Annotated in this window: 47 protein-coding genes, 1 tRNA gene, 3 rRNA genes and 5 pseudogenes (1 of these 56 running past the window's edge); 11 read left to right on the top strand and 45 right to left on the bottom strand. The window is 38.6% G+C overall.

The window, feature by feature from the left end; genetic code table 11:
* From AC1DUW_RS01065 to AC1DUW_RS01185, 25 genes and pseudogenes are all read right to left on the bottom strand, one after another.
* The coding region (locus tag AC1DUW_RS01065; protein WP_477641826.1) for a S8 family serine peptidase at nucleotides 1-979 on the bottom strand (979 nt) is incomplete at its 3' end.
* Nucleotides 980-1,251: 272 nt separating this feature from the next.
* Complete coding sequence (locus tag AC1DUW_RS01070; RefSeq protein ID WP_477641827.1) at nucleotides 1,252-1,893, bottom strand: response regulator; 642 nt, start codon at nucleotides 1,891-1,893, stop codon at nucleotides 1,252-1,254.
* Nucleotides 1,868-3,727: a GAF domain-containing sensor histidine kinase gene (locus AC1DUW_RS01075; protein ID WP_477641828.1), complete on the bottom strand. Its 1,860-nt coding sequence runs from the start codon at nucleotides 3,725-3,727 to the stop codon at nucleotides 1,868-1,870. The genes AC1DUW_RS01070 and AC1DUW_RS01075 overlap by 26 nt, the downstream gene beginning before the upstream one ends.
* A gap of 1,071 nt (nucleotides 3,728-4,798) precedes the next feature.
* On the bottom strand, nucleotides 4,799-6,202 hold the full coding sequence (gene gnd / locus AC1DUW_RS01080) for a decarboxylating NADP(+)-dependent phosphogluconate dehydrogenase (RefSeq protein WP_477641829.1): 1,404 nt from the start codon (nucleotides 6,200-6,202) through the stop codon (nucleotides 4,799-4,801).
* A 78-nt stretch (nucleotides 6,203-6,280) separates the two neighbouring features.
* Nucleotides 6,281-7,627: a GntP family permease gene (locus AC1DUW_RS01085; RefSeq protein WP_053348937.1), complete on the bottom strand. Its 1,347-nt coding sequence runs from the start codon at nucleotides 7,625-7,627 to the stop codon at nucleotides 6,281-6,283.
* Nucleotides 7,628-7,645: 18 nt separating this feature from the next.
* Nucleotides 7,646-9,190, bottom strand: coding sequence for a gluconokinase (gene gntK, locus AC1DUW_RS01090; protein ID WP_053348938.1), 1,545 nt, complete (start codon nucleotides 9,188-9,190; stop codon nucleotides 7,646-7,648).
* A complete protein-coding gene (locus AC1DUW_RS01095; RefSeq protein ID WP_053348939.1) occupies nucleotides 9,183-9,914 on the bottom strand; it encodes a GntR family transcriptional regulator in 732 nt (243 codons plus the stop codon). Before AC1DUW_RS01095 ends, gntK begins: the two co-directional genes overlap by 8 nt.
* A gap of 200 nt (nucleotides 9,915-10,114) precedes the next feature.
* Nucleotides 10,115-10,231: pseudogene (locus AC1DUW_RS01100) on the bottom strand (IS6 family transposase); the annotation flags it as partial.
* A 122-nt stretch (nucleotides 10,232-10,353) separates the two neighbouring features.
* Nucleotides 10,354-11,121, bottom strand: coding sequence for an ABC transporter ATP-binding protein (locus AC1DUW_RS01105; RefSeq protein ID WP_057216575.1), 768 nt, complete (start codon nucleotides 11,119-11,121; stop codon nucleotides 10,354-10,356).
* 168 nt (nucleotides 11,122-11,289) lie between these two features.
* Nucleotides 11,290-13,644 (bottom strand): ABC transporter permease, encoded by a 2,355-nt coding sequence (locus tag AC1DUW_RS01110; protein WP_053348941.1) that lies wholly within the window; start codon nucleotides 13,642-13,644, stop codon nucleotides 11,290-11,292.
* Between the two features lie 623 nt (nucleotides 13,645-14,267).
* Nucleotides 14,268-14,594: a site-specific integrase gene (locus tag AC1DUW_RS01115; RefSeq protein WP_053348942.1), complete on the bottom strand. Its 327-nt coding sequence runs from the start codon at nucleotides 14,592-14,594 to the stop codon at nucleotides 14,268-14,270.
* Nucleotides 14,595-14,618: 24 nt separating this feature from the next.
* Nucleotides 14,619-14,816 (bottom strand): site-specific integrase, encoded by a 198-nt coding sequence (locus AC1DUW_RS01120; protein WP_236695052.1) that lies wholly within the window; start codon nucleotides 14,814-14,816, stop codon nucleotides 14,619-14,621.
* Nucleotides 14,817-14,953: 137 nt separating this feature from the next.
* Nucleotides 14,954-15,188: pseudogene (locus AC1DUW_RS01125) on the bottom strand (TCP-1/cpn60 chaperonin family protein); the annotation flags it as partial.
* 18 nt (nucleotides 15,189-15,206) lie between these two features.
* Nucleotides 15,207-15,881 carry a copper homeostasis protein CutC gene (locus tag AC1DUW_RS01130; protein ID WP_053348944.1) on the bottom strand — a complete coding sequence of 225 codons (675 nt, stop codon included), beginning with the start codon at nucleotides 15,879-15,881 and terminating at the stop codon, nucleotides 15,207-15,209.
* On the bottom strand, nucleotides 15,878-16,846 hold the full coding sequence (locus tag AC1DUW_RS01135; RefSeq protein ID WP_053348945.1) for an ROK family glucokinase: 969 nt from the start codon (nucleotides 16,844-16,846) through the stop codon (nucleotides 15,878-15,880). Before AC1DUW_RS01135 ends, AC1DUW_RS01130 begins: the two co-directional genes overlap by 4 nt.
* A 194-nt stretch (nucleotides 16,847-17,040) precedes the next feature.
* A complete protein-coding gene (locus tag AC1DUW_RS01140; RefSeq protein ID WP_477641830.1) occupies nucleotides 17,041-18,330 on the bottom strand; it encodes an alpha-L-fucosidase in 1,290 nt (429 codons plus the stop codon).
* Nucleotides 18,331-18,391: 61 nt separating this feature from the next.
* Nucleotides 18,392-19,780 carry a leucyl aminopeptidase family protein gene (locus AC1DUW_RS01145; protein ID WP_053348947.1) on the bottom strand — a complete coding sequence of 463 codons (1,389 nt, stop codon included), beginning with the start codon at nucleotides 19,778-19,780 and terminating at the stop codon, nucleotides 18,392-18,394.
* Nucleotides 19,781-19,890: 110 nt separating this feature from the next.
* A complete protein-coding gene (locus AC1DUW_RS01150) occupies nucleotides 19,891-20,712 on the bottom strand; it encodes an ABC transporter ATP-binding protein (protein WP_083450977.1) in 822 nt (273 codons plus the stop codon).
* Nucleotides 20,705-21,703: an ABC transporter ATP-binding protein gene (locus AC1DUW_RS01155; RefSeq protein ID WP_053348948.1), complete on the bottom strand. Its 999-nt coding sequence runs from the start codon at nucleotides 21,701-21,703 to the stop codon at nucleotides 20,705-20,707. The genes AC1DUW_RS01150 and AC1DUW_RS01155 overlap by 8 nt, the downstream gene beginning before the upstream one ends.
* A gap of 10 nt (nucleotides 21,704-21,713) precedes the next feature.
* On the bottom strand, nucleotides 21,714-22,607 hold the full coding sequence (locus tag AC1DUW_RS01160) for an ABC transporter permease (RefSeq protein ID WP_152952417.1): 894 nt from the start codon (nucleotides 22,605-22,607) through the stop codon (nucleotides 21,714-21,716).
* Between the two features lie 15 nt (nucleotides 22,608-22,622).
* Nucleotides 22,623-23,543, bottom strand: a complete 921-nt coding sequence (locus AC1DUW_RS01165; protein WP_053348949.1) for an ABC transporter permease — start codon at nucleotides 23,541-23,543, stop codon at nucleotides 22,623-22,625.
* Nucleotides 23,544-23,658: 115 nt separating this feature from the next.
* A complete protein-coding gene (locus AC1DUW_RS01170) occupies nucleotides 23,659-25,221 on the bottom strand; it encodes a glutathione ABC transporter substrate-binding protein (RefSeq protein WP_053348950.1) in 1,563 nt (520 codons plus the stop codon).
* 173 nt (nucleotides 25,222-25,394) lie between these two features.
* Nucleotides 25,395-26,387 (bottom strand): asparaginase, encoded by a 993-nt coding sequence (locus AC1DUW_RS01175; RefSeq protein WP_053348951.1) that lies wholly within the window; start codon nucleotides 26,385-26,387, stop codon nucleotides 25,395-25,397.
* 2 nt (nucleotides 26,388-26,389) lie between these two features.
* A complete protein-coding gene (locus AC1DUW_RS01180) occupies nucleotides 26,390-27,556 on the bottom strand; it encodes an ROK family transcriptional regulator (protein ID WP_053348952.1) in 1,167 nt (388 codons plus the stop codon).
* 961 nt (nucleotides 27,557-28,517) lie between these two features.
* Nucleotides 28,518-28,712 (bottom strand): annotated as a pseudogene (locus AC1DUW_RS01185) (cystatin-like fold lipoprotein); the annotation flags it as partial.
* Between the two features lie 294 nt (nucleotides 28,713-29,006).
* On the opposite strand from AC1DUW_RS01185, the gene AC1DUW_RS01190 reads away from it, so the two are divergent.
* Complete coding sequence (locus AC1DUW_RS01190) at nucleotides 29,007-29,363, top strand: tyrosine-type recombinase/integrase (protein ID WP_477641831.1); 357 nt, start codon at nucleotides 29,007-29,009, stop codon at nucleotides 29,361-29,363.
* 35 nt (nucleotides 29,364-29,398) lie between these two features.
* Entirely contained in the window at nucleotides 29,399-29,989 is a 591-nt protein-coding gene (locus tag AC1DUW_RS01195) for a site-specific integrase (RefSeq protein WP_477641880.1), read from the top strand.
* A 93-nt stretch (nucleotides 29,990-30,082) separates the two neighbouring features.
* Here AC1DUW_RS01195 and groL read toward each other — a convergent pair whose 3' ends face one another.
* Both groL and groES read right to left on the bottom strand, forming a co-directional pair.
* Complete coding sequence (gene groL, locus AC1DUW_RS01200; protein ID WP_053348953.1) at nucleotides 30,083-31,720, bottom strand: chaperonin GroEL; 1,638 nt, start codon at nucleotides 31,718-31,720, stop codon at nucleotides 30,083-30,085.
* A gap of 59 nt (nucleotides 31,721-31,779) precedes the next feature.
* Nucleotides 31,780-32,064 carry a co-chaperone GroES gene (groES, locus tag AC1DUW_RS01205; RefSeq protein ID WP_053348954.1) on the bottom strand — a complete coding sequence of 95 codons (285 nt, stop codon included), beginning with the start codon at nucleotides 32,062-32,064 and terminating at the stop codon, nucleotides 31,780-31,782.
* A 336-nt stretch (nucleotides 32,065-32,400) separates the two neighbouring features.
* Between groES and AC1DUW_RS01210 the strand changes: the two genes are divergently transcribed.
* Both AC1DUW_RS01210 and AC1DUW_RS01215 read left to right on the top strand, forming a co-directional pair.
* Nucleotides 32,401-33,126 (top strand): CPBP family intramembrane glutamic endopeptidase, encoded by a 726-nt coding sequence (locus AC1DUW_RS01210; RefSeq protein WP_053348955.1) that lies wholly within the window; start codon nucleotides 32,401-32,403, stop codon nucleotides 33,124-33,126.
* On the top strand, nucleotides 33,123-33,338 hold the full coding sequence (locus AC1DUW_RS01215) for a YdiK family protein (RefSeq protein ID WP_377444091.1): 216 nt from the start codon (nucleotides 33,123-33,125) through the stop codon (nucleotides 33,336-33,338). The genes AC1DUW_RS01210 and AC1DUW_RS01215 overlap by 4 nt, the downstream gene beginning before the upstream one ends.
* A gap of 27 nt (nucleotides 33,339-33,365) precedes the next feature.
* On the opposite strand, the gene AC1DUW_RS01220 is transcribed toward AC1DUW_RS01215, so the two are convergent.
* Both AC1DUW_RS01220 and moaC read right to left on the bottom strand, forming a co-directional pair.
* Nucleotides 33,366-34,025 carry a redox-sensing transcriptional repressor Rex gene (locus AC1DUW_RS01220; RefSeq protein WP_053348957.1) on the bottom strand — a complete coding sequence of 220 codons (660 nt, stop codon included), beginning with the start codon at nucleotides 34,023-34,025 and terminating at the stop codon, nucleotides 33,366-33,368.
* Between the two features lie 34 nt (nucleotides 34,026-34,059).
* The gene (gene moaC, locus AC1DUW_RS01225) at nucleotides 34,060-34,569 is read right to left on the bottom strand and encodes a cyclic pyranopterin monophosphate synthase MoaC (protein WP_053348958.1); all 510 of its coding nucleotides are present in this window, start codon (nucleotides 34,567-34,569) and stop codon (nucleotides 34,060-34,062) included.
* A 130-nt stretch (nucleotides 34,570-34,699) separates the two neighbouring features.
* Between moaC and AC1DUW_RS01230 the strand changes: the two genes are divergently transcribed.
* Nucleotides 34,700-36,619, top strand: a complete 1,920-nt coding sequence (locus tag AC1DUW_RS01230) for an ABC-F family ATP-binding cassette domain-containing protein (RefSeq protein ID WP_379149204.1) — start codon at nucleotides 34,700-34,702, stop codon at nucleotides 36,617-36,619.
* A gap of 280 nt (nucleotides 36,620-36,899) precedes the next feature.
* On the opposite strand, the gene tsaD is transcribed toward AC1DUW_RS01230, so the two are convergent.
* From tsaD to AC1DUW_RS01285, 11 genes are all read right to left on the bottom strand, one after another.
* The gene (gene tsaD / locus AC1DUW_RS01235; RefSeq protein WP_328114673.1) at nucleotides 36,900-37,913 is read right to left on the bottom strand and encodes a tRNA (adenosine(37)-N6)-threonylcarbamoyltransferase complex transferase subunit TsaD; all 1,014 of its coding nucleotides are present in this window, start codon (nucleotides 37,911-37,913) and stop codon (nucleotides 36,900-36,902) included.
* Entirely contained in the window at nucleotides 37,910-38,362 is a 453-nt protein-coding gene (gene rimI, locus AC1DUW_RS01240) for a ribosomal protein S18-alanine N-acetyltransferase (RefSeq protein WP_053348961.1), read from the bottom strand. The genes tsaD and rimI overlap by 4 nt, the downstream gene beginning before the upstream one ends.
* Nucleotides 38,363-38,387: 25 nt before the next feature.
* A complete protein-coding gene (gene tsaB / locus AC1DUW_RS01245; protein WP_053348962.1) occupies nucleotides 38,388-39,080 on the bottom strand; it encodes a tRNA (adenosine(37)-N6)-threonylcarbamoyltransferase complex dimerization subunit type 1 TsaB in 693 nt (230 codons plus the stop codon).
* Nucleotides 39,080-39,532 carry a tRNA (adenosine(37)-N6)-threonylcarbamoyltransferase complex ATPase subunit type 1 TsaE gene (tsaE, locus tag AC1DUW_RS01250; RefSeq protein WP_053348963.1) on the bottom strand — a complete coding sequence of 151 codons (453 nt, stop codon included), beginning with the start codon at nucleotides 39,530-39,532 and terminating at the stop codon, nucleotides 39,080-39,082. Before tsaE ends, tsaB begins: the two co-directional genes overlap by 1 nt.
* Before the next feature lie 225 nt (nucleotides 39,533-39,757).
* Nucleotides 39,758-39,831 (bottom strand) — tRNA-Met (locus AC1DUW_RS01255).
* A gap of 71 nt (nucleotides 39,832-39,902) precedes the next feature.
* Nucleotides 39,903-40,018 (bottom strand): 5S ribosomal RNA (rrf, locus tag AC1DUW_RS01260).
* A 116-nt stretch (nucleotides 40,019-40,134) separates the two neighbouring features.
* Nucleotides 40,135-43,067, bottom strand: a 23S ribosomal RNA gene (locus AC1DUW_RS01265).
* Between the two features lie 175 nt (nucleotides 43,068-43,242).
* Nucleotides 43,243-44,793, bottom strand: a 16S ribosomal RNA gene (locus AC1DUW_RS01270).
* Together the 16S, 23S and 5S rRNA genes with 1 tRNA gene alongside form the textbook arrangement of a ribosomal RNA operon.
* Before the next feature lie 485 nt (nucleotides 44,794-45,278).
* Nucleotides 45,279-45,560, bottom strand: coding sequence for a S8 family serine peptidase (locus tag AC1DUW_RS01275; RefSeq protein ID WP_477641832.1), 282 nt, complete (start codon nucleotides 45,558-45,560; stop codon nucleotides 45,279-45,281).
* Between the two features lie 729 nt (nucleotides 45,561-46,289).
* Nucleotides 46,290-47,537 carry a helix-turn-helix domain-containing protein gene (locus AC1DUW_RS01280; RefSeq protein ID WP_477641833.1) on the bottom strand — a complete coding sequence of 416 codons (1,248 nt, stop codon included), beginning with the start codon at nucleotides 47,535-47,537 and terminating at the stop codon, nucleotides 46,290-46,292.
* A gap of 320 nt (nucleotides 47,538-47,857) precedes the next feature.
* A complete protein-coding gene (locus AC1DUW_RS01285; RefSeq protein ID WP_477641834.1) occupies nucleotides 47,858-51,937 on the bottom strand; it encodes a S8 family serine peptidase in 4,080 nt (1,359 codons plus the stop codon).
* 283 nt (nucleotides 51,938-52,220) lie between these two features.
* On the opposite strand from AC1DUW_RS01285, the gene AC1DUW_RS01290 reads away from it, so the two are divergent.
* Nucleotides 52,221-52,367: a hypothetical protein gene (locus AC1DUW_RS01290; RefSeq protein WP_477641835.1), complete on the top strand. Its 147-nt coding sequence runs from the start codon at nucleotides 52,221-52,223 to the stop codon at nucleotides 52,365-52,367.
* A 147-nt stretch (nucleotides 52,368-52,514) separates the two neighbouring features.
* Nucleotides 52,515-52,809: pseudogene (locus AC1DUW_RS01295) on the top strand (IS4 family transposase); the annotation flags it as partial.
* Here AC1DUW_RS01295 and AC1DUW_RS01300 read toward each other — a convergent pair.
* Nucleotides 52,804-52,878 (bottom strand): annotated as a pseudogene (locus AC1DUW_RS01300) (recombinase family protein); the annotation flags it as partial. The pseudogenes AC1DUW_RS01295 and AC1DUW_RS01300 sit on opposite strands and share 6 nt — an antisense overlap.
* Nucleotides 52,879-53,266: 388 nt before the next feature.
* On the opposite strand from AC1DUW_RS01300, the gene AC1DUW_RS01305 reads away from it, so the two are divergent.
* Nucleotides 53,267-53,368 (top strand): YjcZ family sporulation protein, encoded by a 102-nt coding sequence (locus AC1DUW_RS01305; protein WP_309559666.1) that lies wholly within the window; start codon nucleotides 53,267-53,269, stop codon nucleotides 53,366-53,368.
* Between the two features lie 243 nt (nucleotides 53,369-53,611).
* On the opposite strand, the gene AC1DUW_RS01310 is transcribed toward AC1DUW_RS01305, so the two are convergent.
* Entirely contained in the window at nucleotides 53,612-54,064 is a 453-nt protein-coding gene (locus tag AC1DUW_RS01310) for a GNAT family N-acetyltransferase (RefSeq protein ID WP_477641836.1), read from the bottom strand.
* Between the two features lie 193 nt (nucleotides 54,065-54,257).
* Here AC1DUW_RS01310 and AC1DUW_RS01315 point away from each other — a divergent pair, with 193 nt between their 5' ends.
* Nucleotides 54,258-54,674: a MarR family winged helix-turn-helix transcriptional regulator gene (locus tag AC1DUW_RS01315; RefSeq protein WP_477641837.1), complete on the top strand. Its 417-nt coding sequence runs from the start codon at nucleotides 54,258-54,260 to the stop codon at nucleotides 54,672-54,674.
* The gene (locus AC1DUW_RS01320) at nucleotides 54,665-55,018 is read left to right on the top strand and encodes a DUF3147 family protein (protein ID WP_477641838.1); all 354 of its coding nucleotides are present in this window, start codon (nucleotides 54,665-54,667) and stop codon (nucleotides 55,016-55,018) included. The genes AC1DUW_RS01315 and AC1DUW_RS01320 overlap by 10 nt, the downstream gene beginning before the upstream one ends.
* Before the next feature lie 436 nt (nucleotides 55,019-55,454).
* Here the strand turns inward: AC1DUW_RS01320 and AC1DUW_RS01325 are convergent, their stop codons facing one another.
* From AC1DUW_RS01325 to AC1DUW_RS01335, 3 genes are all read right to left on the bottom strand, one after another.
* Nucleotides 55,455-56,147, bottom strand: a complete 693-nt coding sequence (locus tag AC1DUW_RS01325; protein ID WP_089364763.1) for a M24 family metallopeptidase — start codon at nucleotides 56,145-56,147, stop codon at nucleotides 55,455-55,457.
* Nucleotides 56,148-56,235: 88 nt separating this feature from the next.
* A complete protein-coding gene (locus tag AC1DUW_RS01330; protein WP_477641881.1) occupies nucleotides 56,236-56,412 on the bottom strand; it encodes an HAD hydrolase family protein in 177 nt (58 codons plus the stop codon).
* 24 nt (nucleotides 56,413-56,436) lie between these two features.
* Nucleotides 56,437-57,219: an HAD-IIB family hydrolase gene (locus AC1DUW_RS01335; protein ID WP_477641839.1), complete on the bottom strand. Its 783-nt coding sequence runs from the start codon at nucleotides 57,217-57,219 to the stop codon at nucleotides 56,437-56,439.
* Between the two features lie 88 nt (nucleotides 57,220-57,307).
* On the opposite strand from AC1DUW_RS01335, the gene AC1DUW_RS01340 reads away from it, so the two are divergent.
* Nucleotides 57,308-57,671, top strand: partial view of a Crp/Fnr family transcriptional regulator gene (locus AC1DUW_RS01340; protein ID WP_477641840.1) — the 5' portion only. It continues 335 nt past the right edge of the window; the window shows 364 of its 699 coding nt (coding positions 1-364); the start codon lies at nucleotides 57,308-57,310; the stop codon falls past the right edge of the window.

Below are 57,671 nucleotides of genomic sequence, written 5' to 3' on the forward strand. Positions count from 1 at the left end.
CAGCAAGGATTCCTTGTGTATTTCCCCCTCCCCAAGGTCCCAATACTCTATACGCATATAAATCTACTTCAGGTGCTACCCCTTTCACAGCATAATCCACATTGTTTTTCTTTTGGGCTGCAATCGTCCCTGCGACATGTGACCCGTGGTTTGTGTAATACACATAGCCTGGTTCTTCCGGCTTGCCAGCATTTATCCAATCCTCGTAGGTCGTTTCCATTGGATCGGCATCATTATCTATAAAATCATATCCGCCTTTATAAGCTTCTTTTAAGTCAGGATGATTGTAGTCAATACCTGTATCAAGAACACCGACTTTTATTCCCTTACCGGTAATGTTCTCGGCATGCAGCTTGTCCACGCCAATTTGCGGAATACTGTCTGCCATTTTCGGCTCAATGGCTTCTTTCGTTTTTACCGGCGGTTCCACTTTTACCTCGTAATCTTTAAAAATACGTTTAACTACTCCAGATTGCAGCAAATCCTTAACTGCCACACCAGGCAGTGTCATCGCTACACCGTTGATGGCGTTTTTATACTCTCTTGTGATCTTTACATCTTCCACTTTGTAATTAGTCACGTTTTTCTGTGATTTCAATGATTGCACATGCTGTTTAAAATCTTTATGAGCTTTTTTCACTTTCTCATTCGCATCAGCAGAAGATAGTTTCTTTCCTTTCGCCGCTTGTTTCATCACTTCTATTTTGGCTGGCGCCTGTTCAAATTCCACAATGACTTTGACTAGTTCCGGACTATTCGCATTAATATCCGGAGAAATCGTAAAGTTTGGATTCGCATCCAATTGCTCTAACGCCTTTCTTTGTTCTGCAGACAGGCTCGCTAAGATCTCTTCCGCATTTTCCACTGGATTCAGCTCAAACGGGCTTTTCGCCAATACATTATACGGAGCGCCTTGAGATAATAACATGCCAACAGCTAGCGTTCCTGTAAGAATCTTACTGATTTTTTTCCTCTTCATACCGCATCCCCTTATCCTATATAATTGCTATTTTCTCTCTAAACATTTGTTCTTCATAAACAATTCATTTAAAGATGAATTCATAAATCTAGTAAACTAAGATTCAATATATCATCCCATATTTCTACTTTTCTGAAAATTAATCATAAGAAGTAATTTTTCATCTATTGGTTCTAGATCGATATATAACTAAAGAACTATTCCAGATCTGTTATTAAAGAAAAATAATAAGGGTACTGAACAGTTCTTTTAACCTTTTAAGTGATTATGATTTATGAAAATGGAACAAGTTGATTTCGAACGGCGTAAATGACTGCCTGTGAACGGCTTTTCACATTCAGCTTTTTGAAAATCTTATTGATGTGAATTTTGACGGTCTTATCACTGATAAATAAGGCTTCAGCGATTTCTTTGTTACTAAGACCATTGGCCAACTCAAACAGTATTTCTTTTTCACGCTTAGTCAGAATATTTTCGTTTAGCTCTGATTTCGTTTGCTGGTGATGATACGTTATCAGCTTTTTGGTCATGCGAGGATGAATAACCGAATCCCCTTGTGACACCATTCGAATCGCTGCTACCACTTGTTCGGATGACGAATCCTTCAATAAATAGCCATCTGCACCAGCCCGAAGTGCTTCCATTAAGTATTCATTATCTTCAAACATCGTCAATACAAGAACGCGGCAATTCGGATACTGACTTTTCACGAGGGACGTAACCTCAATGCCATTCTTTCCAGGGAGATTGATGTCCATCAAAATACAATCAGGTCGATACTCCTCTACTTTCTTCAACACCTCATCCCCGGACACGGCTTCTCCCACGACTCGGATATCTGATTCGAGATCCAATATACTCCGAATTCCATCACGCAAGACCGTATGATCATCTACTAATAATATTTGAATCATGATACTCCTCCCTTGTTTCAGAATCTGGAATGAACAATGTAATTTCTGTACCTTTTCCTGTGGAACTATCAATCTGAAGGGTAGCACCCAGCTGTTCAGCTTGTTCATTCATATGTAAAATGCCATAATGGGGCTCATGCTTTGTTTTAATCATGGATTCAAAAAGGGAAAAGCCAACCCCGTTGTCCTTCACTTTTAAAAGCACATGTTCACGTTGATAGCTTAGAAGAATGTCAACTTCGTCCGCTTTTGCATGTTTTACAATATTCTGCAAGCTTTCCTGTAAAGTATCGAAGATGGCCCGTTCTTTTGTAAAACTGAGTGTTCGAGAACGGCCCCTTTCATGATATTTAATCGCTAGATTATTTTCTTGTTTTATCGATTGAATTTTATTTGCAATCGCTTGTTTTAACCCTAGCCTTTGGGTAGGATATGGCTTTAAAGCATAGATAGAATAGCGAACTTCACCTAAACTCTTCCGTAATTTTTTTATACTTTTGTCTACCATTTTCTCCATGTTTCCTGATTGATCTGCGGACTGCCTCAGAGCTGATTCCAGCTGAAATATGACCCCGGCTAATACTTGTGCAATTCCATCGTGAATTTCCCGGGCAAGCCGATTTCTTTCTTCTAGAATCATTCGTTTTTCTTGTTCGGCGACGAGGGACCGTGTTTTCAGCAAGCTGCCCAATTGATTGGCAAACGTAGATAAGGACTGTATATCTTCGGTAATAAAACTCGCCCTCCTGCTTTTACCTGCAACAAACATCCCTACCAATTCATGATTTACTATAAGAGGTAGGTAGACAAGGGAACGTATGACATCTTCAAATACTTCATCTCCCGGGGCCATACCTGTTTTCCAATCAGTAACAACAAAGGTTTCAGATATTTCTTCAAAATTCGGATGGATATCTGAAGAACTTGAAATATTGGAATGTACTTTTCCATCCTTTAATAGAAGCTGCCAATCCCCCTCATCTTTTGCCCATAAAGCATACGCTTGTATTCCCAAGAATCCTTTAAGTGATTGTTTCATTTGATCTAAGTTTCCGGCAGACAGCCCGTGACTTAACTCCGTCGTAATGGTAAAAAGGGAATATAATCGTTCTTTTTCAATCCGTATTTGCCTCATGAAGGAGCTGATGGCGCAGATTGCTACAAGTGGGAAAAAGAAGAACAGAACGGTAATTCCATCCAACTCCCCTCGATATCGATGTTCTAAGATATACATAAGGGAGGCGTAACATAAACAAAAACTTGCGCTCAAAAATAAAAATATATTTTTCTTGTACCACTGTTCTAGTGGATATTGCTGAGGCAGAATCACCATTAAAAGATCATATAAAAGGGTGTTGAAAAGGCAAAAAAATACGGTAAATAAAAGCAAGCTTATTAACTCTTCATATAAAACTGGCAGGTTCATCTCCGTAATAAAAAAAGAAATACATTCGTTGGAAAACCATTCTGCCAAAGTGATACTAAAAGCAAATTGGGTGCAATTAAATAGTGTTCTTTGTATTGGTAAACGGCGAAGGGTATGTGTAAATACCATCACACATACACAAGCAACAACCGTTATATGTATACCAAACTCCCAATTCATTGGATAAATAAGCGTAAGACTGAGTGTAATACCTCCTCTTCCAATACGGATAGGAAAATACTCAATAATCCCCATAAACACAGCTAACAACAAAACGATTATGAATTCAGAAGGCATTTCACTTTTAAATATGGAATTGATAACAGCAATCATACCAAGAAAAGAAATAGAATAAAGATAAAAACTCGCTATTTGTTCCCTCCTAGTGATAGAATCTATCTTTTTCAAAAACGGCACCTTCCTTTATTTTCAAGAATCATTATCTTTCATTATCTAACAAAAAACCGGCACTGGCAAAATGGCAAAATACCCACTAGCCAATCACCGGCTGTGCCATTACCCTAAATGGGAAGACACAATACTAGTATACTATTAGATTCTTTATTTGCCTGCTCATCAAATGTTGTAAATGTCATGGTCTTTTGTTGTAGACTATATAGTACAAAAAGTGTAAGTAAACTAAACTTCATCCCCATGACCCAAAGTTTAAATCTCTTTATTCGACGGAGGATTCTTTTAGATGCAATCTCAAAGTATATCAAAGCATTTTCCCAGGTTTTACAACGTCTTATAAAAACAAAAGCTAAAATTATCTTTAACCGAGTTGCGATGGTATCAGGTTTATCTTAGGCGTTTCTCTATACCAATCTAGAAATACGAAACCGAATTGAAGAGGCATATGTATCAGTCCCATTTCAATGAATTGCCCAAGAAGTTTAGCCATAACTACCTTGATAGCAATCTATGAATTTGAATCTCCCAGCAAAACTGTGAAAGGTGCAATATTATTATAATAAAACTAAGAGGAGATTAATAAAAGAACTTTCAAAGGGTTCTTAATGGGTGTCTTGTTTTATTACTTGGGTTGAATGTTTCAGCTTGTGGGTTTGATCATGTTATAGGGAATGGAGAAGTTACTGGTCTTGATTTGAAGGAAGTAAAGTCATTTATAGCCGATAAAAAAACAGGCTTTTAAATTGTCTTAACGTATATTATCCGCGTTTTGTCGGCAGAACCCCTTTATGTTAAGGGCCAGATTGTTGATAAAAGATTGGATTGTGTTTTATTGATAAGTATAATATTAAGCTCGGTGAACCGTATCATAAGTAAATTAGGTTTTTATGTTGTAAAGAAAAGCAGAAATATACAAAGTCATTGAATTGGCTATGTATATTTCTGCTTAAATTAATTAAGAAATCATTATACTTTTTTACTGATTTTTTAAGAGTTTATCAAATTTCTTCATCTCAAATTCATGAACGGTTATTGAAAAATGACTGTTTCTTTTGTCACTTTCTATCACTGCCAGTTTGTATGAAAGACTCCTGCTAAATCACGTCGTTCATAGGTATGTGCACCAAAATAATCACGTTGTGCTTGCAAAAGGTTTGCATTTGAGATGCCTGTTCTATAACTATCGTAATAAGTAAGTGAAGCACTTAAACATGGAAACGATATACCAGAATTTATTCCTTCACAGACAACCTTTCGCAATCCTACCTGGTAATCTGTAACCTTTTCAGCAAAATATGGTGAGATTAATAAATTAGCCAGATTCGGCTGCTCTTGATAGGCTTCGCTAATGACGTTTAAAAATTCTGCACGAATGATACAACCTCCGCGGAAAATCAGTGCAATATCCTTTAAAGGCAAATCCCAACCGTAAAGTTCAGAAGTCATTTTATATTGAGTAAAACCTTGCGCGTACGCACAAACTTTTCCCATATATAATGCTTGTCTAATATAGTCAATCCACTCATTTTCATCTAATTTTTGCTGAACGTTCTCAGGGCCTGTTAGAATATTTTCTGCGTTAACCCGTTCCTCTTTTAGAGCGGAAATGTAACGTGCAAACAAAGACTCTGTAATAATCGATGCTGGTATTCCGTTATTAATAGCTTGCATGCTGGTCCATTTACCCGTGCCTTTTTGTCCTGCCTTATCAAGAATCACATCGATCAAGGGTAAACCCGTTACTTCATCTTTTTTCCTTAAAATTTCGGCTGTGATTTCGATTAAATAACTTTTCAGTTCGCCTTGATTCCATGTTTCAAAGATTTCAGCAATTTCATTAACTTCTAAATGCAACTTTTCTCTTAAAAACGTATAGGCTTCGGCGATTAATTGCATATCTGCATACTCAATTCCGTTATGTACCATTTTTACAAAATGACCTGCTCCTTTTGGACCGATATAGGTACAGCAAGGGTCATCATTTACTTGGGCTGCGATTTTTGTCAGAATCGGAGCTACTTTTTCATAGGCTTCTTTATCTCCACCTGGCATGATTGAAGGCCCTTTTAACGCCCCGACTTCTCCACCAGAAATACCAATTCCTAAATAACTGATTCCTTTAGATTTCAATTCATCATATCTGCGTTCAGTATCTTCGTAATGGGAGTTACCGCCGTCCATGATAATATCGCCTGATTCAAGATGAGAAAGTAATGAATTGATCACCGAGTCGATCGGCTTACCCGCCGTCACCATTAGAAAAATCTTTCTTGGAGTTTCTAGTGACTGAACAAAGTCCTGGATTTCGTAATACGGATGGAGCAACTGACTGTCCAATTTAGCAACAAGCTGATCCGTTAAATCTCTTGTGTAGTTATAGACAGCTACTTGTTCCCCTTTACTAGCCATATTTAAAGCTATATTACTGCCCATTACCCCTAAACCAATGACACCAATTGTATTAAACATTTATTTATGCTCCTTTTATGTAAAAATAATAGGCAGTAAATCCCTACCATAAGTGGGGGATTTACTGCCGGGGAAGGCCTATACAAATAAGCTTAGTAATAGAATAAATCCTAATCCAGCTACTGAAATAATCGTCTCAAGCAAGGTCCACGTTGCAAATGTTTCTTTCATGCTTAAACCAAAATACTCTTTAAACATCCAGAAACCAGCATCGTTAACGTGTGAAGCGATTAAACTTCCCGCTCCTGTAGCAAGTACTACTAGAGCAAGGTTAACGTCCGTCTGACCTAACATCGGAATTACTAAACCAGCTGTCGTTAAGGCAGCAACGGTAGCAGATCCTAAGGAAATACGTAGGATTGCCGCGATGATCCAGGCAAGCAGAATTGGTGATAATGATGTTCCTTTGAATAATTCAGCTACATAGTCACCTACACCGCCGTCGATCAATACTTGCTTGAAGGCTCCGCCGCCCCCTATGATTAAGAGCATCATTCCGATATGTAAGATTGCTGAGGTACACGATTCCATAATATCTTTCATTGGAATCTTTCTTGCTAATCCCATTGAATAAACCGCAAATAATAAGGAAAGCAACATGGAAGTACCGGCTTCGCCAATAAAACGGACAGCTGCTAGTAAACCATTGTCTTCAAAGCCCATTGTTTTTTGCATCAAAGTAATAATTGTAGCAATTGACATTAAAATAACGGGCAGTAAAGCGGTAAATACACTGATCCCAAATCCAGGTGTGTCTTCAAGTTTAAATGATTTTTGTTCTCCTAAAGAGGCAATGCTGCCTGTTTTCGTAAATGATGCAGGTACGAGCTTTTTAGCTATCTTCGTGAATACTGGTCCAGCTAAAATAACGGTTGGAACCGCAATAATGAAGCCGTAAAGTAAAACCTGACCAATGTCTGCACCATATTCACCAGCGATAACGGTTGGTCCTGGGTGCGGCGGTAAGAAACCGTGTGTTACGGATAATGCTGCAACCATTGGAATACCAAGATACAATATCGAAACTTTTAATTCTCTTGAAATCGCAAATACGATTGGAATTAATAATACTAATCCCACTTCAAAAAATAATGCGACACCGATAATAAATGATGCTGCTACGACTGCCCATTGAATATTCTTTTCACCGAATTTTTTAACAAGGGTCATGGCAATGCGTTGCGCCCCGCCTGAATCTGCGATTAACTTACCCAACATCGCTCCAAGTCCAAAGATTAACGCTAAGTGACCAAGTGTTCCGCCTAATCCAGCTTCAATGGTTTTGACAATTCCCTCAAGTGGCATCCCAAGTGCTAAAGCTACTCCAAACGATACAATGATTAAGGAAATAAAGGTGTTTAATTTTAAGCCCATTATTAAAATTAATAAAGCGACAATTCCTAAAGCGACAATAACTAATGGCATTGTAATTCCTCCATGTCTTTACTTTGTAGCATTTATTAAGTTTCTTTGATAATTCGCAATCTGTGTATATTCGTTTTCCAATACCCTTGATAGGTTAATAAAAATCGGCAGTAGTTGCCTATATTCTTTTACAGAATCATCTTTCGGTGTGTGCTTGTGGGTATTGCCTATCATTTCAGAAACTACTTCGAAGGAATCAATTTCCCCGGTGGCATATAATCCTAATATACAAGCACCCAGGCACGAACTTTCGTAGCTTTCTGGAACCACGACTTCTGATTCGAAGATATCGGACATCATTTGCCGCCAAACAGACGACCTTGCGAAGCCTCCCGTAGCTTGAATTCGGGTCACGGGACCGTCCATACATTCGGTTAAAGCTAAAAATACTGTATATAAATTGTAAATGACTCCTTCTAGAGCCGCTCGAATCATATGTTCTTTCTTATGCGAGAGTGTTAATCCGAAAAATGAACCCCGTACGTCTGGATTCCATAATGGTGCACGTTCACCTGCAAGATATGGATGGAATAACAATCCATCAGCGCCTGGTCTTACACGTTCGGCAATCTTGGTTAAGACTTCATAAGCGTCGATTCCAAGTCTTTTAGCTGTTTCTACCTCGGAAGAAGCAAATTCATCGCGAATCCAGCGAAGGACCATCCCGCCATTATTTACCGGCCCTCCAATCACCCAATGCTTTTCCGTTAAGGCATAGCAAAAGATTCTTCCTTTTTCATCTGTTTTCGGCTCGTCAATAATCGTTCGAATCGCACCGCTTGTCCCAATCGTGACAGCGATTTCACCTTTCCGGATAGCGTTTACACCTAGATTTGAAAGGACACCATCACTTGCCCCAATAACAAAAGAGGTTTGTGAATCAATCCCGATCTGTTTGGCTAAATCCGGGTCACAGTTGTTAAAGATCTTTGTTGTTGGTACGAGTTCAGATAATTGATCACGCGTTATTCCAGCAATTCTTAGGGATTCCTCATCCCAATCCAAGTTTTTGAGATTCATCATGCCCATGGATGAAGCAAGGGAATAATCGACAACATATTGATCAAAAAACTTTTTAAAGATGTATTCTTTAATCCCGATATACTTTTTAACATTGGTTGCGATCTCTGGGCACTCATTCACAATCCAGGCGATTTTGGATAATGGTGACATCGGGTGAATCGGTGTTCCGGTTCGTTTGTAAACTTCATGCCCATCTAATTCATCTTTTATTTTATGAGCCCAAGCTTCACTGCGATTATCTGCCCAAGTGATACAAGGGGTTAGCGGCTGGTCATTTTCATCCATAGCTATAACACTATGCATCGCACTGCTAAATGAAATAAATGATATCTTTTTATCTGAATGCTGTTTCGTAATATTTGAAAAGGCTTTCAAAACGGCCTGGAAAATCTCTTCAGGGTCTTGTTCCGCTGTTGTCATATCCGGTGTGTAAAGAGGATAACCAATATTCTCTTGCTGAATGACATCGCCTTTTTTCGTAAATAATACAGCTTTTGTACTTGTTGTACCGATGTCTACACCTAACATATAGCTAGTCATTTTCTTGTTCGACTCCTTTTGAAAGCATCTGTTGGGCCATCCATAAGTCTTCAACTTTCTCTTGAACATCATCAAAGTTTTCATGTAACGACTTAATCATGAGGTCTCGATCTTTTGTTCTAATCGCATCAATATAAAGTTGATGATTATTTATGATCCGTGTAAAGTCTTCATACTTTTCTTTAAAACGACTGCGCATGGATAGAAGAATCAAACTTTCCATCACAGGTTTTAAATTATCCCAGATCATCAGGATATAGGAATGATTGATCGACCGAATAATTGTTTCGTGGAATAGGACATCCTGATTGGAAAACTCATCAGCATCTCGGTATTTTATGGAAATCTTCATCATTTCTAGTATTTTACTAAGTTCCATTACTAATTCATTCGTGTCCATCCTTACTAGCCGTTCAAATACAAACGTCTCGATGAGTAAACGTACATCATAAATTTCTGCATATTCTTTTTCTGTTAAACCAATGACAACCGCACCCATTCTTTCTAATCGGATGATATTTTCAGAGGCTAGTATTTTTAACGCTTCACGAATGGGTGAGCGGCTTACACCGAAATCAGCAGCTAATTTATTTTCAGATAGGATGGCACCGCTTTCAATCATCCCCGAAATAATACGCATTCTAAGCTCGGATGTTACACGATCACCAGCTGAAGCTTTTGAAAGCCATTTTACAGGATAAAGAAATTCCTTTGATTCGACCATAAATTCACCTTCTAATAGAGTTCAAGTACACTTGTATACAAGTATTATAATCAAAATAATGAATAATGCAAGCGCTCTTTTATTGAATTTAACTAGATTCTCGTTAAGATAAGTCAAACTTTGTTGGGTGTTTTTAAAGGTTCTGGTGCAAAAATAATGAATTAGAAACATAGAATGGTAATATCCTGTTAACTTTGGGATTAAGCAGCTACTCCGAACAACTTATGAATGAATTCAACCTCATTTTGGGCAGACTTTGCCTGTTGTTGAGGTTGATTTTTTTTAACCATATGCATAGGTTCGATACCACTCAAAATATTCCGCTTGATTGTGTTAACAAATTGTTAGCGTGTCTTTCCTTACAAACATTCTTCATTTTTCCTTTCGAACTTACCAAATAAAGTTTCCATATGAACTTTATGCGAATGCCAATGAAAAATTAGAATCCATTTTCTACTAACCATTTCATAATGCTTTCTTCTCTTTTCTTAATATCGTCATGCTGGTTATCGTATTTACTCATTTTCTTCTGTGCAACAAGATTTCCATCTACCATAAACAATATTCTTTCGGTTTTTGCTGCCACCTTTGCATCATGCGTCACGAGCATGATGGTTGTCCCTTCATTATTAATCTCTGCCAGAATAGACATTATGTCTGCTGACGATTTGGAATCTAATGCTCCGGTCGGTTCGTCTCCAAAAATGATATCCGGATCATTTATCAATGCTCTGCAGATGGCGACTCTCTGCAGCTGGCCTCCAGAGCCTTGAGTGATCGTATTATCTGCAAGCTTTTCAATTCCTGTCATTTCCATCAGTTTTTTTGCTTTTTGATACACCGCATTTTTATCCGCATCTTTTGATACAAGAGCAGGAAACATAACATTGTCAATCAATGACAGATTTTTTAATAGATTAATATCCTGAAAGATAAATCCCATGTGATTCAGTCGAATCTTCGCCAGTTCTTCTTCTTTTAGTGTGCCAATTTCACAGTCTTTAAATTTCACACTGCCGGAAGTAATTCTATCCATACCGCTTACATTATACAGAAGTGTTGATTTCCCGCTTCCGGATGGCCCCATGACCGATACGAATTCACCTTCTTCTATATCCAGGTTTACATCCTTTAAGATATGAAGCTCATTATCTTTTCCTAATTCTACTTTTTTGTTCATACTTATTGCTTCTAATATATTGCTCATCTATATTCCTCCAATGCCAAATATTAAAATCAAATTCTATTTCCACAGAGGCGCCCCGGAATGCTTTTTTTCAGGAATCTGCATTCTTATCTGCATAGGGGTCTTCACACAGGAGACTTCTTCTGCCTTAGCAGATACACTTCCTGCCCGAACCTTTTTTCAGTACTTCTAACTTCTTAAAACGACAGATAAATCATCTTTTACGGCTACCTTACAGGACACAAATATCGTAAAGCCGACTACTACAATCAGCACTAACGGACATAACAGCCAAGTCTGCCATACAACATGAACAAATTCAATTTTTGCAGCTCCCATAGTGGACATTGCCATACTTACAAGTAACTCCCCTAAATAATTAGAAGCCAGCACTCCAACTATGATTCCCAATATTAGTACCATCATAGTTCCTGCCATATATTGATGTTTAATATTTTTAGAAGTTAATCCCATACTTCGCATGATTGCAATCTGAGACATATCCTTTGATAATAGCATCCGAAGGAATAGTGCCGTGATCAATACAGCTATGATTACTGCAATGGCGAATGCGCCTATCACAACTGTGCTCATCTGATCAATGATATTTCCAAGAGTCTGCCGTGTATATTCTTTGATATCATTGACCTGCGCAGAATCATAGGCATTCTGGTAGTAGTCCATTTTCTCACGAATATCAACGCCTTGAGCCACATCCATGTACACAATATACCAAAGAACGGCCTCATCATTTACTCCAAGACTGGTATGCGCCTTTGCTGTTTTCCCGCCATTTGTAATATCTTGATAAATACCAGTTACTTTCAAATTCTTTTCTTCCCCGCCAACGTTTACTGCTACTTCATCTCCTACGTTCTTGTTTAAACCGTCTTTTGACGCATTGGCAAAGGAAAGTGATATTTCTCCTTCACCCTCCGGTGCTCTTCCTTCCAGATAATTTAATGGAAATATGGAAAAATCTCCGGTTTCAATATTCATATAGTCCCAGGAATCTTCCGCATTTTTGACCTGGTAGGAACTTGTGATGTAGGAAGCATACTTTTCAATATCCAAATCATTTTTCAGCTCTTCCTGCAGCTTTTTAAAATCTTCTGTAATACTATCGGTCCTTCGAAGATCGATTCTCATATCGGACTTTCCTATTCCCATGTATGTAGAAAATTCCGGTGAATTCATGGTGTTATAAATATTTATAGGAAGTATTACAATAAACGTACATACGATAAAAATAAAGAACAGTAGCCTGTATAATTTGAATCGTTTCCATACATCCCTAAGTCCCATATAAATATTGGTGCTGAAGAATTTGTTCTTAAGCAGTGGAAAACTGTATTTTTGGTTCTTTCCACGCTCCATAGAATCTTTCCGTAAGGCTACTACCGCAGAAATCTTATCGATTCTTTTCAGTACTTTCTTGCAATACATCACAATCATGAAATATACCAATAATGGAGCTATAAGAGATAGTACATATTTTAAGTTTCCTGATAAATCCGAAGATATGTAAAGTCTCATATTACCGTTAAACAGATTTACCACGGCAAAGGAAAGCAGATAGCCTATTATACCGGCTACTACTGACATGACTCTGTATTTGTTAAGATATACCTTCTTTATATCTTTTTTTGATATTCCTATTGCTTTCATCACACCGATTTCTCTTAAATCTTCATCAATGGTTGCCAGAAGCGTAAGTCTGATACAGAGCGAAGCTATAATAATCAGCAGAACACTAATAAGTATAATGACCATTGCAACTGCCGCATCTGACATGGCATTAAACATCAGAAATATCTTTCCTCCGACTGTAGGACCGTTTGCTGGAAGACCTCCTTCGATATATGCAGTCTGAAGTCCTTGAGAATCCCCGTTTTCATGCAGTTTGAATTCAATCAGATATTCCAGTTCCCCGGCCTGCTTTAAAAGCATTTCATTATAGTCTGCCTGATTAATAACAAACCGTTTCGAAGAAGTAAGGGAAGAGTTCATCTCATAATCTCTTGCATAATCTGAAATGACAAACTCATTCTCATACTCTCCGCTTTTCACCGTTATCGTATCACCTATTTTTAAGTCATATTGTTGCATGAAATAGATGGGAACCGCCACTTCCCCTTTCGTTACATCCAGCTTTTTATTATCCAGATCCATTATAAAATCGAATTTTTTATTCTGTACAACAAATGAAATATCCTGTACAGTTCCAGCCATCGTTTGATTATTGCCGAAATGAATATTACTTCCATCCAAAGTCAGAAGATCCATCGTCTCCTGCATCGCTATATTCTCACGCTGTTCTTCTGTAAATTTATCGATTTCTGCCTGATCAAATTCTCCGGAATGCATCTGCGTAATGTCAGCTGGTACTGCACGTTCCTGCAGGTCCGACATCGACTGAATCAGATTGGCAATGTTATTTATTGCACTGGCTCCCAAAAGAACTGCCATAGCGATAAATACAAATACTGAAATTGTTACAATTTTCTGCCTGACAAAATCATTCTTTACCATCTTTAAAAACAATATTTTTCCTCCTTCTACATAGATAATTTTTTTCTATTTTATCCTTGTCTCTATCAATCTTGCTCATTTCTTCAAGGTGATATTTTCCATATACTTTTGAATTAATAATGCTCTTAATGAATCTTTTTTAATTTCTATAACTTTTTCATTTCCAGAACAAGCACTAAGCATGGATGTTGAAAATCTTAATCAATAACCTTTGAAAAACTATACATGCTGATTTCTTAGTAGACTTGACCTGAATGATTATTGAGAGTACAAAGTAATCATACAAAATGGTATTTATTAGGCAAACCAACTTAAGCCTAATTATTTACTAAGCCCGCAGCCCTATTTTAGTAAGTTGACTATTGGAGTTAATTAGAAGAAATTAATCGAAATGGAGGGAAGGAAGTGGAAAAAGTAACAATTGCTTCAACTGCAACGGACAATCACAAAGAGTTAATCGATGAACTAATGCGTACATATGGTCAAGATTTAGGAATTTAATTCAAACATATGGATATACAATGGGTCTAGTAATCTTTATCTATCTTTCTAGCTCGAATTTGGATGATTTCACTTTCAATAAAAGATCCATTCGGAAAATTACTTATCATTTGAGGCGTATTACTTTTTGCTACTCAATTTCTATATAGTTTAATAACCTCTTCACCTACCACAACCTTTCGGAGCTGTATATCTTCGAATATCGGTATCAATAAATTGATTAATTCTCCCCTTCTAATCCCAGTTCCCAAAATAAGCACAATCATAATATAATCTCTGTAAGCAAAATACTGCTTTTCTCGTCTTCGGATTCGTCTGTAAAAATTCAACATTTGTTTTATCTGTTCGTCAGTGAAACCATCAATTTTCACATCTTCCTTTTGGCGTCGGACTTTTAGTGCCGGATTCTTTTTGACTACCTCGCATTCCACCATGTAGTTGAAAAGTGCTCTGATTCTCATGAGTTTGGTGTTGATGGTGCCAGCTTAATTTCCCTTTTCTTGGCATTCCAGCAGATACTGCTTGATATGGCTGTAATTAACATCTTCCACATTTAATACTTCATGCTCAGTACAATAATTGATGAACTCACCTAGAAGCATTTGATAATTGCGTATGTTTACCTTAGTTGTATTTTTAAAGCGTCTGTCGTCTAAAAAATCTTGAAATGCAAATTTTAACACCAAAAAAACCACCCCACAGAAAATTCTGTGAAGTGGCTATTGGTTCTGTAAAAAGTTATCTCCATAACAACTTCTCACAAGAGTGAAAAATTATGCTTTTAATCATTCATTTTTGGAAGGGTTAATGTGGCTTAAACCTACATTCCCATGCCCATACCCATGCCGCCCATGTCAGGCATTGCAGGAGCACCAGCTGGTTCTGGTTTTTCAGCAACAACTACTTCAGTAGTTAGGAACAATTACAGCTACGGATGCAGCGTTTTGTAATGCAGAACGTGTTACTTTCGTTGGGTCAACGATTCCTGCTTCAACCATGTTTACCCATTCGTTTGTTGCTGCATTGTATCCAACGCCAACTTTTTCACCTTTTATCGGGAAGTGACATTCCCCCTACACCCGAACCTGCCTTAACTTCTCCTCCGACAGTCCATTTGCAAAAGTATGACCAATTCTCACTCCTGCGCCAAAGTGGAGAGCTCTTGGTTTTACTTCTTGATGAAATTCCTCTAATTCATTAACACGCAGACCATTCCCTGGCATGATCGTTAGATGAGTATTTTTTGTTCGATCATTAAGTGCCACTAAATTAGATACGAATTCAGTTGCTATTCCGTTTCCTCCGGCTGTTAATATTGTCGTAATTTGTTCGTATTTTAAAATGGTGGTAAGTGCAACTTGTTGATCTTGCACAAAATCAAAAGCACGATGGAAAGTAACTTCCAACCCATTCGCTTCTTCAAGTAATATCTTTAGCGCCGCTTCATCAATTGTGCCTTCTTTCGTTAAGGGTCCTATTACAATACCATTTGCCCCTAATTTTTTTATCATCCGAATATCTTCATTCATCACTTTTAGGTCATTTTCATCGTAAACAAATGAATCACTATGTGGTCGAACCATAACATTAATAGGAATGTCCACCAATTCAACCGCTGACTTGATTAAACCATAACTCGGCGTCAGGCCTGACTCGGACATACTTTGACAAAGCTCCACCCGATTGGCACCGTATAATTCTGCTTCTTTCACATCATTCAAACGTGTCCCAATTACCTCAATAATCATTTCACAGCCTCCTGATAGACTGCCTTCCTTATTAAATAAGCAGCCCCGATTATTCCAGCATTATTACCTAAACTGGTAAATTCTATTTTCGTATTTTCACCAATCCACTCAAAAGAGTGTTTCCAGAAAGAGGCCCTGATCCGTTTTAAGAAAGCATCACCGGCCTTTGACAGACCTCCACCAATTAAGATCTTGGCAGGGTTCACAATTGTCGCTACATTAGCCAAAACAAATCCTAAATCATCATTCAATTGATTGATGATCTGTATACTGTGTGCATCCCTATCTTTGGCTAAATCAAAAACATCTTTTGCTGTTAAACGACCGTCTTTCTTATAGAGCATTGCCAGTCTGCTGGTTGGTTCCTGGTTCACAACTTTCATTGCTTCCCGCACGATTCCCGTTGCGGATGCGATGGTTTCCAAACACCCTCTTCTATCACAATTACACAGGTGTCCATTGGGGTTCACTACAAAGTGACCAATTTCTCCAGCTAGACCTTTATGACCACGCAGGATTTTTCCATCAGTAATAATTCCGCTTCCTACCCCTGTTCCCAATGTTACAACAATCATATCATCATTTTTCTCTGTATCTCTCCAGTATTCCCCAAGTGCGGCAGTATTCGCATCATTTTCTACATGAATAGGGAGATCTGTTTTCTCTTTGAGGTATTTTTTTAATTCATAGTTTTTCCAACCTATATTAACAGCCTCTAAAACTTTCCCTTGTGTTTCATCAACAACCCCCGGAACGCCAATTCCTATACCAAGAAACGAATGTTCAAGCTCGGAGGCTGTTAATTTATTTTGAATCGATGTCCATATCTCATGTACAATATGTTTTCCCTGATCTTGTTTATTTGTATCGATTTCCCATTTAGATAATATTTCTCCATTTAAATTTATGATTCCGATTTTGATATAAGTTCCACCAATGTCAATTCCAATTATTTTTTGCTCCATGCTGTTCATCCTTTAGAATATAATAGTCAGTTAGCTGGTAAAACAGGAAGCTGCCACAAAGTCCAGTCAAAAGTTCTTGTATATCAAATTAAAATATGTAAATGATCATCAATTTTCAGTTTAATCATGATTTCAGGCTAAAAAATAACTCCAGATTTGATGATGGCTGAAGTTATTTTTCTGCTATTTGAGTTTTATCTTTTTAAACCGATTTCTATCACAGGAACTACATGGTCTGGCTTTATGACAGGCAACTCCAAAACGACCTCATTTTCGGCAATTACTGGTCGGTCATGATGAAGTAAATCTTCCGGATCAAAACGTTTTACCGGAACCTCTGAATAGTCATGCAGAAAACGTGCATAGTTAATTTCATAAGGGAAATCTTTTAAATGGATCGTTCTAAATGGCCATGAGAATAAATGAATAAACAGTCGGTCCTTTTTTTTCGTCAAACGACAGTCTTGAGGTGGATCCAATTTGGATGGACCGGCACCATAAATGGACTGTTTGTGATAGGTCATCCATTCCCCAATCTCTTGAAGAACTTTGGTAGATGCCTCATCAAAATTTCCTCTTGCAGTCGGGCCAAAATTCATCAGCAAATTGCCATCTTTTGAAACAGTATCAATCAGTAATTTGATAATCATTTCCGCTGATTTCCTGTTTAAATTATTTGGGTTGTATGTCCAACGATCGTTAAGTGTTTGACAAGCTTCCCATACACGTTTTTTATTTTCGGATGTTGTTAAAATTCCTGTCGGCTGATATTGCTCTGGCGTATACACACCACGATTCAATCCGAGACGGTTATTGATCATAATTTGGGGTTGATGTTTCAGGATTAATTTTTCAATTTCTTCTGCACGCCAGTCCTCTGCCCCTTTCCCTTTTGACCAGCCCCAGTCTCGGTCACCATATGAGAAGTCAAACCAAAAGTAATCAATTTTACCATATTTGGTTACAAGCTCTTCCACCTGGTTATACAAATATTTTTGATAAATCTTCATATCTCTTTTTTCTTGTTTTACGGCTTCATCTTCCCTAGCAGGATGCAACCCGTCAATAGTAAAATGTTCATGGTGCCAATCAATGACGGAATGGTAGAATCCTATTTTCATCTCTTCTTCCCGGCATGCTTCCACGAATTCCTTTAATACGTCTTTTCCGTAAGGTGTGTTTGTAATTTTGTAATCTGTATAGKCACTGTCCCATAAGGCAAACCCTTCGTGGTGTTTCGTTGTTAAAACAATATATTTCATGCCACTTTGCTTAGCATGTTGAACCCATTTCTTTGGATCAAAAAGGTCAGCCTCAAATTGTTCCAAGTATCGTTCATATTCTTCTTTCGAAATTTTCTCTTGCGTCATAATCCACTCATCTTTGGCACGTAAAGAATACAGGCCCCAATGAATAAACATACCGAACCGATCATGTATAAACCAGGACGGATCACCATAATGTTCTGGCCAATCCAACTGCATTATTATCCCTCCATAAAAAACCTTCATTTTATAATTGTTTTTCTTAGGCAACCTCTAATTGTCAAATTTGTGATTTATCCAATTCCGATCTAACCATTTCAAACAACAACCTTACACCAAAGCCAGATGCGCCGGTTACATAGTAGCCCTGTTCACGCCAAGGTCGGACCGTATTCGCCATATCGATATGAACCCACTTTATCCCGTTCTCCACAAATTGCTTTAAAAATAAAGCAGCCGTAATGGCCCCGCCAAACTGCGAACTGCTCATATTATTTACATCCGCACAATCGCTTTTCAAATAATATAAATAATCATCAAACACCGGCATTGGCCAAACATGGTCACCTGTTTGATCACCCAGTTGTTTATAATGCCACAAGTCCGATTCAGCATTACTAAATACACCGGCAGCTTTTAAACCAAGTGCACTTCCGATACTTCCTGTTAATGTGGCAATATCAACAATGGTTTTTGCCTCGAGCAATTGTGCATATAGCAATCCATCTGCTAGAATCAAACGTCCTTCAGCATCTGTATTTCCTACTTCTACATGCAAACCATTTCGATAGCGAATGACATCTGATGGCAAAAATGCATTTCCGTCAGCAAGGTTTTCCACAAGCGGCAAAATGGCAACAACATTTGCGGCTGCGTTGGAGTCAGCCAACAGCTTCATCGCACCTACCACCGCAGCCGAGCCACCCATGTCCATTTTCATTTCGCCAATATCTTTCCCGGTCTTTACATTTATTCCTCCTGAATCAAATGTAACTCCTTTTCCGACTAAAGCGATTTTTTCTTGATTTACATCACGAGCCAACGTCAGGACAACAAGTTTTGCAGGTTCACTACTTCCTTTTGCAACAGTATGAATCCCGGTAAATTCTTCACTTGATAAATCATTTCCGTCAATCACTTTAACGGATACATCTGTTCCACTAAAAACTTGTTTTAAACGTTCAGCATATGCAGTTGGTGTTAATTTATTTGCTGGTTCATTACATAAATCCCTGGCAAGATTGACCGCATTTGCCCTGATACGAGCTACATGATCATATTCCCTTAAACTTTCATCTTCCCATTTCACTGTTAAATGATTTAATTTCTCAACCCTTTTATATGATGAAAATTGATATTCGGCCAAATACCAGCCTTCCATAAAACTGCTGATGACTTGCCCAAGTTCCGGATTCTCTGCCCGATCAATGATCAATGAAAACTCTACCGAAACAGTTGCATCTTTCATGTTTTTTAGACTTTTTCGGGAGATTCCACCCAAAAAGCGGACATCCTCCAATGTGAGAGAATCTTTGTGGATTCCAATGTATACAATCAATTCCTTTTCTTTTGGGATGAGCTGCACTTTACCAAATTCAGTGCATGATTTCTCTTCGAAATAAACTGTGTCATCATTAGCTTCATGAATCGGTACGATATTGATATGCATGTTCGTTCTCCTCACTTGCATCATATATGACAAGCAACCAGCCGATCCAAATCGTGTCCAACTGATTCTACTTGCATGGTAACTTATAAATCTATCGGTTAATCACAATACTAATTCATTTGTTTTCGTCTTGCTTTTGGAATCATTTGCGGGATGGAAGACAATAGTGTTTTTGTGTAATCATGTTTTGGGTTGTTGAATATTTCCTCTTTTGTTGCTATTTCTACCAAATTTCCAAAATACATTACACCGACCCGGTCACTAATATGTTCCACAACACTTAAATCATGGGAAATAAATAAATAGGTCAAATTATATTCATCCTGTAAATCTTTCATTAAATTTAATACTTGCGACTGGATTGAGACATCGAGCGCTGAAACAGGCTCGTCGGCAATGATTAAATCTGGCTGTAAAATCAAAGCACGCGCAATTCCAATCCGTTGACGCTGCCCGCCACTAAATTCATACGGATATTTATTCAAATGGAATTTGCTGATACCGCATTTATCCAGAAGATCTTCTACCCTTTTATCTTTTTCCATTGAAGACATGTGCTTAAAATGGATATCCAAAGGTTCTCTTAAAATATCCTTTATTTTCATCCGCGGACTTAATGAAGCATAAGGATCCTGGAAAACCATTTGCATTTTTTGCCGATATTTTTTCCACTCATTCTTACTTGCGTTTGCCAAGTCTTTTCCATTAAATATAATCGATCCAGAATCAACTGGAATGAGCCCGTTGAGCAATCGGCCAGTCGTTGATTTCCCACAACCCGATTCACCAACAAGTCCCAATGTTTCACCTTTTTTAATATGGAAGGAGATTCCATTTACCGCTTTAACGTACTTTTTCTCTTCAAACCAGCCTGTCTTTATCGGGAAATACTTCTTTATATTTTTTGCTTCTATTAAAATATCATCACCCATACTGCATTTCCCCCTTTTTTTCAACCTCTTCATCAAATAACCAGCATCTCATTGTATGATCACCATCTGCCATTAACTCCGGTTCTTTTTCATGACAAATCGGCATGGCTGATGGACATCTTGGAGCAAACTTGCACCCTTTCGGCATATTGTTTGGGTTTGGAACTGTTCCTGTAATGGAATTCAGCCGATCTTTTTTAGAACCAATTTTCGGTGCCGATTCAATCAACCCTTTTGTATATGGATGTTTCGGATTTTCAAACAATTCAACAGCAGTTGCTTCCTCGACTATTCTCCCGGCATACATGACAATGACTCGATCACAGATTTCGGCTACAACACCGAGATCATGTGTAATAAGTAAAATGCCCATATTCGTTTTTTCTTGAATTTCTTCCATCAATTTCAAAATTTGCGCCTGAATCGTTACATCCAACGCAGTGGTCGGCTCATCAGCAATAAGTAAAGAAGGGTTACATGAGATTTGCATGGCAATAATAACTCTTTGCCTCATTCCACCAGAAAGTTGATGTGGATAGTCTTCCATGACTTGCTCCGCCCGTGGGATCCCAACTGATTTTAGTTTTTCAATCGCATACTGATGTGCCTCTTTTTTTGACATCCCCAAATGAAGAATAATGGTTTCCCTCATTTGCTTGCCGATTTTCAATACAGGATTAAGTGCTGTCATTGGCTCCTGGAAAATCATTGACAATTCTTTTCCGCGGTATTTCGTCATTTTCTTCTCAGAAAACGTTAATATATTTTCCCCTTTATATAAAATTCCGCCATCAACAATTTCGCCGTGTGTATCATGGAACAGACGCAAGATCGATAAAGATGTTACACTTTTTCCACTGCCTGATTCACCAACTAATCCGACAATTTCACCTTGATTGACATGAAAGCTGATACCATGTACGACTGGCAAGAATCCATTTTCAGTATGAAAACCTGTTTTAAGATTTTTTACTTCAAGTAAATCCGGCATATAAACCCTCCTAGTCTTTCATTTTCGGATCGAGCATTTCTCTTAATCCATCACCTAATAGATTAAAAGCCAAAACGGTTAAGAAAATAATTAAACCAGGGAAAAATACTATATGGAAGGCGGTACCAATATAATCTCTTGAAACACTTAACATTGCCCCCCAGTCAGGTGAAGAAGGCTCCGCACCCAAACCTAAAAAGCTCAAACTTGCTGCTGCCAAGATGGCTGTCCCAACATTCATCGTATAATAAACAATAATGGTCGGTAATGTCTCCGGGAATACATGTTTTAACATGATCCGCAACCGGCTTGCACCAAGTGATTCTTCTGCTTCAACGAAAAGCATTTCCTTCACTTCCAACGTTGCCCCACGAACAATCCTTGCAAAAGAAGGAACACTGAAAAATGCAACCGCAATAATAACATTTTTTAAACCAGGTCCTAAAATAGCAACGATCCCAATTGCCAAAATCAATTCAGGAAAAGCAAAAAGTACGTCACAAGTACGCATAATCAATTTATCTACCCTTTTACCAATAAATCCACTGATCAATCCTAAAATACTTCCAACAATCGCACCGAGTGTAACTGCGCAAAAACTGACCGAAAGCGAGATTCTTGCTCCCGCGATGATTCTGCTTAAAATATCACGTCCATATTCATCCGTTCCAAACAAATGGCTTGCAGAAGGTGTCTCCAGAACACTTGTATAATTAGGTTCTGCCGCATCATAGGGTGTAACAAATGGACCGATGATCATCATAATAAACAAGAACAAAATAAAATAGAAAGATATGGCCGCAGGCTTTTTCCGACGAAATAATCGCCAAAATTGAAGGAAGCGATTATCCTTATTAGTTTTCATTTGTTCCATTGTAATTGTTTCTGTTTGAAGATTGCTCATCATCATTTTCCCTCCTTACTCATACCGAATTTTTGGATTCAAATAACTGTACGCAATGTCGATGATCATATTAACTACAATAAACTGAAATGCGAACAATAATATTTCAGCTTGAACTACCGGATAGTCACGAAATTGAATCGAGTCAATCAATAAAGTTCCAAGTCCCGGAAAACTGAATACAGTCTCAACCACAACGGAACCACCGAGTAAAAAGCCAAACTGCAGTCCGGCAACTGTTACAACCGGAATTAATGAGTTCTTTAAGCCATGTCCAAAAATAATCTGGCGGCTGCCCAATCCTTTTGCACGCCCCATGCGGATATAATCCTGTTTCATACTCTCAACAAGGGATGATCGTGTAAACCTGGCAATCATTGCCATAATACCCGCTCCTAAAGCGAAAGAAGGCATAATGTAGCTTTTCCAGCCTTCTGCTCCTCCTGTTGGAAAAATACCGAGTTGTACAGAAAATAATTGAATAAGAACAAGGCCAACCCAAAAGTTTGGAAGTGAAATACCAGATACAGCTATAAACATTCCGAGGTGATCCAGCCATTTATTTCGAAATACAGCAGAAATGACTCCAATTAAGATTCCAACGACAAGTGCCCATATAATACTTAAAAAGGTTAGACCCAAGGTTGGTAAAATCCGATCACCAATCAATTCACTAACCGCCGCACCTGATTTTACCGAATAACCCATATCACCAGTAAGCGTGTCTTTTAAATATACAAAATACTGTTCATATAACGGCTTATCCAACCCCAAGCTTGCTCTTGCCATTTCCACTTCTTCCGCAGTTGCATCTTTCCCAGCTAAAAGTCGTGCCGGGTCACCAGGTATAATGTGAATAAACATGAAGACAATAAATGAAACAACAAGGAGTAATGGGATAAGACTAACCAGACGCTTTACTATATATTGCCACAATAGAAACACACCTCCAATGAGTGAAGAAAGGGCTTACTTTCATAAGCCCTTTTTTTGGTTGTTGTTATTGAGAATCTGATCATTACTGAATGACAGTATATTCCTAAAAAATTTCCTATTTCATTTGTGCTTTTGAAATATTGATAACTCCATCCGGTGCAACATATACACCTTCTAGGTTATTACTGTGTCCTGCCAAGTTAACATCTGAAGCAAGGAAAATCCAAGGTGCATCTTGATAAACAGTACGTTGAATATCATTATAGATTTTTTCTTGCTCTTTCGGATCTGCTGAAGCATTTGCTTCTTTAATCCAGTTTGATACTTTGTCATTATCATAGTAAGCAGTGTTTGCACCATTTGGCGGGAAGTACTCACTGCTGAATAGACCACGGGTTGCACCGTCAGCATCACCTGATGAAGGTGACCAGCTAACATACCACATTTGTACCTTCGCATCCTCAGGTTTTTCCGGTGTGTAAATTTCGTCTGACAAAGTTCCTTCCTCCATCGACTTAATCGTAACGTCAATGCCTATTTGTGCTAATTGCTGCTTAATGAATTCCATACCTTTAACAGATTCGGAACTTGTATTACCCCAAATCTCTGATTCAAATCCATTTTCAAAACCAGCTTCTTTTAACAGTTCTTTTGCCTTTTTAACGTTAAATTCATATGATTTCTGTTTTGCATAATATTGTGTTTCTGGAGCCATTGTCGAATCAAGAACATGTCCAAAACCATTTTTTACAACTTGAATATAGGCTTTTTTGTCAACAGCTAAGTTCATTGCTTGACGAACCTTTAAATCCTTGTATGGATCCTTAAATGTGTTTATGGATACATATCTTACAATTGTGGATGGTGTTTCTTCAATCGTTGCATCCTTACTATTTTTAAATTCTTTTACATTTTGCTGTGGCATTGGGTATACAAAATCAGCTTCACCTGTTTTTAACATCGCTACACGTGAACCATTTTCTGGAACTGGACTGAATTTCACTTTTTCTACATTTGTTTGATCCCCGCCCCAGTAATCTGCATATTTTTCAACTTCAAGAGTTTTACCTTGTTTCCATTCAACAAATTTGAATGTTCCTGTTCCAACAGGATTTGCTTCAATATATTTTGTTCCTTCTTCGATGGCTTTCGGGCTAATCATCGGTACCATCCCGAACTTATTAATCATGGCACTAAAAGGTTCTTTCAGTTTAAAGGCAACCTCATAATCACCAATAATGTCCATCGAATCAACAAATTTCAAACTGCGTTTTGCACTTAAATTATTTGCATCATCCATAATACGATCGTAGTTGGCCTTTACTGCATCAGCATTGAATGGTTCTCCATCATGGAATGTCACACCTTCACGCAATTTAAACGTATATGTTAATCCATCTTTACTAATTTCGTATGACTCGGCCAAGGCAGGAACAATACTCATGTCCTTATCAAAACCAACCAAACCTTCGTACATGGAACGGATTCCATAGATCGATACCGTATCCCCTGCATTGTGCGGATCAAGCGTTATAAAGTTTTGGTCGATCACAATGGTAATTTCCTTGTCACTCTTTGTTTTTCCTGATTTATCAGTTGAACTTGCATTGTTACTGCTACACGCTGCACTAAATAGTGCAAGAGTCAGTATAAGTACTAAAACGGAAAATTTTCTCATATTTTCTCCTTTATAACTTGAATTTTTATTTGTTTTGTTTTGCTTAAGACTTGCGAATTTAAAGATTCACTATACTCCCACGCAATCTTTGACACCGCTTTATGCTGCACTTTGAAATATTATGCAGTGTTTTTGTCAATTTCCGCAGCAACTACACGGTGCACTCATGCATTTTATAAGTATATTTTTGTTTTTCCGACAACGACCCCATCATCATTCAAAATAGTATCTGGTTTTAATTGCAACAAAGCATGAATCGTTTCTTCATTTTGGTAATTCAGCTTTTTAAGAATTTCTGCAACTAATAATGGCCAAATCAATTCAGTCCCGCTTAGGACCTTCAATGCAATACTTATCTTTTCCTCTCTTAATGCAAGACAATAAACCCCTTGAGCGCCCCCTTTTGCAATAATATTTCTATCTTTTAATAAAACACTGCATATAAAATCATGTGAAGCAATAATGTTGGGGTGAGCATTCATGATCTCACCGATATTAATAACAGCATCTCTTGCTACTTGATCCTCTATCAATTCAGGTCTGACAAATTTCAAATAAGAGATTGCCATATTCTTAAGTGGAACGGCATGAACAGGTACTCCGCAACCATCTGTTCCCAGTTTGATTTCGTTAATTGGGACTTCCGATAATTCTGACAAATAATGCAATACCTTTTTTTGTAAAGGATTGTCCGGTCGCTCATATCCTTCTTGACTCAGACCTTTCACCTTTGTATACCCCATGAATCCCAAATGTTTTCCAGCACAATTATGCAGCAATCTTCGTTTTGGTTTTTTTGCTAATATGTATTCCATTTTTGGTGCTTCATTTAAAGGATAACTGCTTGCACAAACTAAATGATCTTCCACAATATCCAGTTTTTCTTTCACACGAATAAGTGCTTCCTGATGGTATTTCTCCCCTCTTTGAGAAGCCATGAATAATGCTGCTTCCTCATCGGTGAGATTGTATTTATTAATAATATCTGTTGTGAAAACTGGGATTGCCTGAATTGGTTTCATTGCAGATCTATAAAATATCGGTTGGTTACTATCTCCTTTCTGATAAATTACCTCTTTGTTTTCATTGACAATACATATGACACCTTGATGTACATTTTCCAATTGATGATTTCTGAATTCCTCCGCAATGACAGGATATTCCATATTTAAGAACCACCCTTAAAATTAAAATTTTTAATTAATTTCCGTTGCACACTAAGTGCTGCACCTTTCACAACACCAATCCCTTTCATTTGAGTAACATGTAATTCATATGAATATGATTCTGGGAACAAAGTGCTGTTTGAATGTTTCTCTATTACCAATTCTGCTATTTCCGGGTATTCTTCTATTAAACTGCCTGACAAAAAAACCGCATCCGGATTATACGCACAGACAACATTTTTGATCGCTAATCCCGCATAGGTAGATGCCTTTTCCAGGATATTGACGGCCCACTTCTCTTTTTTCTTGTACGCCGCTACCAACTCGTCTATACTATCCATTGGTCGTGATTTTGATGCTTCATCAAGTAAAAAGTCGATGGCTATGTATGTTTGCAAACAACCAAAATTACCGCATGGACAATATGCACCGTAAGGATCTAGGGTCATATGGCCGATCTCACCCGACATATTATTTGTACCGCGATATATCTCGCCATCTGTGATAAGAGCCGAGCCAACTCCTTTACCAAATCCAAGCATCACGACGTTCTTGTAAGGAAGGGACGCACTCACATACTCGGCCAAAGCTTTTAACTTTAACTCGTTATCAATAAAAACCTCGCAGTCTAATTTTTGTTCCAGTATTTGTTTAAGAGGAACATTCTTCCAGTTAAACTGGGCCGAGAACCCCACGGTACCTTTTTCATTGTCTATTAGTCCCGGCAGTCCTACACAAACACCAGCAATACGATCTTTACCAATGTTTTGTTCAATAATCAAATCATTTACCATCTGCCCGATAAACTCAACCACATGATCATAATGATCTGTTTCAGTTTGGAACGAACGTACGATGATTAACTCACCTATCAGATTCATCAAGCCAACCCGAACAACCCCTACATCAATTTCAATCCCAACAAATATAACTGAATGCTCATTAGCCATAAAATAAGTAGCTTTTCGTCCTACTTCGTCTGTATGCAAATACACCTCTTTAATGAGCTGCTCGCCTTGTAATGAGGCAACAATTCGGGAAGCTGACGTTGGACTCATGGCCATATGTTTGGCAATCTCGGCTCTGGAGATTGGTCCATTTTGGATTATGTATTCCAGAACCAAACTCTGATTCTGCTTTTTTAAAAAATGCTGATCTTTGACTCTCATATTCACCTTCCTAACATCATGTAATTAATAAATGAGAATTTTATTGTTTTCCGACGGAATAAACCACTATTAATGCTAATTATCCTTGATAATAGATTAAAATCAATTTAGTTTCTTCCATGATGTAAATAAATTATAATTTATACTTTTATTACCGTCAAGAATATTCTGTCATTCAAAACATTCAGTAACTTTATTTAATGCAATGCGTTTTAGTTAATATACTGCTTTATTCAGGTTTTCAGGTTCTGGAAAAAAACTTTGTAGCGGATAACTTTTTAGTATTTTTCGCATAACTGATTGTCTAAAAATGAATAAAATACCCCTTTAACAGAAACTTGTTTGGCTACTAAAGGGGTATACATAAGAGATTATTAAAAAAAAATATCAATACCAGTTATTAGTATCATGGCGTAGCAAAATCGACGCAGGAACGTTTTTAGTAACTTCAACATGGATATCTTTTTTTAAGTTTCCCTTTTTCAGTCTCCTTGAAGAAGAATCTCTTTCGCTTTCATAATGTTTCTAATTCTCATTGTTAACACCTGGGTCGGAATGTACTCAATTTTTTGAAAAGTGGGCATTTGCTTTTTGCGTTGATTGATTAAGCTCATTAATATGGTGTAGCTTGGTATTACTCCAACAATGGTTCAAAAGATTAACAAGTACAGCGAAAAATGCGGAATGGAATCAATCTTATACCATGAGTAACATGGAACTTATAAACTAGTACATATCACTAGATGGAGTACGGAACGATGGGAAACTACCATATTCCATGCGGAGTAGGAGAAAAGCCGGAGATAACTTCAAACGCTTACCTATTGCTAACGATTGTTAAATAAACACATAGATTTAAACAATGCTTTATTTTTATATATTTAAACGTGTTATGATTTTAAATTAAATGCTTTATTATCTAACAGCCTAAACACAAAAAAAAGAGTAGACAACATTGTGTCTACTCTTCTAACTTTGTTTCTTTCCCCTTAACTTCTTCATAATCTGGCTTTTTCATATCCAATCCTAATCGGTCACCTTCTCCACTTCCCGGCATCTCACTCATTTCTTCATACGAATTTCCAAGCTTTTCATAATAATAATATGGAGTAAGTTCACGATCTGGATCATCCATATAAAAAGCAAATTGAATATACTATCCAGCTTCCTGACATCGAGGAAGTATTGCAACTATTACCTAACGAAAGAAAAGAACCTTTTATTCTTGTATAACTATAAGGAGATGGTATAGATGGCTTATGTAAGGAAATATCAAACCAAAAAAGGCGAAAGATGGATGTGCGTAGTGGAGAATGGAATAGATCCTCAAATAGGAAACCGCCGGTGAATTGTTAAAAAAGGATTTATTAAACAGAAAGATGCTCTTAAAGAATTCGAGCGTAAAACAAGTGGTAAAAAATTTGAAGATACAAATTTAACTTTTGAAGAAGTGACAGAAGACTGGCTTGATGTCTATAGTGAAACAGATGTAAAGATTAGTACTATCCGTGTTAGAAACCATGAAATTGGGCATTTAAATCGCTATTTTGCTAAATATAAGATCAAAGATATTACTAAAAGAATGTATCAAAATGCATTAAATGATTTGAAGAAGAAAGAACAGCTTGCTCATAATACCATTTCTGGTATACACGGAACAGCAAGGATGATATATAAAAGAGCAATGGAACAAGACCTATTATTAGCTGATCCAACAGAGTATGCTTTCATTCCGAAAGATAAAAAGACAGTTGAGGATATTGAAAATAAGAAAGTCGAAGATGAATTTTTAAAAAATATGAGTTAAAGACATTCTTAGATACAGCCAAAACACAGGGTGAAATTGATGACTATGTAATTTTTTTAACGTTATCCTGGACAGGCCTTAGAGCTAGTGAATTAGTAGCACTTAAGTGGAAAGACATTGATTTTGAAGAAAATGCGATCAATATTACAAAGACCTACTATAATCCAAGAAATAATACCAAAGATTATAAATTGCTTCCTCCCAAGACTAACGGTTCAATACGTAAGATTGATGTGGAAGATGAAGTTATTAATCCCCTCCATAAACATAGATTGAAGCAAAAAGAAATCAAACTACAAGTTGGCAAAGAGTATTATGATAAAGATTTTGTTTTTGGAAGATTAAATGCTCCTTATTTCGGTTATCCACATTTTATTAAGACTATAGAAAATCGAATGGAAAGCTTGTTAACAAAAACGCGAGCTATTAACAAACGATTAACACCTCACTCCTTAAGACACACCCATACATCTTTGTTAGCAGAAGCTGGTGTTGAATTACTTCAAATTATGGATCGACTTGGTCACACAGAAGATGAAACAACTACACAAGTTTATTTACACATTACAAAAGACCGAAAAAAAGAAGCTTCTCAAAAGTTTGCTCAACTAATGAGAAGCCTCTAATTTTAATTTCGGATTGGTTCGGGCACTTTTTCGGCACCTAAAATGATGTTTCTACCTACAAACCCTTAATATATAAGGGTTTTATAGATCAAATTACATCATGCCGCCCATTCCGCCCATGCCACCCATATCAGGCATGCCCATGCCACCAGCGCCAGCAGGTTCTGGTTTGTCAGCAACAACAGCTTCTGTTGTTAAGAACATTGCAGCAACAGAACCAGCGTTTTGTAGAGCTGAACGAGTTACTTTAGTAGGATCCACGATACCAGATGCGATCATGTTAACCCATTCGCCAGTAGCTGCATTGAAGCCAGTTCCAACTGCTTCACCTTTAAGGCGTTCTACGATTACAGAGCCTTCAAGTCCAGCATTGTGAGCGATTTGGCGTACAGGCTCTTCGATAGCACGAAGAACGATTTTCACGCCTGTTGCTACGTCGCCTTCCGCTTGAATTTCTGCCACTTTATTGTATACGTTTAGAAGAGCTGTACCACCACCGGCTACGATACCTTCTTCAACAGCAGCACGAGTAGAGTTCAATGCATCTTCAATACGAAGTTTACGTTCTTTTAATTCTGTTTCAGTAGCTGCACCGACTTTGATTACTGCTACACCACCAGCTAATTTAGCAAGGCGTTCTTGTAATTTTTCACGGTCGAATTCAGAAGTTGTTTCTTCTAATTGAACACGGATTTGGTTTACACGAGCTTGAATTTGAGCTGTATCTCCAGATCCTTCAACGATAGTTGTGTTTTCTTTTGTAACAACCACTTTAGACGCACGTCCTAAAGATTCGATTGTTGCAGATTTAAGGTCAAGTCCGATTTCTTCAGTGATTACTTCGCCGCCTGTAAGAGCTGCGATGTCTTCAAGCATTGCTTTACGACGATCACCGAATCCAGGAGCTTTAACCGCAACTGCATTGAATGTTCCACGAAGTTTGTTCACAACAAGAGTTGCAAGCGCTTCGCCTTCTACATCTTCAGCAATCAATAATAGTGGTTTTCCTTGTTGAACAACTTGCTCAAGTACAGGAAGGATTTCTTGGATATTCGTTACTTTTTTATCCGTGATTAAGATATATGGATTGTCTAAAACAGCTTCCATTTTATCTGAATCTGTAACCATGTAAGGGGAAGCATATCCACGGTCGAACTGCATACCTTCTACAACGTCCAATTCAGTTGTGAAACCTTTAGACTCTTCGATTGTAATGACGCCGTCGTTACCAACACGTTCCATAGCTTCAGCAATCAGTTGTCCTACTTCTTCATCAGCTGAAGAGATAGCAGCAACTTGTGCAATCGATTCTTTGTTTTCAACAGGTTGAGAAATGGCTTTTAATTCTGCAATTGCAGTATTAACCGCTTTTTCAATTCCTTTACGGATACCCATTGGGTTAGCACCAGCTGTTACGTTTTTAAGACCTTCACGGATCATTGCTTGCGCTAGAACCGTTGCAGTAGTTGTACCGTCACCAGCTACGTCGTTTGTTTTGCTTGCTACTTCAGCAACCAATTTCGCACCCATGTTTTCGAATGCATCTTCTAATTCGATTTCTTTAGCGATTGTTACACCGTCATTTGTGATAAGCGGTGAACCGAATTTTTTCTCAAGAACCACGTTACGACCTTTTGGTCCAAGCGTTACTTTAACTGCATCTGCAAGTGCGTCCACACCACGAAGCATTGAGCGGCGTGCTTCTTCACTAAATTTAATTTCTTTAGCCATTTATAAGTACCTCCCTAAAATTTTAAGAAAATTTTCGTTCAGTTAAGTATGATGTATAATTAGCCAATAACAGCTAAAATGTCGCTTTCACGTAAAATTAAGTATTCAGTATCTTCGTATTTCACTTCAGTACCAGCATATTTTGAGAAGATAATTAGATCGCCTTGGGCAACCTCTAAAGCAACACGTTCGCCATTTTCAAGAACACGGCCTGTACCAACTGCTACGACCTTACCTTCTTGTGGCTTTTCTTTTGCAGTATCAGGAAGAACAATACCGCTTGCCGTTTTTTCTTCAGATTGAACTAGTTCAATAATAACGCGATCACCTAATGGTTTTAACAAGTGAAACAACCTCCTCATATTCTCTTGATAATTTGCTTTATGATTATTAGCACTCTTCATCATCGAGTGCTAACACATTTATAATATTAAATAAACCGAGCCTTTTTTGCAAGTATCTTATCGAAAATTTTTTATTAATTTCTGATAAATTCCGGGTATACTACTTTAAGATAATGTTTCTTTTAACAAAGGAGATGAAATGTTCTCTTATGCGTACGTTTAAGTGGAGTTCTGTCTCATTATTTGATACCATTTTGGAGTATACGTTTAGAGATTGTCCCCATGTCAGGACCGTTATAAGAGAAATGGCGGACTAAATAAAAGGAGTTTTCATTTTTGAAAAAAGAATATTGGTTCGTCATCATCACTTACATAGCCATGCAATTATCCAGTATTGTTGGGATGCCTATTTTCATGCTGATTGGATCTTTAAGCGAAATGCCTGCTGATGAACTCAAAGTTAAAGCGGCAGCATACTGGATTGTATTCAGCTTTCTCGCAGCTCTAACACTGATTTTAATTTTGATGAGAAAAGATATGAGGGAAAGAATAGACACACGTAATCAAGCTTCAATCCCTACGTCTATATTGTGGGCGATAGCAGGTGTATTTCTGGCTCTTATTGCTCAAAGCTTAGCTGGAAGCATTGAACAAATGTTCGGGGTGAAGTCTGAATCTGAAAATACGCAGAATCTTATTTCACTCATATACGAAGTCCCAATGGTCATTTTCGTGACTTCAGTAATTGGACCTATTTTGGAAGAAATCCTTTTCCGGAAAATCATTTTCGGGTCACTTAATAAACGCTTTAATTTCTTTATTTCAGCTTTAATCAGCTCAGTTATTTTCGGCTTGGCGCATGGTGAACTCGAACATCTTCTTTTATATACAGCAATGGGCTTCACCTTTGCATTTCTTTATGCGCAAACAGGTCGTATCCTTGTGTCGATGGTGGCACATATTGCAATGAATACCCTTGTTATCATCCTTCAAGTGTTATATAGAGAAGATATTGAGAAAATGCTAGATACTGCACAGGCCTTTATCGGAGGTTTATTATGAAACGTCGTCAATCACCACTATTTATCGGTATCATCTATACAGCCTTAGGAGCCCTTTTTACGGCTATCGCAATCCAAACTGTCAATTCATCAGGATGGGGAATCTTTGCCTACATACTCGTACTTATTGCAACTCTTGACTTTGGGTCAGGGTTACGTATGATCATGCTGCACTTTAAAATTAAATCCGCAAACAATAAGAAGAAAAAATAAAAAACGCTGCGAAGACGCAGCGTTTTTTTATTCCTCTAATGCAACTTCTTCTACCACAGGATAATGCTTTAAAAAGTAGATGAGAGACTGAAGCTCTACGGCCAGGTCAATATGGTGAACTCTTATAGACGGCGGTACAGTCAGCCGAGCAGGAGTGAAATTCAATATTCCTTTAATATCAGCTTTAACTAAACGATCGGTTATCGTTTGAGCCACTTGGGCAGGTACTGTCAAAATAGCTGCTGTAATATTATTTTCCTGCAAAAGGGTATCTATTTGGTCCATATGATAGATTGGTACATCAGCAATTCGCTTTCCAACCTTATCTTCAGAAACTTCAAATGCCATTTCAATTTTTGTATTATTATTTTTCAAAAAATTGTAATTTAAAAAAGCGGTCCCTAAATTCCCTACTCCAATTAAAGCGACTTTTGTCAATTCATCTTGATCTAGTGTTTTTCTGAAGAAGGATAGTAAATAATTCACATTATAGCCGTAGCCCTTTTTTCCAAGCGCGCCAAAGTAGGAAAAATCACGGCGAATTGTAGCCGAATCAACTTTTACAGCTTCGCTAAGCTCTGCCGAGGATACTCTTTGCTTACCTGAGGAATGTAAGTTCTTTAAAAATCGATAATATAAGGGCAACCTTTTGGCCGTTGCCTGCGGTATCTTTGGGTCATGGTTCATCGTTCTTCCCCGCCTTCACACATGCTTTTCAAACTTATTCTTCTTTATCTGTTTGATTCAACTGTCTTTTGTAATCGCTACTAGACACCCCACCTGTTTTCTCCACTAAAAATGTAGGCCCGATTACCATTCCTTTATCAATAGCCTTACACATATCGTAGACAGTTAAAGCGGTCACAGATGCAGCTGTTAACGCTTCCATTTCAACACCTGTACTCCCTTTTGTCTTGGCTTCTGTTTCTATTTTAAGCCTATAACCTTGTTCTTCTTTTACCCAATCAAAGGCTATATTGACCCCTTGTAGAGAAATAGGGTGACACATCGGGATTATATTGGATGTATTTTTGCTTGCCATGATGCCTGCAACCTGTGCAACTGACAGAACATCACCTTTTTTCATTTTCTGGTTCGTAATTTTTTCATATATTTCATCGTTCAATAAGATACTCGATTGAGCTGTTGCCGTCCGAATGGTTTCAGGCTTCGCACTCACATCAACCATTTTAGCTCTGCCTTGTTCATTAAAATGCGTTAAGTCCCCCATTAATAACCCCTCCTAAATCATACACTATTATTCCACATTATGTAACAGCTTGTTTTTGCCTAAACCTCAGCTGTTGCCGATAATTACTATAATACGTTACACTAACAATAATCAATTGAGGTGAAAATTTATGATTTTATTACAAATCAATCAACTATCCAAATATTACGGGGCTGAACTTATTTTATCAAATATGAAGCTCGAAGTTCAAAATAAAGATCGAATTGCCCTAGTTGGCCGAAACGGCGCTGGAAAATCAACTCTACTAAAAATCATAGCCGGACAACTTTCCCATGATGGCGGTGAGATCATCAAACCCAAAGGCGTCACTATTGGCTATATGGCACAGGATACAGGTTTAGAATCTGAACTTTCCATTTGGAATGAGATGCTGACTGTATTCAAAGACCTGATAGAGCAAGAGAAAGAACTGCGCCGACTTGAGGCCGAAATGGCCAAACCTGACACTTTTGATAACGAAATACTTTACCAAAAGGTGTTAAATGAATATGACACTTTACAGGTAGCCTTTAAAGAAAAGGGGGGCTATCAATATGAAGCAGATATCCGTTCCGTATTACATGGTCTTCAGTTTGGTGACTTTGACTATTCCACTCTCATTTCCACGTTGAGTGGAGGCCAAAAAACACGGCTTGCATTAGGAAAGCTGCTTTTAAAGAAGCCCGATATATTGATTCTCGATGAGCCAACAAACCATCTGGATATCGAAACTCTCTCCTGGCTTGAACAATATTTACAAAGTTACCAAGGTGCTGTACTTATTGTTTCCCATGACCGCTATTTTCTAGATAAAGTGGTAAACCAGGTGTATGAAATTTCAAGAAATAATATGAAAAAGTACTATGGTAATTACAGTTCTTATTTAGAAGGAAAAGCGGAAGATTATGAACGGGACATGAAGCAATTCGAAAAACAACAAGGTGAAATCGAAAAGCTGCGTGACTTTGTTCAACGTAATATCACAAGAGCTTCGACCACGAAAAGAGCGCAAAGCAGGCGTAAGCAGCTCGAAAAGATGGACGTATTGGACAGGCCACAAGGTGACGAAAAATCTGCTAATTTTTCCTTCCAAATTGAAAAGCAAAGCGGAAACGAGGTACTTCATCTTCAAAGCTTAGCTATTGGTTATGAAGGGGAAACAGTATCTAATAATATTAACTCTCGGATGACAAAAGGAGAAAGTATTGCCCTTGTCGGTCCAAATGGCGTTGGTAAATCGACGTTATTGAAAACGATTATATCCAAGCTGCCTGCAATTTCTGGCGATTTCCGTTTTGGAACGAACGTCGAGGTCAGCTACTACGATCAAGAACAGGCCAATTTGATTTCTAATAAACGCGTACTAAATGAACTATGGGATGATTATCCCCTTAAACCGGAAAAAGATATCCGCACAGTACTTGGTAATTTCCTTTTTAGTGGAGATGATGTATTGAAAACCGTTTCGACACTAAGCGGTGGTGAAAAGGCACGGCTTGCTTTAGCCAAAATGATGATGGAAAAAGGGAATTTTTTAATTCTTGATGAACCAACGAACCATTTAGATCTCGACAGCAAATTAGTGCTTGAAAACGCTTTGATAGATTATCCAGGAACCATTCTTTTCGTCTCACATGACCGTTATTTTATTAATCGAATTGCAACAAAGGTCATTGAGCTATCCAAAGACGGCAATGAAGAGTTTCTCGGCGATTATGATTACTATGTAGAGAAGAAACAAGAGCAAGCAGAAATCGAAGCACTCGAACAACAAAATAAATCAAACACTGTAGAACTAATCGTTGAAAAGACAAACTACAAAATTGATAAAGAAGCAAAAAAAGCAGAACGCCAGCGAAAGCGCCGTATCGAGGAAATCGAAGCAGCCATGGAGCTACTCGAAACTGAAATAAGCGAGTATAATGAGCTCCTTTGTGACCCAAACGTCTTCCAAGACCATGAAAAGGTAATGGAAGTTCAGACGAAGCTTGATAAAGCACAGGAAACTTTAGATCAGCATCTTGAAGAATGGGCTGAATTAGAAGAATAAACATTCGGACCGAGTTATTTAACTCGGTCTTTACATGATGTTTTGAAAAGATCCACTCAAAGTTATCCACATTTTTATACACAAACAAGTTGTTACTCAATAGCTACTCAATCAATTTATCCACAATATCCACAGAAACTTATGCACTTATCCACATAACAACTGGTTATACACAGCGGGTTTGAATAATAAAAAACGTTATCCACAGAATATTCTATTTTTTTAAAAATATGATAAAAAAGACAGGATACCGAAGTTTGGTATCCTGCCTTTTTTATCGTTAGAAAACTTCTAAATCTAATCCGGGGTTTCCGTTCAAATCTAACCCAGAGCGCTTCCCTTTTTCGAACATGACACTTGCAGCTGCACCAATCATAGCTGCATTATCCGTACAAAGGTATAATGGGGGAATAGAAATATCCATTGGTAAATCCATAAAGGCTTCAGTTAGTGCTTTCCGTAGGCCTTTATTAGCGGCAACACCACCTGCAAGTAACACCTGTTTCACATCATATTCCTTAGCAGCTTTTACAGCTTTTGTCACAAGTACCTCTATGACGCTTGCTTGGAAACTTGCGGCCAAATCTTTAGGATCAATTTTTTCTCCACGTTGTTCTGCATTATGCAAAGTGTTAATTACAGCTGATTTCAACCCACTGAAAGAAAAGTCATAGCTGCCATCCAGCCATGCCCGAGGCAGTTTCAAAGATGGTGAACCCTCTTGTGCAAGCCTATCGATATGAGGACCGCCTGGATAAGGAAGTCCTAAAGTTCGAGCTACTTTATCATATGCCTCTCCTGCTGCATCGTCCCGCGTCTCCCCTATTACTTTAAAGGAACCGGGCTCCTCTAAAAGCACCAATTCCGTATGGCCTCCTGAAACGACTAATGAGAGGGCTGGGTACTGAATTTCTTGAACAAGTCTATTTGCATATATATGGCCCGCGATATGGTGCGTTCCAACAAGTGGGATTCCATGAGCGAATGCCACTGCTTTAGCAGCATTAACACCTATTAACAATGCCCCTACTAGCCCAGGACCTTCTGTAACAGCAATAGCGTCCAAATCTTCGTACGTCACACCAGCCTGAAGCAAAGCCTCTTCAAGCACGATTGTAATTTGCTCTACATGGTGTCGGGACGCTATTTCAGGTACAACACCACCAAACCGCTTATGGCTTTCTATTTGTGAAGCCACGACATTGCTCAATATCTCTGTACCATTTTTTATGACAGCTGCAGCAGTTTCGTCACAGCTGGTTTCAATTCCTAATATAAGTTGATCTTTTTTCATGAAAAATTCACCCACATAACATAAGCATCTTCTTGATTATCTGTATAATAATTTTTACGAATTCCACCCTTTTGAAAACCTAGTTTTTCATAAAGTGAAATGGCCACTGCATTACTAACACGAACTTCAAGCGTCATCCTTACAACGCCCATGCTAATTGAGATTTCAATCATCTTTCTAAGCAGAGCTTCACCCAGCTTTTGCCCTCGATATTCAGGTAAAATAGCGATATTGGTAATATGCGATTCATCAATGACAATCCACGCGCCGCAATAACCAGCAATTTTCCCTTCATCTTCAATAACCATGTAAACAGCATATTGATTATGATTTAATTCATTAAAAAAAGCTTCCCGGCTCCAAGGCAAAGTAAAGGATTGTTTTTCTACGTTTAACACTTGGTCAATATCTTCCGTTTTCATCTTTCGAAACGTCAATGTTTTACTCATAATAATCGGTCGCTTTCCTATTATTTTATTTCCCCTGCTGTTCGAGCCACTTAGCTTCCGCTTCAGCCATACGAATATAGTTCGGTACAAACTGGTGTATGTCCACTTCAGTCTTGTTTAGGCCAATAAATGCAAGTTCGCTTGGTCGGGAGTTAAATAACTGTACGGGAGAAAATACTGCTAAATTCCCTAACACTTTCGTAATCGCTTCCCGATGAATTTCTACATCCTGACCAACAAATAAAACAGGACGCTTTAATTCCTTTAATCGAATTGCCCATTCAGAGGATAGAATATTGCAATCTTCCATGACTGTATTTAACACATTATTTTCTATTTCATATAATCCAGTATAAATCTGGCCTCTTCTTGCATCAAACAAGGGCGAAACTAACCCGTTAAAATAACGTCCATTAGCAGCTAAAACTTCTAGACTAGAAACAGCCGATAATGGAATTTTCAACGTCCACGCCAATGTTTTCGCAATTGTCACACCAATCCTAACCCCTGTATAAGATCCAGGGCCTTGAGCGACCACAATTTTAGTCAATTCCTTAGGACTAGTATCACAATCCCTTAATAGTGTCTCAATTGCTGGCATCACTCGAACCGAATGATTTTTCTTTAAATTCGTAGTATACTCGCCAATTACTTGAGTATCATTTATTAGAGCAATCCCTAACGTAAAGTTCGATGTATCTATAGCTAAAACCTTCATCAAATAATCTCCTTACATAACGTAACATACCTTTCGCCTTTGGCTTCTAAGACAAGACGGCGGCTTGTATCACTAAGACGATAAATATAAATAGTTAAGATTTCATTTGGAAGCTGGTCTTTAATTAAATGAGCCCATTCCACAACGGTCACACCTTCACCATCAAAATATTCATCGAAACCTAAATCTTCTTCTGATTCACTTACCCGATATACATCCATATGGTATAAGGGTAATCTCCCAACGTATTCCTTTATTATCGTAAAAGTTGGGCTATTCACAGTTCTCGATACACCTAAACCTTTAGCAAGACCTTTTGTGAACGCCGTTTTCCCTGCTCCCAAGTCCCCTTCTAAAGCAAGTACATCACCACTTGAAAGCTTTTGTGCTAATTCCTGTGCAAAATGCGCTGTTTCTTCCTCATTCTGAGAAATCCATTCAAATTGTTGCATATATCAATCACCTTTATCATCTATTAGGAGAATGTTCTCTAGTTTTATCTTGAGAACCATAAACACAATACTTAAAAAAGCTAACGACCATAATTATATCCCTAATAAAGCATTCTATATGTAGTTTACCTTGTTTCAAAAGAAGAAACAAATAAGTTAAGGACATTATTATCCGAAATTCAGATAAAACAAAAAAACGAAACCAAGGTTTCGTTTTTTTCATGATTGCGGGGACAGGATTTGAACCTGCGACCTTCGGGTTATGAGCCCGACGAGCTACCGGACTGCTCCACCCCGCGACGGTATAAATGTTTCTTGTATAAAATTTAGTATGTCCTTTTTTTAAAAAAGGATACAATTAAAGGTTATAGCTTGGCGACGTCCTACTCTCACAGGGGGAAACCCCCAACTACCATCGGCGCTGAAGAGCTTAACTGCCGTGTTCGGAATGGGAACGGGTGTGACCTCTTCGCTATCGYCACCAAACATTTAACCTTTTATYARGACATWYATTATTATAACATGAATCCTAATAAAATGCAAGAAGAAATTTTCATTCCTTCAAAACTAGATAATAAGAAGGTATTTSATTTTTTWAAAGCGTGGTTAAGTCCTCGATCTATTAGTATCAGTCAGCTCCACATGTCGCCACGCTTCCACCTCTGACCTATCAACCTGATCATCTTTCAGGGATCTTACTAGCTTGCGCTATGGGAAATCTCATCTYGAGGGGGGCTTCATGCTTAGATGCTTTCAGCACTTATCCCGTCCGCACGTAGCTACCCAGCTATGCCTTTGGCAAGACAACTGGTACACCAGCGGTGCGTCCATCCCGGTCCTCTCGTACTAAGGACAGCTCCTCTCAAATTTCCTGCGCCCGCGACGGATAGGGACCGAACTGTCTCACGACGTTCTGAACCCAGCTCGCGTACCGCTTTAATGGGCGAACAGCCCAACCCTTGGGACCGACTACAGCCCCAGGATGCGATGAGCCGACATCGAGGTGCCAAACCTCCCCGTCGATGTGGACTCTTGGGGGAGATAAGCCTGTTATCCCCGGGGTAGCTTTTATCCGTTGAGCGATGGCCCTTCCATGCGGAACCACCGGATCACTAAGCCCGACTTTCGTCCCTGCTCGACTTGTAGGTCTCGCAGTCAAGCTCCCTTGTGCCTTTACACTCTACGAATGATTTCCAACCATTCTGAGGGAACCTTTGGGCGCCTCCGTTACTCTTTAGGAGGCGACCGCCCCAGTCAAACTGCCCACCTGACACTGTCTCCCACCCCGATAAGGGGCGCGGGTTAGAATTTCAATACAGCCAGGGTAGTATCCCACCAACGCCTCCACCGAAGCTAGCGCTCCGGCTTCTCAGGCTCCTACCTATCCTGTACAAGCTGTACCAAAATTCAATATCAGGCTGCAGTAAAGCTCCACGGGGTCTTTCCGTCCTGTCGCGGGTAACCTGCATCTTCACAGGTACTATAATTTCACCGAGTCTCTCGTTGAGACAGTGCCCAGATCGTTACACCTTTCGTGCGGGTCGGAACTTACCCGACAAGGAATTTCGCTACCTTAGGACCGTTATAGTTACGGCCGCCGTTTACTGGGGCTTCGGTTCAAAGCTTCGCTTGCGCTAACCTCTCCCCTTAACCTTCCAGCACCGGGCAGGTGTCAGCCCCTATACTTCGCCTTGCGGCTTCGCAGAGACCTGTGTTTTTGCTAAACAGTCGCCTGGGCCTATTCACTGCGGCTTTTCYGGGCTATTCACCCTAAAAAGCACCCCTTCTCCCGAAGTTACGGGGTCATTTTGCCGAGTTCCTTAACGAGAGTTCTCTCGCACACCTTAGGATTCTCTCCTCGCCTACCTGTGTCGGTTTGCGGTACGGGCACCTTACATCTCACTAGAGGCTTTTCTTGGCAGCGTGGAATCAGGAACTTCGGTACTATATTTCCCTCGCCATCACAGCTCCGCCTTAATGGAAACGGGATTTGCCTCGTTTCCGGCCTAACTGCTTGGACGCGCATATCCAACAGCGCGCTTACCCTATCCTTCTGCGTCCCCCCATCGTTCAAACGATGTATAGGTGGTACAGGAATATCAACCTGTTGTCCATCGCCTACGCCTTTCGGCCTCGGCTTAGGTCCCGACTAACCCTGAGCGGACGAGCCTTCCTCAGGAAACCTTAGGCATTCGGTGGAAGGGATTCTCACCCTTCTTTCGCTACTCATACCGGCATTCTCACTTCTAAGCGCTCCACCAGTCCTTCCGGTCTGACTTCAACGCCCTTAGAACGCTCTCCTACCATCGACACCATACGGTGTCAATCCACAGCTTCGGTGATACGTTTAGCCCCGGTACATTTTCGGCGCGGAGTCACTCGACCAGTGAGCTATTACGCACTCTTTAAATGATGGCTGCTTCTGAGCCAACATCCTGGTTGTCTAAGCAACTCCACATCCTTTTCCACTTAACGTATACTTTGGGACCTTAGCTGGTGGTCTGGGCTGTTTCCCTTTCGACTACGGATCTTATCACTCGCAGTCTGACTCCCAAGAATAAGTATTTGGCATTCGGAGTTTGACTGAATTCGGTAACCCGTTGGGGGCCCCTAGTCCAATCAGTGCTCTACCTCCAATACTCTCATCTTGAGGCTAGCCCTAAAGCTATTTCGGAGAGAACCAGCTATCTCCAGGTTCGATTGGAATTTCTCCGCTACCCACACCTCATCCCCGCACTTTTCAACGTGCGTGGGTTCGGGCCTCCATTCAGTGTTACCTGAACTTCACCCTGGACATGGGTAGATCACCTGGTTTCGGGTCTACGACCTCATACTCATTCGCCCTATTCAGACTCGCTTTCGCTGCGGCTCCGTCTTATCAACTTAACCTCGCATGAAATCGTAACTCGCCGGTTCATTCTACAAAAGGCACGCCATTACCCATTAACGGGCTTTGACTACTTGTAGGCACACGGTTTCAGGATCTATTTCACTCCCCTTCCGGGGTGCTTTTCACCTTTCCCTCACGGTACTGGTTCACTATCGGTCACTAGGTAGTATTTAGCCTTGGGAGATGGTCCTCCCTGCTTCCGACGGGATTTCTCGTGTCCCGCCGTACTCAGGATCCACTCAGGAGGGAACGAAGTTTCAACTACAGGGTTTTTACCTTCTTTGACGGACCTTTCCAGATCACTTCATTTACCCCGTTCCTTTGTAACTCCATGTTGAGTGTCCTACAACCCCAAGAGGCAAGCCTCTTGGTTTGGGCTAATTCCGTTTCGCTCGCCGCTACTCAGGAAATCGCATTTGCTTTCTCTTCCTCCGGGTACTTAGATGTTTCAGTTCCCCGGGTCTGCCTTCAGTACCCTATGTATTCAGGTAAAGATACTGTTCCATTACGAACAGTGGGTTTCCCCATTCGGAAATCTCCGGATCAAAGCTTACTTACAGCTCCCCGAAGCATATCGGTGTTAGTCCCGTCCTTCATCGGCTCCTAGTGCCAAGGCATCCACCGTGCGCCCTTTCTAACTTAACCGTTAAAAAAGATCTTACTGATGCTTTGAAAAAATTAATTGCCTTCTATCTATTATCTAGTTTTCAAGGAACAAAGAAGAAARAATTCCATCACWACGTGATGAGATCTTTCGWATCTGAATGAATTACTCATTCAAAACTGAACAAAACAAAAGCGCTCTCGTATTTATCCTTAGAAAGGAGGTGATCCAGCCGCACCTTCCGATACGGCTACCTTGTTACGACTTCACCCCAATCATCTGTCCCACCTTAGGCGGCTGGCTCCATAAAGGTTACCTCACCGACTTCGGGTGTTACAAACTCTCGTGGTGTGACGGGCGGTGTGTACAAGGCCCGGGAACGTATTCACCGCGGCATGCTGATCCGCGATTACTAGCGATTCCGGCTTCATGTAGGCGAGTTGCAGCCTACAATCCGAACTGAGAATGGCTTTATGGGATTCGCTTACCTTCGCAGGTTTGCAGCCCTTTGTACCATCCATTGTAGCACGTGTGTAGCCCAGGTCATAAGGGGCATGATGATTTGACGTCATCCCCACCTTCCTCCGGTTTGTCACCGGCAGTCACCTTAGAGTGCCCAACTGAATGCTGGCAACTAAGATCAAGGGTTGCGCTCGTTGCGGGACTTAACCCAACATCTCACGACACGAGCTGACGACAACCATGCACCACCTGTCACTCTGTCCCCCGAAGGGGAACGCCCTATCTCTAGGGTTGTCAGAGGATGTCAAGACCTGGTAAGGTTCTTCGCGTTGCTTCGAATTAAACCACATGCTCCACCGCTTGTGCGGGCCCCCGTCAATTCCTTTGAGTTTCAGCCTTGCGGCCGTACTCCCCAGGCGGAGTGCTTAATGCGTTAGCTGCAGCACTAAAGGGCGGAAACCCTCTAACACTTAGCACTCATCGTTTACGGCGTGGACTACCAGGGTATCTAATCCTGTTTGCTCCCCACGCTTTCGCGCCTCAGTGTCAGTTACAGACCAGAAAGTCGCCTTCGCCACTGGTGTTCCTCCAAATCTCTACGCATTTCACCGCTACACTTGGAATTCCACTTTCCTCTTCTGCACTCAAGTTCCCCAGTTTCCAATGACCCTCCACGGTTGAGCCGTGGGCTTTCACATCAGACTTAARGAACCACCTGCGCGCGCTTTACGCCCAATAATTCCGGACAACGCTTGCCACCTACGTATTACCGCGGCTGCTGGCACGTAGTTAGCCGTGGCTTTCTGGTTAGGTACCGTCAAGGTACCAGCAGTTACTCTGGTACTTGTTCTTCCCTAACAACAGAACTTTACGACCCGAAGGCCTTCTTCGTTCACGCGGCGTTGCTCCGTCAGACTTTCGTCCATTGCGGAAGATTCCCTACTGCTGCCTCCCGTAGGAGTCTGGGCCGTGTCTCAGTCCCAGTGTGGCCGATCACCCTCTCAGGTCGGCTACGCATCGTCGCCTTGGTGAGCCATTACCTCACCAACTAGCTAATGCGCCGCGGGCCCATCTATAAGTGACAGCCGAAACCGTCTTTCCATCTTCTCTCATGCGAGAAAAGAACGTATCCGGTATTAGCTCCGGTTTCCCGAAGTTATCCCAGTCTTATAGGCAGGTTGCCCACGTGTTACTCACCCGTCCGCCGCTAATCTCAGGGAGCAAGCTCCCATCGATTCGCTCGACTTGCATGTATTAGGCACGCCGCCAGCGTTCGTCCTGAGCCAGGATCAAACTCTCCGAAGAAATGTTTGACTTGCTCATTTTGCTTTTTGATAGTGTGTGCTCACTTAAAAAATTAACGTTGGCGCTTTGTTTTGTTCAGTTTTCAAAGAGCAATTTCGTTGTCGGTTTGTTTCGACTTATTCATCTTAACATAGCTAAGAATAGTTGTCAACTTCTGCGAAGAATTTCAGTTTCATAAAATCGCCCATTAATTAAGCGACTTCATTATCATACTTCTATTTTTTAAAATAGTCAACTTGGAATTGATAAATTAACAAACTATGACGTTTGTTCACCTTGAACTTATTTTGTTGATGTACAAAAAATCACCTAAGCAAGTTCTCCGGTCAGTATTAAAAATCCCAATCTCTCATTTATATCACTGAGAGATTGGGAATTATTCAACAAATCTTCTATTAGCTGATATTGAAGAAAAGCAAAGTAATTTTGCATGCCTATTTCAAATTATCCGGATTATAGGAAGTAATACAACAACCCTGATAATGCTAAAAAGATTGCTTCAATAAGTCCACTCCACTTAGTGTGGATACAAATTTAAAGGTATTGATAGTTAGTTGGGAGTTCGCCTCATATTGGTTTAAATCACCATACAATACCACACCGGCTACAGCAGTTCCATGGTCAACCCCCTGCCTAATTGGATTGGATTTTACTGATTTATTCTCTTTTGCGTAGTTAACTAATAGAGGATGGGTTGTATCAATCCCTCCGTCAAAAATTCCTACTCTTATTTGTGAAATATTTTGCCCGACTGGAGGTTTCAACATTAAAGGATTGCTCTTTTAAACTCCTTAACTCCGGGAAAAAATCAACTCTCAATGGATGAACTGTTCGTAACGGGTTAAAATCAGATACGTCTATTAACGCTCGTCTGTTTAAGTAAACACTAACAAATGTCGGACCGTTTAAGTAGGTCTTTACCCTCATTGAGTCACCATTGATATTATTTTTCAAAAGAATATTTTTAAATTTTTCAAGCATATTCTCATGATCGTCACCAAAGGGGTGTAGGACAAATTCCACTGTTCCTTCTTGCCACTTTTCATCAAACCCCGAATTAATTCGCTACCAGCAAGTAAAGAAATATCCTCGACCTTTCTAATATCATTTTTGAAGCTGTCTGTCAGTCGAGCCTCTTCCTTGTTTAAGATTTCTTCAAAGTTTCCAAGCTATCCAAATTCATTTTAACGAAATGCATTTTGCTATAATGCTTTTCTTCTTCCTCTTCTCGGTAAAATTCCCACCGTCTTGTTCCGGTATTTTCAAATCTCGCGTGCTTAAAAAGAGTGTTAGGAATATATGATTTTGCTAGAAATTTTTCATTTAACCTTATAGTTACAACAATTTCTTCCATACGTTTTTCTTGAAGAATTTTGTTTATTTTCTCTTTAGTTTGTACTTGTTGCTTAACTCTTGCTTGAGCCTGGCTATATGTTCTCGGAAAAGTAGGCTATGCAGCATTAACATCTGCATAGAATATCTTTTTTTATTAAGACTTATTCTTGATCATAGTAGCTCTTTCTGCCTTGTATGTAAGAGTTGGCAAGGTCCAATGCTTTTTGAACGGCACCAATTCGGTTATAGAAGTGGAAGAGTTTTTTTTCGTAGTGTTCAATTAACATGGTGAAGCCCATATTTTTAAAAAAAGGAAGGGCTGTAGTCTCAATAAAATGATAGTAATCGTCTTCTTCATGATTAAGCTGATAAAAGTGTAATTCAAAAAAAATCCAGTTATACGATTTTGTCGATTTTGCTATTCTTAGGCCTTTATGTGCTAATTCCAATAAAATCTCGTTTGAAAGTAGTTTTCCTTTATAACAAGTATTAATATAACCATCTAATGCAGTTAAATAATGAGGAACCTTTTCATCAATTAGTGCCATGGCTTCTTTGTATAGTTCGGATGCTTCTTTGTATTTTTTTCTTCTGTAAAGTTCAAATGCAAGATTATTAAGGAGCTTTGATTTACGGTCTATTTCATTAATGGTATCACAGGTACGTATTAATTGTTCGTAACGTTCTTTCGTCTCTTCAAAATCATGAAGCTCCTTTGAATTTAATTGTAATAACATGATCGTCTCTGTATCAATTATTCGGATGACATTTAACGTTTTTTGAAAATAGTCAAGAACTTTCTCTGCATAATAATACGATATCATATTAGAATGAATAAGGTGATAGGCTAGTGCCAAATGGTAATAATATTCAAATTGATTATATTGACTTTGATCAATCGAGGTTAAAATTTGAATACAATCTCGATACTGTCCGTTGTGAAAATAATACATACCTAGAACATGCTTTAACATATTGCGGTCTTGCGGAGAAAAAGATGATTCATTTTTTTGCAGGTTTTGAATAATTAATAATGCTGTTTCTAATTGATAATTAGATAAATAATACCTTGCAGAGAGTAATTGATAGAAAACTTGAAAATCTGGCAATTGAATCAGTGTTTCTTTTTCGATTTCATCTTTTAAAATTTCTGATTCTTTACTTTGTTGCATAACGAACGTGTCGTGCCATAACTTTAGTTTCTGTTGAAGATTATGATACCGCACAAATTCATCATCAAGACAGATATTCAATCTTTGGGATAATAAGTGAGTAATTTCCCCTGAGTAATCTGTTATCCCTCGTTCTATCTTACTAAGATGTGTAGCTGAACAAATTCCTCCACAAAGCTGCCCCTGAGTCACCCCCGCTTTTTCACGATAAAACTTGATAAGTTTCCCCTCAATCATAGCTTCACCTCTAGGTTGAAATTTTATCTAGTATATATAGAAAAAAAATGAATATATAATCTATATATTCTAGTAAAATTAAGAAAAGCGCAAGACTACTTTAATACCTTCCCTCTATTTATTAGCTCTTTCAATATTCACTCTTGTTTCCCTTTTTTACGAATTCCCAATCTACCTCAATATTTTATTCTGAAGATTATCCAAATAACGCAACCTTATTGGAATACTCTCTTTTTTTAAAAATACTTTTAGAAAAATTTTATACTTTCTTTAAAAGTTAAAACACGATGAAGCTAAGCTTTCATCGTGTTTTTTAATATTTATGGCTGTATTCCCAACTCAACTAAAATTGATTCTAATGTCTTACTTTTATACTTCTTCTTTGGTTTTGGGGCATCCTCAACATGCTCATTTTGCTTGAGATAGTTTGTTTGAACATATTTCATATCTTTGGCATCAACTATTCCATCAAAGGTGATATCCGCTGCACGCTTCTTTGTTTTCCAAGCATTTTGAATTTCAATCGCATCTAGAACATCAATGACATTGTCTTGGTTAACATCACCTGCTGTAATATTAAGGGCAGGTATCCAGCGATTTTGACCGTATAACTCACCATTGTGCTCAAAACCAATACCAGAATTTAGTTTTTCTTTCGTAACAAAGTGGCCTGGCACTTTCATTTCAATCGTAAAGGCATTTGTGCTTAACGGCAGCTTGTTGAATACATATTGTCCATTATCTTCTACCGTTGATGTCGCATCGAACTCAGTTCCTTCTGAATCAAAGATTTTCACTGTACCGCCAACCTTGCTCCAATCCCTTTTCTCTGTAACAGTACTATCTTCTTTTTTAAATCCTTGCGGAGTGACATAACCGCTAGCCATTGAGAATTGAGGGTTAACCTTCCAACTATAACCAGATTTTAACACACTGCTTGTCTGATTATTAGCATCCGTTACGCTCACAATCGGATTAATGGCTGCTCCAAGGGTATATTGATCATCCTGAACCTTTAAGGTAACCTCAACGACTTTTGCATGGTCTAATGCTTTACTCTCGTCATTAAATTGGACCGTAACGACCTTGTCTTTAATCGTTAAAGAGGCTTTGTCCGAGAATTCGCTGTGAAGCTTGGCATCAACTAACTCTACGCTATCTAAACCTCTGTCAAAGCCTCCGTCACCATTAAAGTTCCATTCTGCCTTTGACACTGCGTTAAGGTTATCTAATGATAGCGTTGCTTTTACCGTATCGCCTGTTTTCACCTCATACTTTTCGCCAATAGCATACGCGACAGGTGTACCTTCTTTTACAAAGTAATATTGCTTTGTAGCTGGTTTGTTTCCTGCCATATCATGTCCATTCATGCGGAATTGAAGTGCTGGGATGGATTCATCCATGGCAATTTCTTCGACAAACTTTCCTTCTTTATCCATTGGAATTGGCGTAGAAGGGAAACCCCCTTGACCCCAGTAATACACCATCGAGTTCGATGATTGATCGATATTTACGCCCAATTTCTTTAGTTCGTCAACGGTTGGATCTGTGATTTGAATTTCGAATGGATATGTTTCTTGACCTGGCTTATATTCAATAAATGGAGATTTTCCATCAAGTGAACTTTTGAAGCTCGGTGCATCGAGATCGATGAACAGATGCTGCGTTTCAGTTGTAACCTTCCCGGAAGTACCTGTACCAATGAATTTCAACTTGTAATGTCCCGGTTGCACATCACTTGCTTCTTCCGAAATGGGCTGTTTTGAGTTTCCTGTAAACTCATAATAAGCTCCATTAAATGCCAATAATCCATAATCTACATTGTCATAAGCGTTATCTAAATTTATTGTTCCGACCAACCCGAGGTCCTTTCCTGTTTTGCCATCTTGAAGAACGACATCCATTTTTTCCATTGGTGCACGAAGGTTAAAATCAGCAAATACAAATGGAGTCAGCATAGGATCCCATGCTACTTGGTTTAAATGTCTTGGGGAAAAGGCAGGATTTAGTACCTCAACCTTATTAAACCCATCTTCCATTGTTCGGAAGCTGAAAGGAATCCGATACTGCTCTGATGAATTCGCATTGTTTGTTAATGTAATATAGCCTTCGTAAATTCCATCCTTTGCTTTCTTAGGAATAAGCAAACGTGGTGTTACTTTTTTGAAGTCTTCACTTTTTACAGAAATTTTGCTTGGGATATCCAGCTCCACTCCATTTTCCTTCAAGCTGTTTGAACCATTCGATTCATTTACAGATACACTGAAAGTTTTGTTTACTTTATCATGGTTTTCAATAGTGATTGATTTTTTTAGATTTAGTTTTTTATCTGCATAGTGAACGTCAAAGCTAAGTCCGCCCGTCAATTCTTTTACCTTGACTAATTCCTCAGCACCTGGAACAAATGTTTTATCGTTAATTTTGAAGGTTGTTCCACTATACACTGCTTGGTATGGATCGACTCTTCCTGCTCCAACTTCAAATACACTATAGTCTCCGTTTAATGGATCTGCCGTATTCATTAGAACGGATTTAATATCTTCCGGCTCAAATTGCGGATTCGCTTGAAGCATGAGTGCTGCAATCCCTGCTGTATGAGGAGTAGCCATAGATGTTCCAGAATATCTGGAATATGCATATTGATAGTTTTCTTGATGTTCAGCGTCCACCATATAAGAAGGGACTGTTGAAAGAACACTTACTCCCGGTGCCGTCACTTCTGGCTTCATATCGTATGTTTCTCTTGCCGGGCCTCTTGAGCTAAAGTCCGCTAAGTGGTCACCTTCTGTCTGTTTATCCGCGTATTTGGAGAAAGTAAAATTCGCTTCACCTGCTTGAATCTGTGCTTTAATGCTTTCTCCCGCTTCTTTTGTTAAAGAAAATGCAGGCACAAAGTTAACGGACTCACCAAGATTTGCATTAATCTGCCCTTCCACATTGTTATAAAGAAGAACGGCGGCTGCTCCATTTTGTTTCGCATTGCTGACCTTTTCCGCTAAGGCGAATTCTCCACGTTCCACAAGTGCAATTTTCCCTTTTACATCCTTGCCGGAATAATCAGAGCCATTTCCTAAGCCGACATCCACTACCTCATAGGATTTCCCTTCCCATTCCTTTAATTGGTCTGAATAGTGGCGTGCCAAACTAACAAGTTCGATCGAATCTTTATTTCCGATTTTCCCACTGAAAGTAGAAACCGCCATCGGCACATCACTCGCCCCGACTGTTAAAGCAAGTGCTGCTGAGCCAGGTGAACCTAATGTATAATCATCTGATCCTGCATTTCCAGCTGCTACAACCGCTGTTACATCATTAAGGACAGCATAGTTAATGGCAGTACTGGTTGGATCATAAGGATCATTGATGTCCGATCCGAGGGAAAGGTTGATAACATCCATGCCATCGCTTACAGCTTTTTCTATACCTGCAATGACCCCTTCAGATGATCCTGAGCCATATGGTCCAAGAACACGATACGCATATAAATCCACATCAGGAGCCACACCTTTCACAGAAACCTCTGCATTCGTTCCTTGTCCAGCAATGGTACCTGCGACATGTGTTCCATGGGAAGTATAATAGGAAGAACCGGACCAGCTAAATTCTGGTTGCCCCGACACTTGCCAATCCTTGTACGTTGCCTCCATTGGATCATTATCTTGATCAACTAAATCGTAACCGCCCTTATAGGCATCTTTCAAATCAGGGTGGTTGTAATCAATCCCTGTATCAAGAACCCCAACTTTGATTCCTTTTCCTGTAATACCTTCATTGTGCAGCTGGTCAATTTTTAAATATGGAATACTTTCAACGGATGTACCAGGGGCTGATTTCTCTCCCATGGCGATCGGATCGACCTTAAATTCCACATTTTTATATACTGCTTTTACGACTTCGGATTGTAAAAGCTGCTCTACCTGATTAGCTGGCAGCTTCATAGCTACCCCGTTATAAACGGTCTTAAAGGTAGAAGTGATTTTATGACCTGTTTTCTTGCTTCTAAGATTAGTAGATGGAAGAATCGATTGAATGTCTTTATTAAACTGAGCATGTTCCTTTTCTACTTGATCATCCGCTTGTTTTTTAGAAAGCTCCTTTCCTTTTACATTCGAATCCAAGACTGCAACTTTTCCCGGCTTTGATTTAAACTGGACAATGACCGAGATTTCTTTATCCTTTTTTAACTCTTCCATTTTAAATCCTTGCAATCCGACATTATCTGTCATTTCAAGTTGATTTAACGCTTTTCGTTGTTCACTTGTCAACAAAGCTAAGACGTCTTCTGCCTTTATGTTCGCAGCATTTGCATAAGGAATGAAAGGCGTGTTTGCTGATGATAGCAACAAGCCAGCTGACAGCGTAATCGCCGCTGTTCGTTTAATGAATGAATGAATTTTCATATGTTCCCTACTTTCTTTGTTAAATAGAAGATTCCCGAAAAAATACCCCTTTCTAAAAATTTAAAAGATTCATATAATAATATTAATTGCCTTTCTATTGGATTGCTATTGGGGTTATTTAACAGTGCTTTCTACCTATTTTTCTTTTAAATACTCTAAAAAAAGCATTCTCCATGCGAAATTTAGTAAAAAAGACTTAAATGCATTTTTATAAATTGGGGTTTTCTTTAGTCAAATAAGAAAATATGAATTCCATTGAGAGAGTTGAAAAGAGGAGTTCACGATGCTAGAGAGAAACATCATCGAATTCTATCGCGAACGGCAGAATATGATGCAAAAGGATTTAGGAAAGCCAAACCACGGTAGTATCTTCTTCATCAAACCTGATCCGTTAGTTTTAGTACATTCTTTCACAAACGGATTTTATTAGTTGTTCTGTAATCTATGTGGTAAATTCCGATATCATGATTAATCATTCGCCCTAATATACGAAAGAGGAGAGACTCAAATTAAGATCCTTATCAATACGACTGTATCTAATCCTATGAAACGCTTCAAGAGGATTATTTGTGGTTTCTTCTTTGAAATCGATCATTGTAAAGAGAACAAAAAAAAAGCGCTTAGAATGTCATCTCTATGGTCAACTAATTGCCAACCTCCTTTGTTCTTCTACCATGTTTCAAATGCGGCAGCTACTCCTCACCAAGAAAAAACGAGAACTCAGCGAATTTAAAGCCATTTATATCATCAAAGATTATTTTTTATTACTTTTTCAATCGATACAAAAAAGCACCCAAGAGCTATCAAATGTCCTGTTTCGCCTGTTTGCCCTCCTACAGAAAAACGGGCGAGAGTCTCATCGTAACGATCGCCTGAAGTTGTCGGCCTTCATTTTGGTCTTTGCTACTAACTCTTATGTATCCGAATTTACAAACACCCATTTTTTACTACTTTTTCCACTTACTCTCTCTTATTCTATCAAAAACGTTCGTAAAAGTATCAACAAAACAAAGAACGTCCGTAAAGTATTTTAACACTTTAACGGACGTTATAAGTAGGTGATTTTACAAAAAAATAACCCGTTCGTAAAAGTCTACTTTTTCGAACGGTAGCAACAATGCTATACCGCCCATTTCTGAAATTTTATACGCTAAGAGAGTTCCAACCTGAAAATGTCGATCTCCTCTACGTTAAGGAATCGACTTTTTTTACTTCTTCTTATAGAACTAACCCACCCGACTATTGTGTCATTTTCCTAATTAGAGCATAAGGTAATATAACCCATTTAATTAAGTTCCTCCTTAAAAACAAATAAGGAGAGGTTTCAGTATGGACGGTATTGGATTTGGTGGAGGTTTCGCCTTTATAGTCGTTTTGTTTATACTCTTAATCATTGTTGGAGCTAGCTTTGTTGGTGGAGGCTGCTGCTAAAAATAGTATGAAAAAAGCCGACCTTTATTGGTCGGCTTCTTCAATTTTGATTCCTATTTCTGGGGAATGATAACTATTTTGAACACTCTAATTATGGTCCAGACCGCAAAACGCGAAAAACTATGATAATACATTTTATGAAAAAATAAAGCCCCGAATTTCCTTCGCTTAGGATCTTCAAGGATCTCATATCTTATGCAACTAACGCACCCGTTAGTTCAACAAGGTTCACTCTTTTTTAGACTATAAATCTTGAGATAAACGAATCATATCCCTGCACTGTATCCCGTTCTCAAAAATTTCTTCTGGATAATGCTTAATAAAAAAGTCCATATCTACACCAATAATTCTGAAGCCACATTTTTGGTAAAGAGCCAATTGTCCTATACCTGAATTCCCAGTACCAATTTCAATTGTTTTGTAGCCTTTTGCCTTGGCTACTTGTATTGCATCCATTACTAACTGTTTCCCTAGTCCTCTACCGTGTTGCTCTTCTACAACTGCAACATTCACCAACTCCACTGTCTCAGGTCTTGTTGGAAGTAGTACATAAACTCCAACAATTTGGTGTTCACTTTCAGCTACAAAACATTCTCCCCTATTGACATATTCCTCAACTATATCTTTCGAAGGGTCAGCCAATAACAACAATTCCATTGGAAGTTTTTCTTCTTTATTGAGTTTCCTAATATCCATTATTAAATCTCCTTTTATAACCTTGTAATTGCCTTCATTTTATCATTTTTCTTTAACTAGTCGAGTAGAAAGGCTCCCTTCTACTCGACTAGCATAATAAGATATCACAATTTGTAAGTCCAAAAACAAACTCTTTATTTTATATCTTACAATACGATATAATCGTAATTAACGATATAAAGGAGTGGTATTTGTGAACAGTAAAGTTTCACTATTAAACCAATATTGGACGGATATTTATTTTCATTTACATTATCTCCATAAAGAAAAGATCTCTCATCAAGTGGTCCGTATTCTTCAACTTGTAGATAAACAGGAACAGATAGGAGTAAATGAGATTGCTTCATACATACAAGTTTCTCATAATACTGCCTCGGAACACGTTAAAAGAATGATTGAAAAGAACTATTTAATAAAGGGGAGAGATCCTCTTGATGAAAGAAAAGTAATTCTTTGTCTAACGGATTTTGGTAAAGAAGTTTTACATAGAAATACGAGTCTAGATGAAGAAAAATTAGAACAAGTGTTGAATCAACTAGATGACAATGAAAAGAATTTAGTAGAACAAGCCCTAAAAATCTTAAGTGAGCGAGCAAAACAATGTATGTGATAACGAAAATTATTGCTTCAGCAATCGTTATTGGTGTTGTTACGGAGATTTCAAGAAGATTTCCTTCATATGGAGGAATAATAGCTGCTCTTCCTTTAGTTAGTTTACTTAGCATTATATGGCTGTATGTCCAAGGGGAACAAACAGCAACATTAAGCAAGTTTGCATTAGGGGTACTTTGGGGATTTCCTGCTACTGCTGTTTTGTTAGTGATCGTTTATATAGCCTTACAAAACTCCGTTCAATTATTTATATCCATTGGTTTAGGAGTATGTGGCTGGTTGATATTTTTATTGGTTCAAGATCTTGTTTTAAAATACGTCAGATTTCTTTTCTTCAACTAACAGATGCATTAGCTTAAGATCGGAGCTGTCTTTAAGGCAGCTCTTCTTTATGCAACTATCGGGGCAGGTTAGAGCTATAGCTATCATACTGAGGGAGTTCATTAAGTAAAGCGATTCTTATTAAAGAATCGCGATCTTTTCTTGAATAAGCAAAGATAAAATTTTCCTAACTTTAAATAACCCTTGAAGTGCTATATATGTATCAATAATTTGAACGTATTGATATCTTTAACAGGTACGAAACGTGATCGACCTGAAGGTGATAATGGTGCAATGTGGTTCACTAAAATAAAATCAAAACATTACAATTGGACGAATTTCTTCAACATGAGAATAGATTTCACAAAACTAACAGATCCCTGTAACAAAATTGAACATTTTGTTACAGAAATCGTCTTTTAATCTTAGAGTGGTCTCCAGACCCTACTATCCCCATCTATTCAACTGTTAATAACTGTTCATAGAAACCGCCTATTTCTAGGTCTCGATCAATAAAATGTATCTCTAGAATCCAATCTCGTGGTTGACCGTTTCTATCAGGTTCTCCCATGGGAACTTCATTATCAGGATGAATATAGTTCTCAACTTCTTCTCCTTGAACTCGTTCGTGAGGGAACTCACCAATAAGATGACCGGCGTGCGGACCTCCATATTCCCATCCATACTTTTTTGCAAGATCACAAACAAATGCGAAGAGTTCACTACCTGTAATATTAGGCCTGGATTGAAAGAAGGCTTTTCCCTCTTCCCAAGCTTGTTTAATGTCATTACGAAGCTTTATTTTGACTGGATCTTCTCCAAGAACGTATGTCCGGCCGAAATCAGCTTCCCAGTCTTCAAAGATGGGACCAAAGTCAAGAAATATAATATCTTCCTCCGACACGGTTAAATCTGGTGGATTTTCTCTATAAGGAAATAATGTGTTCCTTCCAGCTCGCACAATGCGTTTATGCCAATATTTCTTAATTCCGAACATTCGAAAGGCCAATTCATAAATTTCTCTATTGATTTGTTTTTCAGTTACACCATCACGTAATATACCTTTTTCATCAACCACTCTGAATAGCTCTTCAGCCTTCCTTTCGGCATCTCTTAAGGCTGAATGTCTTTTCTTTAGGAATTGATTCAAAACTTCCCTCCACCTCTCATAATAATATATTAAAATTGATCATACTTAATTGATGTTTAGAAGAAAAGTAAAATTAATAATTATCCTTTTAAACAAATATTGTACTAAGCTCTTGTAGATTAGATATAATATTTTGTTCGACTTTTTCATCACTTAAAATTTGATCCTTCGCTATCATAAGAAGAGGTTCATATTCACCGATTACCACTGAATAGTGAGCTTTTTGAAATAATGGGAGATCATTCATGTCATTTCCAAAGCAAATAAACTTCTCTAGATAGGTTACTTCTTATATGTTTACCAACTTTTTTATTGAGTTTAAATCTCCTAATTCACTAAGTCTTTTCACTAGAAGTTTTTCTATATCCTCACTTAATGACACTTGTTCAGATGAAAATGGGGTTAGTTGTAAATTTTCACCAACCATAACTGAATACATCGCATGTTGAAACATCGTAATATCATTAGCATCATTACCGAATGCTATATATTCTCTCTCTTCTATACCCAATTGTTGCAAGCCACTCCACTTATCTACCCCGTTTGGACTTATGTCTAAAATTCCCTCATTTCCGTGAGAGTGAACCACAACATTCATATTGCTAAGCCGTTCTTCAATTTCTTCCATATTATCTGAAGTAAGCACTAAAATTTTCACGATTGACTCTAATTTATCCAATTTTACGTTTTTAGCACGTCCTTGTGGATCAAGGTTATTCAAAATTGGATGTGTAGCTGGCCCTGTATAGGCATAATCCCAATCACCATCTATTAAATAAGAAGCGTTATAAGTTCTAAGTAATTGAACAATATTTGCAAGCGTTTCTTCATCAAAACTAATCGTTGATATGATTTTTCCTTTAATTGCAACCATTGATCCATTTCCACCAACGATTGGGTATTGATGAAAACGCTCGTGTAAGACGGGGAGTAAATCACGTATTGGCCTAGCTGAAGCAAAAATGACCTCATGCCCTTGTGATATTAGCTTTTCTAATGATACTAGTAGTTTTTCAGAAATAGGCTGACCTTTAAAGCAAATTGTCCCATCTAAATCGAACACAAATTTCATTCTATGCCACTCCTACAATTTTTTATTGTTCTTATCATATCAGTTTATCTTATAATGAAAAGGACATATGTCTCAAAAGGAGTTTTATATGAAGTTTATTCAGGACTTGAAGCTACTTGAATCAAAATTACGAGAATATCATATAGAAAAAATGTTTGACCAAGAAAAGCAAATCCCATTTACATTGCAGCAATATGGACCAGATGAAATTATTTTACTTGAAGGAATTGAACTGGAATCACTATTATTTTTAGTGGAAGGGAAAGTGAAAATAACCTCAAGTGTTGAAACTGGAAAATCACTTTTACTAAGATTTGTTCAACCGTTTTCCATTATTGGTGATATTGAATTAATTCGTGACGTTCCCGTCCAATCACAAGTTAAAGCAGTTAATGAATGCTTGTTCATTGGACTACATTTTGATTATATAAAACAACATGAAATGGATAACC

The organism is Peribacillus sp. P4_C12, assembly GCF_056402095.1.

What these genes read in the sequence shown, in the direction of transcription:
- AC1DUW_RS01320 (WP_477641838.1), top strand. Translation starts at nt 54,665, where the DNA reads ATGTATGTGATAACGAAAATTATTGCTTCAGCAATCGTTATTGGTGTT.
- AC1DUW_RS01160 (WP_152952417.1), bottom strand. Translation starts at nt 22,607, where the DNA reads ATGAGCAATCTTCAAACAGAAACAATTACAATGGAACAAATGAAAACT.
- AC1DUW_RS01175 (WP_053348951.1), bottom strand. Translation starts at nt 26,387, where the DNA reads ATGGAATATCCTGTCATTGCGGAGGAATTCAGAAATCATCAATTGGAA.
- AC1DUW_RS01275 (WP_477641832.1), bottom strand. Translation starts at nt 45,560, where the DNA reads ATGTTGAAACCTCCAGTCGGGCAAAATATTTCACAAATAAGAGTAGGA.
- AC1DUW_RS01335 (WP_477641839.1), bottom strand. Translation starts at nt 57,219, where the DNA reads ATGAAATTTGTGTTCGATTTAGATGGGACAATTTGCTTTAAAGGTCAG.
- gnd (WP_477641829.1), bottom strand. Translation starts at nt 6,202, where the DNA reads ATGTTTAATACAATTGGTGTCATTGGTTTAGGGGTAATGGGCAGTAAT.
- AC1DUW_RS01285 (WP_477641834.1), bottom strand. Translation starts at nt 51,937, where the DNA reads ATGAAAATTCATTCATTCATTAAACGAACAGCGGCGATTACGCTGTCA.
- AC1DUW_RS01145 (WP_053348947.1), bottom strand. Translation starts at nt 19,780, where the DNA reads ATGCATATCAATATCGTACCGATTCATGAAGCTAATGATGACACAGTT.
- AC1DUW_RS01155 (WP_053348948.1), bottom strand. Translation starts at nt 21,703, where the DNA reads ATGCCGGATTTACTTGAAGTAAAAAATCTTAAAACAGGTTTTCATACT.
- AC1DUW_RS01130 (WP_053348944.1), bottom strand. Translation starts at nt 15,881, where the DNA reads ATGATTATTGAGGTAATTGGGACACGTTTGAATGATGTGAAAGAAGCA.
- AC1DUW_RS01305 (WP_309559666.1), top strand. Translation starts at nt 53,267, where the DNA reads ATGGACGGTATTGGATTTGGTGGAGGTTTCGCCTTTATAGTCGTTTTG.
- AC1DUW_RS01135 (WP_053348945.1), bottom strand. Translation starts at nt 16,846, where the DNA reads ATGGAGCAAAAAATAATTGGAATTGACATTGGTGGAACTTATATCAAA.
- AC1DUW_RS01230 (WP_379149204.1), top strand. Translation starts at nt 34,700, where the DNA reads ATGATTTTATTACAAATCAATCAACTATCCAAATATTACGGGGCTGAA.
- rimI (WP_053348961.1), bottom strand. Translation starts at nt 38,362, where the DNA reads ATGAGTAAAACATTGACGTTTCGAAAGATGAAAACGGAAGATATTGAC.
- gntK (WP_053348938.1), bottom strand. Translation starts at nt 9,190, where the DNA reads ATGACTAGCTATATGTTAGGTGTAGACATCGGTACAACAAGTACAAAA.
- moaC (WP_053348958.1), bottom strand. Translation starts at nt 34,569, where the DNA reads ATGGGGGACTTAACGCATTTTAATGAACAAGGCAGAGCTAAAATGGTT.
- AC1DUW_RS01290 (WP_477641835.1), top strand. Translation starts at nt 52,221, where the DNA reads ATGCTAGAGAGAAACATCATCGAATTCTATCGCGAACGGCAGAATATG.
- AC1DUW_RS01170 (WP_053348950.1), bottom strand. Translation starts at nt 25,221, where the DNA reads ATGAGAAAATTTTCCGTTTTAGTACTTATACTGACTCTTGCACTATTT.
- AC1DUW_RS01115 (WP_053348942.1), bottom strand. Translation starts at nt 14,594, where the DNA reads ATGAGAATCAGAGCACTTTTCAACTACATGGTGGAATGCGAGGTAGTC.
- AC1DUW_RS01105 (WP_057216575.1), bottom strand. Translation starts at nt 11,121, where the DNA reads ATGAGCAATATATTAGAAGCAATAAGTATGAACAAAAAAGTAGAATTA.
- AC1DUW_RS01280 (WP_477641833.1), bottom strand. Translation starts at nt 47,537, where the DNA reads ATGATTGAGGGGAAACTTATCAAGTTTTATCGTGAAAAAGCGGGGGTG.
- tsaE (WP_053348963.1), bottom strand. Translation starts at nt 39,532, where the DNA reads ATGCAACAATTTGAATGGATTTCTCAGAATGAGGAAGAAACAGCGCAT.
- AC1DUW_RS01180 (WP_053348952.1), bottom strand. Translation starts at nt 27,556, where the DNA reads ATGAGAGTCAAAGATCAGCATTTTTTAAAAAAGCAGAATCAGAGTTTG.
- AC1DUW_RS01220 (WP_053348957.1), bottom strand. Translation starts at nt 34,025, where the DNA reads ATGAACCATGACCCAAAGATACCGCAGGCAACGGCCAAAAGGTTGCCC.
- AC1DUW_RS01215 (WP_377444091.1), top strand. Translation starts at nt 33,123, where the DNA reads ATGAAACGTCGTCAATCACCACTATTTATCGGTATCATCTATACAGCC.
- AC1DUW_RS01310 (WP_477641836.1), bottom strand. Translation starts at nt 54,064, where the DNA reads ATGGATATTAGGAAACTCAATAAAGAAGAAAAACTTCCAATGGAATTG.
- tsaD (WP_328114673.1), bottom strand. Translation starts at nt 37,913, where the DNA reads ATGAAAAAAGATCAACTTATATTAGGAATTGAAACCAGCTGTGACGAA.
- AC1DUW_RS01085 (WP_053348937.1), bottom strand. Translation starts at nt 7,627, where the DNA reads ATGCCATTAGTTATTGTCGCTTTAGGAATTGTCGCTTTATTAATTTTA.
- AC1DUW_RS01150 (WP_083450977.1), bottom strand. Translation starts at nt 20,712, where the DNA reads ATGGGTGATGATATTTTAATAGAAGCAAAAAATATAAAGAAGTATTTC.
- groL (WP_053348953.1), bottom strand. Translation starts at nt 31,720, where the DNA reads ATGGCTAAAGAAATTAAATTTAGTGAAGAAGCACGCCGCTCAATGCTT.
- tsaB (WP_053348962.1), bottom strand. Translation starts at nt 39,080, where the DNA reads ATGAAGGTTTTAGCTATAGATACATCGAACTTTACGTTAGGGATTGCT.
- AC1DUW_RS01095 (WP_053348939.1), bottom strand. Translation starts at nt 9,914, where the DNA reads ATGGTCGAATCAAAGGAATTTCTTTATCCTGTAAAATGGCTTTCAAAA.
- AC1DUW_RS01070 (WP_477641827.1), bottom strand. Translation starts at nt 1,893, where the DNA reads ATGATTCAAATATTATTAGTAGATGATCATACGGTCTTGCGTGATGGA.